56 protein-coding genes and 2 pseudogenes (1 of these 58 only partly in view) are annotated in these 54679 nt (G+C 62.5%); 28 read left to right on the top strand and 30 right to left on the bottom strand.

Annotated features, from left to right (window positions below; all coding sequences use genetic code 11):
- Positions 1–180: 180 nt before the first annotated feature.
- The 3 genes from QLH51_RS04490 to QLH51_RS04480 all read right to left on the bottom strand — a co-directional run bounded on the left by QLH51_RS04490 (position 181) and on the right by QLH51_RS04480 (position 2534).
- Positions 181–852, bottom strand: coding sequence for a CPBP family intramembrane glutamic endopeptidase (locus QLH51_RS04490; RefSeq protein ID WP_283514344.1), 672 nt, complete (start codon positions 850–852; stop codon positions 181–183).
- 97 nt (positions 853–949) lie between these two features.
- Positions 950–1420, bottom strand: coding sequence for a hypothetical protein (locus tag QLH51_RS04485; RefSeq protein ID WP_283514343.1), 471 nt, complete (start codon positions 1418–1420; stop codon positions 950–952).
- 247 nt (positions 1421–1667) lie between these two features.
- Positions 1668–2534, bottom strand: coding sequence for a hypothetical protein (locus QLH51_RS04480; RefSeq protein ID WP_283514342.1), 867 nt, complete (start codon positions 2532–2534; stop codon positions 1668–1670).
- A gap of 278 nt (positions 2535–2812) precedes the next feature.
- On the opposite strand from QLH51_RS04480, the gene QLH51_RS04475 reads away from it, so the two are divergent.
- Positions 2813–3340 (top strand): hypothetical protein, encoded by a 528-nt coding sequence (locus QLH51_RS04475; protein WP_283514341.1) that lies wholly within the window; start codon positions 2813–2815, stop codon positions 3338–3340.
- 77 nt (positions 3341–3417) lie between these two features.
- Here QLH51_RS04475 and QLH51_RS04470 read toward each other — a convergent pair whose 3' ends face one another.
- A complete protein-coding gene (locus QLH51_RS04470; RefSeq protein ID WP_283514340.1) occupies positions 3418–3945 on the bottom strand; it encodes a putative immunity protein in 528 nt (175 codons plus the stop codon).
- A gap of 209 nt (positions 3946–4154) precedes the next feature.
- Between QLH51_RS04470 and QLH51_RS04465 the strand changes: the two genes are divergently transcribed.
- Positions 4155–4640, top strand: a complete 486-nt coding sequence (locus QLH51_RS04465; protein WP_283514339.1) for a tetratricopeptide repeat protein — start codon at positions 4155–4157, stop codon at positions 4638–4640.
- Positions 4641–4726: 86 nt separating this feature from the next.
- On the opposite strand, the gene QLH51_RS04460 is transcribed toward QLH51_RS04465, so the two are convergent.
- Positions 4727–5014, bottom strand: a complete 288-nt coding sequence (locus QLH51_RS04460) for a hypothetical protein (RefSeq protein WP_283514338.1) — start codon at positions 5012–5014, stop codon at positions 4727–4729.
- 585 nt (positions 5015–5599) lie between these two features.
- Here QLH51_RS04460 and QLH51_RS04455 point away from each other — a divergent pair.
- On the top strand, positions 5600–5803 hold the full coding sequence (locus QLH51_RS04455; RefSeq protein WP_283514337.1) for a hypothetical protein: 204 nt from the start codon (positions 5600–5602) through the stop codon (positions 5801–5803).
- A gap of 138 nt (positions 5804–5941) precedes the next feature.
- On the opposite strand, the gene QLH51_RS04450 is transcribed toward QLH51_RS04455, so the two are convergent.
- Entirely contained in the window at positions 5942–6739 is a 798-nt protein-coding gene (locus tag QLH51_RS04450; protein WP_283514336.1) for a carbon-nitrogen hydrolase family protein, read from the bottom strand.
- A 174-nt stretch (positions 6740–6913) separates the two neighbouring features.
- On the opposite strand from QLH51_RS04450, the pseudogene QLH51_RS04445 reads away from it, so the two are divergent.
- Positions 6914–8291, top strand: a pseudogene (locus QLH51_RS04445) (transposase).
- 471 nt (positions 8292–8762) lie between these two features.
- Positions 8763–9215 carry a hypothetical protein gene (locus QLH51_RS04440; protein ID WP_283514335.1) on the top strand — a complete coding sequence of 151 codons (453 nt, stop codon included), beginning with the start codon at positions 8763–8765 and terminating at the stop codon, positions 9213–9215.
- A 46-nt stretch (positions 9216–9261) separates the two neighbouring features.
- Here the strand turns inward: QLH51_RS04440 and QLH51_RS04435 are convergent, their stop codons facing one another.
- Positions 9262–10125, bottom strand: coding sequence for a metallophosphoesterase (locus tag QLH51_RS04435; protein WP_283514334.1), 864 nt, complete (start codon positions 10123–10125; stop codon positions 9262–9264).
- Positions 10126–10343: 218 nt separating this feature from the next.
- Here QLH51_RS04435 and QLH51_RS04430 point away from each other — a divergent pair, with 218 nt between their 5' ends.
- Positions 10344–11015 carry a GNAT family N-acetyltransferase gene (locus tag QLH51_RS04430; protein ID WP_283514333.1) on the top strand — a complete coding sequence of 224 codons (672 nt, stop codon included), beginning with the start codon at positions 10344–10346 and terminating at the stop codon, positions 11013–11015.
- A gap of 431 nt (positions 11016–11446) precedes the next feature.
- Here QLH51_RS04430 and QLH51_RS04425 read toward each other — a convergent pair.
- Positions 11447–12594, bottom strand: a protein-coding gene (locus QLH51_RS04425) for an IS3 family transposase (protein WP_283514379.1) whose coding sequence is annotated in 2 segments (ribosomal slippage) — positions 11447–12333 and positions 12333–12594 — 1149 coding nt in all. Because the reading frame shifts where the segments join, the coding sequence is not laid out codon by codon here.
- Between the two features lie 81 nt (positions 12595–12675).
- On the opposite strand from QLH51_RS04425, the gene QLH51_RS04420 reads away from it, so the two are divergent.
- Positions 12676–13005, top strand: coding sequence for a hypothetical protein (locus tag QLH51_RS04420; RefSeq protein WP_283514332.1), 330 nt, complete (start codon positions 12676–12678; stop codon positions 13003–13005).
- A gap of 224 nt (positions 13006–13229) precedes the next feature.
- Here QLH51_RS04420 and QLH51_RS04415 read toward each other — a convergent pair whose 3' ends face one another.
- Positions 13230–13607 (bottom strand): hypothetical protein, encoded by a 378-nt coding sequence (locus tag QLH51_RS04415; RefSeq protein ID WP_283514331.1) that lies wholly within the window; start codon positions 13605–13607, stop codon positions 13230–13232.
- A gap of 780 nt (positions 13608–14387) precedes the next feature.
- Here QLH51_RS04415 and QLH51_RS04410 point away from each other — a divergent pair.
- Positions 14388–16190 (top strand): ABC transporter ATP-binding protein, encoded by a 1803-nt coding sequence (locus QLH51_RS04410; protein WP_283514330.1) that lies wholly within the window; start codon positions 14388–14390, stop codon positions 16188–16190.
- Positions 16191–16269: 79 nt separating this feature from the next.
- Here the strand turns inward: QLH51_RS04410 and QLH51_RS04405 are convergent, their stop codons facing one another.
- Positions 16270–17067 carry a carbon-nitrogen hydrolase family protein gene (locus tag QLH51_RS04405; RefSeq protein WP_283514329.1) on the bottom strand — a complete coding sequence of 266 codons (798 nt, stop codon included), beginning with the start codon at positions 17065–17067 and terminating at the stop codon, positions 16270–16272.
- 136 nt (positions 17068–17203) lie between these two features.
- On the opposite strand from QLH51_RS04405, the gene QLH51_RS04400 reads away from it, so the two are divergent.
- Both QLH51_RS04400 and QLH51_RS04395 read left to right on the top strand, forming a co-directional pair.
- Positions 17204–17620, top strand: a complete 417-nt coding sequence (locus QLH51_RS04400; protein WP_283514328.1) for an NUDIX hydrolase — start codon at positions 17204–17206, stop codon at positions 17618–17620.
- Positions 17617–18108, top strand: a complete 492-nt coding sequence (locus QLH51_RS04395; protein ID WP_283514327.1) for a DUF523 domain-containing protein — start codon at positions 17617–17619, stop codon at positions 18106–18108. Before QLH51_RS04400 ends, QLH51_RS04395 begins: the two co-directional genes overlap by 4 nt.
- 795 nt (positions 18109–18903) lie before the next feature.
- On the opposite strand, the gene QLH51_RS04390 is transcribed toward QLH51_RS04395, so the two are convergent.
- Entirely contained in the window at positions 18904–19596 is a 693-nt protein-coding gene (locus tag QLH51_RS04390; protein WP_283514326.1) for a hypothetical protein, read from the bottom strand.
- Between the two features lie 165 nt (positions 19597–19761).
- Between QLH51_RS04390 and QLH51_RS04385 the strand changes: the two genes are divergently transcribed.
- The 9 genes from QLH51_RS04385 to QLH51_RS04345 all read left to right on the top strand — a co-directional run bounded on the left by QLH51_RS04385 (position 19762) and on the right by QLH51_RS04345 (position 26975).
- Complete coding sequence (locus QLH51_RS04385) at positions 19762–20358, top strand: recombinase family protein (protein ID WP_283514325.1); 597 nt, start codon at positions 19762–19764, stop codon at positions 20356–20358.
- The gene (locus tag QLH51_RS04380) at positions 20351–22003 is read left to right on the top strand and encodes a DDE-type integrase/transposase/recombinase (protein ID WP_283514324.1); all 1653 of its coding nucleotides are present in this window, start codon (positions 20351–20353) and stop codon (positions 22001–22003) included. The genes QLH51_RS04385 and QLH51_RS04380 overlap by 8 nt, the downstream gene beginning before the upstream one ends.
- Positions 22003–22980: an ExeA family protein gene (locus tag QLH51_RS04375; protein ID WP_283514323.1), complete on the top strand. Its 978-nt coding sequence runs from the start codon at positions 22003–22005 to the stop codon at positions 22978–22980. The genes QLH51_RS04380 and QLH51_RS04375 overlap by 1 nt, the downstream gene beginning before the upstream one ends.
- The gene (locus QLH51_RS04370) at positions 22977–23243 is read left to right on the top strand and encodes a hypothetical protein (protein ID WP_283514321.1); all 267 of its coding nucleotides are present in this window, start codon (positions 22977–22979) and stop codon (positions 23241–23243) included. The genes QLH51_RS04375 and QLH51_RS04370 overlap by 4 nt, the downstream gene beginning before the upstream one ends.
- A 70-nt stretch (positions 23244–23313) precedes the next feature.
- Positions 23314–23775, top strand: coding sequence for a GNAT family N-acetyltransferase (locus QLH51_RS04365; RefSeq protein WP_336620695.1), 462 nt, complete (start codon positions 23314–23316; stop codon positions 23773–23775).
- A 282-nt stretch (positions 23776–24057) separates the two neighbouring features.
- Positions 24058–24420 carry an IS66-like element accessory protein TnpA gene (gene tnpA / locus QLH51_RS04360; RefSeq protein WP_283514320.1) on the top strand — a complete coding sequence of 121 codons (363 nt, stop codon included), beginning with the start codon at positions 24058–24060 and terminating at the stop codon, positions 24418–24420.
- On the top strand, positions 24417–24770 hold the full coding sequence (tnpB, locus tag QLH51_RS04355; protein ID WP_283514319.1) for an IS66 family insertion sequence element accessory protein TnpB: 354 nt from the start codon (positions 24417–24419) through the stop codon (positions 24768–24770). The genes tnpA and tnpB overlap by 4 nt, the downstream gene beginning before the upstream one ends.
- Positions 24771–24831: 61 nt before the next feature.
- Positions 24832–26376 (top strand): IS66 family transposase, encoded by a 1545-nt coding sequence (gene tnpC / locus QLH51_RS04350; protein WP_283514318.1) that lies wholly within the window; start codon positions 24832–24834, stop codon positions 26374–26376.
- Positions 26373–26975: a plasmid pRiA4b ORF-3 family protein gene (locus QLH51_RS04345; protein ID WP_283514317.1), complete on the top strand. Its 603-nt coding sequence runs from the start codon at positions 26373–26375 to the stop codon at positions 26973–26975. The genes tnpC and QLH51_RS04345 overlap by 4 nt, the downstream gene beginning before the upstream one ends.
- A gap of 211 nt (positions 26976–27186) precedes the next feature.
- Here QLH51_RS04345 and QLH51_RS04340 read toward each other — a convergent pair whose 3' ends face one another.
- Genes QLH51_RS04340 through QLH51_RS04330 form a run of 3 tightly spaced genes read right to left on the bottom strand, consistent with a single transcriptional unit; the run spans position 27187 to position 30367 of the window.
- Positions 27187–28278 (bottom strand): hypothetical protein, encoded by a 1092-nt coding sequence (locus QLH51_RS04340; protein WP_283514316.1) that lies wholly within the window; start codon positions 28276–28278, stop codon positions 27187–27189.
- Positions 28275–29753 (bottom strand): relaxase/mobilization nuclease domain-containing protein, encoded by a 1479-nt coding sequence (locus QLH51_RS04335; protein ID WP_283514315.1) that lies wholly within the window; start codon positions 29751–29753, stop codon positions 28275–28277. Before QLH51_RS04335 ends, QLH51_RS04340 begins: the two co-directional genes overlap by 4 nt.
- A 32-nt stretch (positions 29754–29785) precedes the next feature.
- A complete protein-coding gene (locus QLH51_RS04330; RefSeq protein ID WP_283514313.1) occupies positions 29786–30367 on the bottom strand; it encodes a hypothetical protein in 582 nt (193 codons plus the stop codon).
- Between the two features lie 344 nt (positions 30368–30711).
- Here QLH51_RS04330 and QLH51_RS04325 point away from each other — a divergent pair, with 344 nt between their 5' ends.
- Complete coding sequence (locus QLH51_RS04325; protein WP_283514312.1) at positions 30712–30981, top strand: hypothetical protein; 270 nt, start codon at positions 30712–30714, stop codon at positions 30979–30981.
- 157 nt (positions 30982–31138) lie between these two features.
- Here QLH51_RS04325 and QLH51_RS04320 read toward each other — a convergent pair whose 3' ends face one another.
- The 11 genes from QLH51_RS04320 to QLH51_RS04270 form a co-directional block, all read right to left on the bottom strand.
- Complete coding sequence (locus QLH51_RS04320) at positions 31139–31324, bottom strand: hypothetical protein (protein ID WP_283514311.1); 186 nt, start codon at positions 31322–31324, stop codon at positions 31139–31141.
- 169 nt (positions 31325–31493) lie between these two features.
- Positions 31494–31793, bottom strand: coding sequence for a DUF4326 domain-containing protein (locus QLH51_RS04315; RefSeq protein WP_283514310.1), 300 nt, complete (start codon positions 31791–31793; stop codon positions 31494–31496).
- 224 nt (positions 31794–32017) lie between these two features.
- Complete coding sequence (locus QLH51_RS04310; protein ID WP_443018815.1) at positions 32018–32434, bottom strand: DUF7007 domain-containing protein; 417 nt, start codon at positions 32432–32434, stop codon at positions 32018–32020.
- Between the two features lie 220 nt (positions 32435–32654).
- Complete coding sequence (locus tag QLH51_RS04305; RefSeq protein WP_283514308.1) at positions 32655–32867, bottom strand: hypothetical protein; 213 nt, start codon at positions 32865–32867, stop codon at positions 32655–32657.
- A 254-nt stretch (positions 32868–33121) separates the two neighbouring features.
- The gene (locus QLH51_RS04300) at positions 33122–33286 is read right to left on the bottom strand and encodes a hypothetical protein (protein WP_283514307.1); all 165 of its coding nucleotides are present in this window, start codon (positions 33284–33286) and stop codon (positions 33122–33124) included.
- 737 nt (positions 33287–34023) lie between these two features.
- Positions 34024–35058, bottom strand: a complete 1035-nt coding sequence (locus QLH51_RS04295; protein ID WP_283514306.1) for a YiiX/YebB-like N1pC/P60 family cysteine hydrolase — start codon at positions 35056–35058, stop codon at positions 34024–34026.
- Positions 35059–35269: 211 nt separating this feature from the next.
- Positions 35270–36130: a hypothetical protein gene (locus tag QLH51_RS04290; RefSeq protein WP_283514305.1), complete on the bottom strand. Its 861-nt coding sequence runs from the start codon at positions 36128–36130 to the stop codon at positions 35270–35272.
- A gap of 21 nt (positions 36131–36151) precedes the next feature.
- Positions 36152–36988 carry a DUF3800 domain-containing protein gene (locus QLH51_RS04285; protein ID WP_283514304.1) on the bottom strand — a complete coding sequence of 279 codons (837 nt, stop codon included), beginning with the start codon at positions 36986–36988 and terminating at the stop codon, positions 36152–36154.
- A 356-nt stretch (positions 36989–37344) separates the two neighbouring features.
- Entirely contained in the window at positions 37345–37755 is a 411-nt protein-coding gene (locus QLH51_RS04280; RefSeq protein ID WP_283514303.1) for a single-stranded DNA-binding protein, read from the bottom strand.
- 717 nt (positions 37756–38472) lie between these two features.
- Positions 38473–38817 (bottom strand): hypothetical protein, encoded by a 345-nt coding sequence (locus tag QLH51_RS04275; protein WP_283514302.1) that lies wholly within the window; start codon positions 38815–38817, stop codon positions 38473–38475.
- Complete coding sequence (locus tag QLH51_RS04270) at positions 38814–39494, bottom strand: ParA family protein (RefSeq protein ID WP_283514301.1); 681 nt, start codon at positions 39492–39494, stop codon at positions 38814–38816. Before QLH51_RS04270 ends, QLH51_RS04275 begins: the two co-directional genes overlap by 4 nt.
- 1446 nt (positions 39495–40940) lie before the next feature.
- Between QLH51_RS04270 and QLH51_RS04265 the strand changes: the two genes are divergently transcribed.
- The 7 genes and pseudogenes from QLH51_RS04265 (at position 40941) to QLH51_RS04235 (ending at position 49730) form a co-directional block, all read left to right on the top strand.
- Positions 40941–42188: a hypothetical protein gene (locus QLH51_RS04265; protein ID WP_283514300.1), complete on the top strand. Its 1248-nt coding sequence runs from the start codon at positions 40941–40943 to the stop codon at positions 42186–42188.
- Between the two features lie 23 nt (positions 42189–42211).
- Positions 42212–42364: pseudogene (locus QLH51_RS04260) on the top strand (integrase); the annotation flags it as partial.
- A complete protein-coding gene (locus QLH51_RS04255; protein WP_283514299.1) occupies positions 42361–43161 on the top strand; it encodes a S1 family peptidase in 801 nt (266 codons plus the stop codon). The pseudogene QLH51_RS04260 and the gene QLH51_RS04255, both read left to right, overlap by 4 nt.
- The gene (locus tag QLH51_RS04250) at positions 43154–43849 is read left to right on the top strand and encodes a PD-(D/E)XK nuclease family protein (RefSeq protein ID WP_283514298.1); all 696 of its coding nucleotides are present in this window, start codon (positions 43154–43156) and stop codon (positions 43847–43849) included. Before QLH51_RS04255 ends, QLH51_RS04250 begins: the two co-directional genes overlap by 8 nt.
- Positions 43850–43862: 13 nt before the next feature.
- The gene (locus tag QLH51_RS04245; protein ID WP_283514297.1) at positions 43863–44486 is read left to right on the top strand and encodes a hypothetical protein; all 624 of its coding nucleotides are present in this window, start codon (positions 43863–43865) and stop codon (positions 44484–44486) included.
- 37 nt (positions 44487–44523) lie between these two features.
- Entirely contained in the window at positions 44524–45261 is a 738-nt protein-coding gene (locus QLH51_RS04240) for a hypothetical protein (RefSeq protein ID WP_283514296.1), read from the top strand.
- A gap of 194 nt (positions 45262–45455) precedes the next feature.
- Entirely contained in the window at positions 45456–49730 is a 4275-nt protein-coding gene (locus QLH51_RS04235) for a hypothetical protein (protein WP_283514294.1), read from the top strand.
- A gap of 190 nt (positions 49731–49920) precedes the next feature.
- Here the strand turns inward: QLH51_RS04235 and QLH51_RS04230 are convergent, their stop codons facing one another.
- The 3 genes from QLH51_RS04230 to QLH51_RS04220 all read right to left on the bottom strand — a co-directional run bounded on the left by QLH51_RS04230 (position 49921) and on the right by QLH51_RS04220 (position 51514).
- Entirely contained in the window at positions 49921–50514 is a 594-nt protein-coding gene (locus QLH51_RS04230; protein WP_283514293.1) for a DUF2441 domain-containing protein, read from the bottom strand.
- A gap of 323 nt (positions 50515–50837) precedes the next feature.
- Positions 50838–51224 carry a type II toxin-antitoxin system VapC family toxin gene (locus QLH51_RS04225; protein WP_283514292.1) on the bottom strand — a complete coding sequence of 129 codons (387 nt, stop codon included), beginning with the start codon at positions 51222–51224 and terminating at the stop codon, positions 50838–50840.
- A complete protein-coding gene (locus QLH51_RS04220; RefSeq protein ID WP_283514291.1) occupies positions 51221–51514 on the bottom strand; it encodes an AbrB/MazE/SpoVT family DNA-binding domain-containing protein in 294 nt (97 codons plus the stop codon). Before QLH51_RS04220 ends, QLH51_RS04225 begins: the two co-directional genes overlap by 4 nt.
- Positions 51515–51746: 232 nt before the next feature.
- Here QLH51_RS04220 and QLH51_RS04215 point away from each other — a divergent pair, with 232 nt between their 5' ends.
- On the top strand, positions 51747–52334 hold the full coding sequence (locus QLH51_RS04215; RefSeq protein WP_283514290.1) for a recombinase family protein: 588 nt from the start codon (positions 51747–51749) through the stop codon (positions 52332–52334).
- Positions 52335–52416: 82 nt separating this feature from the next.
- On the opposite strand, the gene QLH51_RS04210 is transcribed toward QLH51_RS04215, so the two are convergent.
- Together QLH51_RS04210 and QLH51_RS04205 are read right to left on the bottom strand one after the other, a co-directional pair.
- Positions 52417–54180: a phospholipase D-like domain-containing protein gene (locus QLH51_RS04210; RefSeq protein ID WP_283514289.1), complete on the bottom strand. Its 1764-nt coding sequence runs from the start codon at positions 54178–54180 to the stop codon at positions 52417–52419.
- Positions 54174–54679 carry the 3' end of a DEAD/DEAH box helicase gene (locus QLH51_RS04205; RefSeq protein WP_283514288.1) on the bottom strand. Its footprint extends 3091 nt past the window's final position, so the window shows 506 of its 3597 coding nt (coding positions 3092–3597); its start codon lies off the right edge, out of view; it ends in the stop codon at positions 54174–54176. The genes QLH51_RS04210 and QLH51_RS04205 overlap by 7 nt, the downstream gene beginning before the upstream one ends.

Raw genomic sequence — 54679 nt, 5'->3', positions numbered from 1 at the left:
GACGGCTATCAGCCATTCCTATGGTTTGCGCCCGCCGTTGCAAGCATCACGGTCGCCGTGAGACAGCCCACATTCTCACCGATCATGGGTTGCGAGAAAGCTGTCGCCTTCTCGCTTCAGCATCCCTACGGGAATGCCCGGACCGTCTCGATGGTCGTTCCCAATCGGGAAGAGCAGTTATCAATCAGCCGGTTCTGAGTTGCTGCTGATGGCCTTGCTAGCGGCGGCACCGATCAGCATCACCCCAATGTGTATCAGCATCAACCACCACAAATTTGATGTAGCGACATATGCTACAGTAAAAACCAACGCAGATACGATGCTTCCTACAAATTGCTTTGGATTTTTGAACCCGTGCGCCGCTCCATATGCGACAGCTGCAATTATGACCGCCCAAAATAGCCCGATCATAGATGGTAAGTAGTATAAAAGAAAACCTCTATACAGTATTTCCCATCCACCCCCGACCGCGAGGCACAAAAACAGAAAAAGCCTCGTTTCTTTAGGTGTTTCTGGAAAGAGATCGCGCTGCGCAGCCTCTATCCCTTCCTTCTGCGACGGCTTAGGCTTTTTGTTTCTGCCAAGGAACAGGGTAATAAAAATCACGACGGCGATGCCAAGACCGATTAGCGAAGGCGTTGACGTAGGGGCAGCAAGGCCAAGGGCTTCAGCAGATCGACCCGTTATAAGCCAGCTGGTTGCCAGTAGAGCGAGTAGCCCGGTCACCATCCCAATCGTGCTTATGTAACGGGTGATCTTCGTGCTGGAGGCGGGCCGTCCGGGTCGGCTGCGCCAAAGCGCGCGCATAGGGACGACGATGAGCAAGAGAATAGCTAGAATATGGTCAAGCAAGGCGCACCTGTAGCGAAGGGTCGACGCCAATGGCCGACATGATGATGGGGTATTCGAGTGGGTCAGCTGTCGAGCCGTTTCCGGCGATTTGTTCAGCTTAGCTCGCTAACGCGAACACCACCCCATCCTCATCATCGTTCGAGGGCACTTTGCGGTTGGGGCGTGGTCCGTTCCGTGCGCGATTCATCTTGTTCTTGGGGTGCCGCGGCAGAGAAACGGAAAACCTTGCAAGTGTGGCGAGAATGCCTGCACGGCGCAATGCTGCCGCAGCCGCAGCCAAGGCAACGGCCGCCTCGGCAATGGCGCTGATCTCGATGCTGGCAAGCCATAGGGTTACGTCTGGGGCAATCAACGCAACCATGCGGATCGGGTCGTTATCTCCCGCATTGAGATGCACAACAACCAGCATCATCACGACAATGGCCAAGGCGATGTGCCCAGGCTCTAAGCGGTTTAATGCTACAGCGGGCAGCTCCACCATCAGGCGCTTTAGAACACAGGCAACAGGCGTGCGCGGGGCGCTGATCAGCATGGCCCAGCAAAGGAGAAACACGATTGCCGCTGTCATCATCCGACCATCCCCCAAGTCACCGCCTGCCGTTACGGGGCACCCTATTCCCAGAGCAATACGACAGCTTTTCTCGAAATTGAAACTCAGACAGATTTCGAGACACCGAGGTCGCTCCCGTGCCACCATCCTAATGGGAATGCCCCGACCGCCCCCGGGGCTGTCTCGGCCGTCTTCGTTTGGGGGAAATCAAACGGTTATCTTGCGGTAGATAACTTCCTTACCGCCTGCCGAGGCGCCCCGGTTTTCAATAGGCGTAGGCAAGCGCGATCGTGACGTAGGGCACGGCAGTCGCGGTGTCAGCGCGTGCGCCGCCCAGGCGGCGCAGCCGGTCGTCGCGGACCAGCACCAGTGCCTCAGCCCGCGCGTTCCAGTGACCGCCGCCGATCGCCAGCGGCAGCTGGAGCGCAAGGCCCGTGCTGCCATAGGCGCGGTCGCCGCTGCCGCGTTCGTAGAAGCCCGCCCAGCCGACACCTATTACGCTTGGGATCGACAGCCGCGGTGCATCGTCGCTCGAACCCAGCGACCAACCGGGCTCGACGCTCACTTGGGTGTAGAAACCGCTTCCGCCCTTTGGTCGCCATGTCGTCGCGAAGCCGGGATTCAGCGTGCCCAACCCGCGGTCGCGCGCGAACGACAGCACGCCGCTTACCTCGTGCGAGGTTCCAGCGATGCCGTTCGGGCTCGCCTTGATGGCGTAGGTAGTCGCGCCGATCAGGCCGGGGGCGAGACGTTCCGCGATGCCAACGAGGTTGTTGCTTTCGTACCAGCTACGCGGCGACGTGCGTTCATCGTCGGTCGGTGCGTGCAACCCGTTGGAGGTGCGCAGCATCAGCCAGCGGGTCGCATCGCCGTCCCCGTCGCGCGCGAGCTCATAGACCAGGGCGACCTGCACGTGAACCGGCACCTGTTCCAGGCTGACCGGATCGTCATCGAAGCTGCCGCGCACGAAGTCGGCGTTGCGCACGTCAAGCCCGGCGATCACGTGCAGCCGCCCTGGTCCCACCGCCGATGAGCCGAGGCTGGCGTCCTCGGTGTCCGCGATCGGCGCTTCGCGCCGCTGCGCCGCGGCGGGGGTGGCGATGGCGAGCATGAACAAAAGGCGCGGCAGCACAGCGTGTACGCGGGCAGACGGGTACATCGTTGGCTTCTCCGGCCCGACGCCGGAGTGCGTCTGTCTGGGCCGCTATCACGCAAATGGGCGGAAAGCCATCTCGTGGCGGTGCCTAGTCGCCGCCCTGCGGCGCGCGGTGGCCGTATCAGGTCGCGATCGGCTTTTCCCGATTTACCATCCCGATGGGAAAGCCCGGACCGTCTCGACAGCCGTTCCCGATCGGGAATGGCTGAAAGTGCCCGGTGGCACACTCTTGTCCACCTTGGCATACTTGTCCGATGAGCAAGATGCGTCGGCGGATCATGGTTGCAGCAATGTCGCTTTGCGCGTTCGGACTTTCCGGATGCGCCGAGGGATGGAAGGCCAGTGAGACCGAAAGCCGCGATTGGCTTCCCGGAGCTTTCCCGCATCTGAAGCGGGTAGTCGTGCTTCTTCGAACATGTCAGCCCACGCGATCAAGCGGATATAACAATATCTGGGTCGATGGGTCGAATGATGACGAACAGCCTCACTGCGCGTTCGGCGATGACAAGGCGATTGAAGACATACGATCCGAGTTGGAGAAGGCTGGCGTTCTCGGCGTCGCTTACTGGCCGAGCGGCAGTCCACGAGAGCGGGTGAACTGGGCGGAGTTCATCTTGTTTCGTGAGGGCGTCGTCACCTCGGGATCGATGACGTCCGTGGTTTATAATGCTCAGCCACAGGCCTGCGCTGGTAAGATTCAGGGTGACGATCGTTTTCGTGTGATAGATCGCGCTATTGCCCCGGCACCGTGTCGCTGGTTCTGGAGGCGATCGGAAGGCTAACGTGGGATTTTGAACCTCCCCGCTATTCCCACAACTCGATCGAGTTTCGGGAATTGCGTCTGCTGGTCGAATGCCGATCAACGCAGCGCCGCATCGATCTCGCGTACCAGTTCTCCAACGCGACCGCCTTTCAATGGGGCCGCTGGATAGCGCCGGAGGATCTCCGCCACCTGCAACGTGGCGAGGCCAATCAACATCGTCAGATGCAATCCTGCATTGCTCGGGCGTGTGAGTTCGATTGCCCGTACAGCATGAGCAGCCGATCCAAGAATGTGTTTGACCTGGGTCGCTGTAGCCAGCGGGTGCAGGTAGGCAGCGCCAGCGGCTGCAACAGCAGCCCGCGCTGCCTCACTGGCCGCGATTTCACCGTGGTCGGCCGCTTCTCTCGCAGCACGTAGCGCCGACCAAGCCCTATCCCGCAGGAGCTTGGTTCGTTTTGCACCGCCCGCGAACAATTGGGCGGCCTCAATGGCATCGTGCAGCCGCTGATCGTTTGGGTGCAGTTGCTCGAAAACTGGAAGGACAGAATGAGCGCACAGCGCCGCATATCCTGCGACCGCCCGGCAATCGTTCAAACTTAGATCGACCCTCGCAACATCCGCCATAGTTTGGAGATACGCTGGCGTCGGCAAGCATTGAAGCCCGGCCCTTCATGCCCGATCGGGAACGGAGCGCGAGACGGCCGGGGCATTCCCATTGGGATCCCAAGCGGGACTGGCGCGGCCGTCCCGCTGGTCGTTCGTTTTCGAGAATGGCAGAAAGCGTCCGATTGTAGTCATTGGCCTCGCCCCTGCGAGTATGGCAATCAAGCACTATGCCGGACACCGACGCACTTCTTCGCATTGCGTACGACGCAGCAGAAGCTGGAAATTTTGGGCACGCGCGGCGATGCTATGAGGCGGGGGCCGCCCTTGGCGATGGCATGTGTCTTCAAGCCTTGGGATATATGTACGACGTGGGCGAAGGCGTAGTCGCCGACAAAGCCTTGGCGATGAAACTCTACAGGAGGGCTTGGAACGCGGGTGACCACGCGGCTGCCATAAACATCGCGGTGTTATACCGAGCCAAGGGCAATAAGCGGTTGATGTTCCGCTGGTATCAGCGTGTAGCCCATGCGGGTGACGGTAGCGCACAGCTTGAGATGGCGAGATGCTACCTGAGCGGTACGGGGGTGCGAAAAGACGTCACCGCAGCATTAAGGTGCCTCGCCGCCGCAACCGCTTCCGAATACATCACCGAGCACGAACGAGAAGAGGCGCAAGCGATCCTAGTGGCATTGAGACCTCGACCGGTTGAATGACCGGTTGCCACGAGAGCCGGATATTCTCGGAACTCGATCATTTTGGGAGAGGCTTGCCGTCTCGATCGCCGTTTGTTTTAAGAAGCTTATGCGCGCATTGCCGCTGTGGCGCGCTGGCGAGCACTCCGCCGAGCAATTATATAGATCGGCAGCAGGTAGAGCGGCGAGAGCATCCAGATGCCCCAGATGTCCCGTTCTGTTGCCATGCTCGCCAAAGCGAGTGGGAATGTTAGCGCCGCTGCCAGAGACCCCGACAGAATGCCGAACATCATCATGAAGCAGCAGAGAACGCTTGCCGCAGCAATAGCGTTGATTGTGTAGATGCGGACGAGCCACTTGCCCAAAGTGAGCTTACGGTGCTGACGATCTATCATGCTGCATCGTCCATCAAGGCTGCCAGCTTTGCAATGGGCTTTCCCGCTTCACCATCCAGACCGTCCGAAAACTCCCAAGCCAGTTCGGGTTACGCAATTCAAATGCACCTAACTTCCCTTGTCTGGCACAACCGAAAATAGCTCGAAGGTAATACGGGAAAGATATTGCGAGAAGCGCGGACGCATGGGGCCAAACACCGAGTTTTCGGACAGTCTCCATCCCTTTGGGAAACCCACGCCCGTCTCGCTGGCTGTTCGTTTTCGGGAACAAGGGATCGCGTGATGAGGGCGACTGTGCAGCTACACACTTGCAGTCGTCTATCATCGATGTAGGGTGAATAGATGCAACGGCGCCTAACCAACCTTATCGCAATGATTGGCTTACCGGTATTGATCGGGCAGTTTCTATTCGACTGGACAAGCAATGACTTGTCGTCAGCCGCAAGCCATCTTCCCGTTCGGGCATTCCTGATCTTTGCGGTTCTGCTGGCGTGGGCTATCCTCCGTGAACGTCACGAGCGTAAAAAGTAGACCATCCTCTAACGCCCAATTGCGAACATTCAACGGATGGGGCATCTTCGCATAATGAGCGATTTCCATCCTGTAGCAACGCCCATCGGACTGATCGCCGTGGCGGTTATTTGCAGCCTTGTTGCGAAGGACCTCGCGGCTTCTGCGGGGTTCTCACGGCTCGCTTCCATGTCAGTTGGTTTGGCAATTGGTTTCCTCATCATCGGTGTCGTGTTTTTTTGGAGGCGCAGACGGAATAATCCTCCGAAAGTCCGCTAACCGTTACTAATTGCCGTTCCGAATGCCGGCAATCTTCTCAAAATGACTGCCGAAGACGGGTTTCGGGAAGCCGCTGGCGTTCTCGATATGCGATCATCGTGGGAAAGCGCAGGCCGTCTCGCGGGAAGTTAAGCGCGGTCACATTGGCGATGTGCGGCAGCGTTCGGCAAGCTGGAGCGTAGCAAGGTTCAGGTCGAGGTCCGCGATAAGCAGTCCCGCCTGGCCGTATGGCTGATAGGACAGTAGCGTGCCGTCGGGTCTAGCAATCGCCGAGGTGGCTGGCGCGCCATCGCTCGCGCTGTTCACCGATGCGAACCAGCAGTTATTCTCGGCCGCGCGACAAAGCATCGCCTTCTCGTGAAAGGTGTTGTCTGGGTGCGCGAATGTTTCCGGCCGGTAAGAACCCGGCTCGGCAACGTGAGCGAACGGATGAAATACGATCTGCGCGCCACGACGCGCTGCCCAGCGCACCGTCTCCGGGTAGCGCCAGCCTTCGTGGCAAATGACTATGCCGAAGGTCACGTCGTCCGCGGTGAACACGCGCCGCTCACTACCGAAGGCTGGGTAGTGAGCCTCTTCAGACGGATCGAGCTGCCCCTTGTCCTGCCAACCTTGGGTCGATCCGTCTGGATTATAGACCCGCGCGGTGATCTGTAGGCCGTGTTCGGTGGGCCGCTCAGTGCCCAGGATAACCGAGACACCCGCCGACTTAGCCGCGGCACCGACCCTGTCCCACGCGTTTTCAAGAAACGGCAGAGAAGGCGGCGGCAGTGTGTCCGTCTGCCAACGGTAGCCGGGGATGTAGCACTCCGGGAAACAGATGATCTGCACGTCCCGACGCCCCGCTTCGGCGATTGCCTCAACGGCGAGATCCACTGACGCTTCCGGCGTCTCGGCAACGGGAAGGTTGGCAAGGGCGATGCGGCAGTTGCTCATAGCCCTGTATAGCGGTCGGCATCATCTTCGGCCAAGCGCGAGATCGAACCAGATTCCCGCTTCACCATGGTATTTTGGGAATGGCCGGGTTTGGTGGATTGTGTTGAAAAAGGCCGTCTTGCAGTCGTGCTGATGGTTTGATTCAATCTTTGCGAGGTTAGCGGAGACGGGCCGATGATGGGCGAGAGGACGGTGGCGCAGGAGGCGCTGTTCTACAGCTTCAGCCTGGAGCGGCACGTTCCGGCGGGTCACCTGCTCCGATCGATCGACCGGTTCGTGGACCTGTCAGGCATCCGCGAGGAGCTGAAGCCCTTCTACAGCGAGACAGGCCGCCCCTCGATCGATCCGGAGTTGATGATCCGGATGCTCATCATCGGCTATTGCATGGGCATCCGGTCCGAACGACGATTGTGCGACGAGGTGCATCTGAACCTGGCCTATCGCTGGTTCTGCCGGCTGGGGCTGGACGGCGACGTGCCTGACCATTCGACCTTCTCGAAGAACCGGCACGGACGCTTCCGTGACAGCGACCTGTTGCGCCGGTTGTTCGAGACGACGGTCGCGCGCTGCATGGCCGAGGGGCTGGTGGGCGGCGAAGGGTTCGCGGTCGATGCCAGCCTGATCCGCGCGGATGCCAATCGTCAGACCGGCGGCCCGGGCAGCGACGGCCTGGCGCCGGACGCCGACAGCCGTGCGGTACGCGAGTATCTGGCTGTCCTCGACGACGCCGCGTTTGGCGCGGCCACGCCGGTGGTGCCGAAGTATCTGGCGCCGACCGATCCGGCATCACGCTGGACCAGCGCGCATCGCGGGCCGGCCTTCTACGCTTATTCGACCAACTACCTCATCGACCTCGACCACGCCGTCATCATGGACGTGGAAGCGAGCACCGCCGTGCGCCAGGCCGAGGTGACCGCGTGCAAGCGCATGATCGCGCGGGTGCAGGACCGCTTCGGCGTCTGGCCTGAGCGGCTGGCCGCCGACACCGCCTACGGCTCGGCGGAGATGCTGGCCTGGCTCGTCCATGAGCGTGACATCCAGCCGCACATCCCGGTGTTCGACAAGTCCGCCCGCCGCGACGGCACGTTCGAGCGCGACGCCTTCACCTACGACCATGACGACGACAGCTACGTCTGCCCTGGCGGCAAGCGCCTGCGCCCCAGGAACCGCAACTTCGCGACCGCCCGGGGCGATGTCGACCAAGACGGCTTCATCCGCTATCGCGCGCGACAGCAGGACTGCGGCGGCTGCGCCCTGCGACAACGCTGCACGCCCAACATGCCAGCGCGCAAGGTCACCCGCTCGATCCACGAAGGGGCTCGCGACCTCGCCCGCGACATCGCCACTACCGACGCCTACGTCATCTCCGCGTCGCCAGCGGAAGAAGGTCGAGATGCTGTTCGCGCACCTCAAACGCATCCTGAAGCTCGATCGATTGCGCCTGCGCGGTCCAAATGGTGCCAGGGACGAGTTCCACATGGCGGCCACCGCCCAGAACCTCCGCAAGATGGCAAAGCTCATTCCGATGCCGGCGCAGCCACTACCCGCCTGAGCTGGCCAGCGGCTTCCTGCGCAAACCAGCCGCCAACTGTCTCCGCGCCAGACGCCGACTTCTTCAACACAATCGGTGGTTAGCTGCCGTTATCCTGTCGACGTCGATCACGGATTACGGCGACGAAAAGACATCCCGCCGCCACATACAGTGGTATAGCATGCCAAGCTGCGTAAGGCGTTAAAACTACGAGCAAAAAGGCGACTAGGAAGATAACCCCGCCTACTATTTGCCCGTATCGTCTGACCCAGATCATAGGAACGTAATACCTTTAATGCCGTGAGAGGCAATGTCTGCAATTAGCTCATCCGGTCATTCACGATTGGGAACGGCCGCGAAAAGGTCGGGGCTTTTCCACAGGGATGGTGAAAGGGGAATCCGCACTCCCTCGTTTCACGACGTGCTGGCCGCGCTTATATCGGCTTTAACCATCATAGTCCCATAGGTTTCGGCAAATATTGACGGGGGTGTATGATGCAAATTTCGGGAGTGGGCGGGGGAGCATCGTCCTATTTGCTTCAGCAGAAGCGTGTCAGCGGGCAAGCTCAGCAGTTCGACAACCTCATTGCTGCCGCTGCCGCGAACAGCGAAGAGAAGGTAGACGCGTCATCCTCGACTGCCCAAACATCCGGCGCCACGGCGAGCAAGCCGGATTTTCGGTCTATGACGCCCGAGCAATTCCGGTCCGAGGTCAAAGGGATGTACGATCGTGGAGAGATCGGCGCCGACACCTTTTTCTCAGGTGTGACGCTCAGAACCTATAGCCAAGATGAGTCTAGCTTCGGATATGTGGGCGGCGGCAAGTTCGACTATGTAAGCATCTTCCAAGACGCCAAACGCTTCGCCGCCAGCCATGCCGGCCAATACGACTCCAAGGCTGAAACGAGGAATTACGATACCATTCTCAATATGATGGCACGTTAGCCCCACCTCGCAGAACAGCGGGGATTCTACCTTCCCATTGGGATGGTCAAACTGGACTGTTTGACCGGGGGACTTGCTGGACCGCGCTTGGGAGACGCCCTTCCGGACGCACTTCCAACAACCACCAATCTGGTGGCGCACCGTACCTCAATGGAACGGCTCCTGAGCCAATTCCCCCTGTCACGACAATGGTATGTGACTGCTCTTTGACTATACCGCAGATAAGTGCTGAATTATAGTACCGTCGCCAGAACATTTGACCGCAATGAGTATGTCCGGCGAGCAATAGGGGAACGCTTCGCGGCAAATCTGAGGATAAGCTCGGGGCGTGGGTGAGAGCGATCGGAACACCACCGATCTTTTCAGCTTGCCGCATTGAGCGAGCAATATCATCGTGATTTGAGAAGCGATCATCGATCCCAACGATCGCTAGTGCGCCTACACGAGCGGCCTCGTTTTCGAGCACTACCACCCCGGCCTTCCGGAGATTTGACCGTATTGCAGCGGCATCTGTCCAATGATCGTGGTTGCCCAAGACGGCAAAGATGCCGTCTCGCGCTCGTAGATTGATAAGGGGTGCGAGGTCGAGCGCCCGAGCAGCGGTTCCCTCGGAACTTTCGCCAATTACGAAATCACCCGCGAGAAGCACGATGTCGGGGTGGCTCGCGTTAACCTCCGAAACAATGTGCCCTAATCGTTCGCGCGTCATCACGAAATTGCCGACATGTACATCTGAAAGCAGGGCTATTCGCACAGGTTTCGACTGCTTGGGCAATGCCGCAAGCTGAATGTCCGCAGTGCGCTTTATGGGGTCCGACAAGGCGTTGTGAACGCCAACGCAGCCGGCGACTAGGAACACCAAGCCTGTCATCACGGTCACAAGTATCATTTTGTGATAGCGCCAAGGCATATCCCGCTCCGTGTTGGGCAAGGGTGCTTGATAGGCGAATTTGGCGATGTGAGGAATGGCGGAGGATGTGGTCGCTAGTGCCCATCTGGCATTCCCGATTGGGAACGACGATCGAGCCGGCTACGGCTTTCCCAGAAGGATGCTGAAATGGGAAGCGGACGCCCATGCCCCCTCTGGAAGCGTGTTGCTACGACCATGCTGCCCGGCCATGAAGTGGCATGACTGCTGTTCCGCTCGGCCCGATCGTTCCCGAAGCCATCCGCCCCCTGCCGGCATTCGAGTGCCACGCCGGCAAAGCCGTTACGCTCGAACCACTCTCCACCCGGCACGTCGATGAATTGTGGGAGGCTGCCCAAGCGGCAGACGTGTCGTGGGCCTATCTGAAATATGGACCATTCCCGACCAAGGAAGACATGGACGCGCACGTCACGCGGATTAGTGGCCTTGAACAGCAGCCCTTCTTCGCGGTCATTCCGGTATCCAGCGGCAAGGCCGAAGGGTGGGCGTCGTTCTGTGATATTGCACCTGCCGATGCGGCGATCGAGATCGGGAGCATCTGGCTATCGCCCCGGCTGCAACGCACCCGCGCCGCCACGGAAGCTATTTTCCTGATGATGCAGCACGCTTTCGCACTCGGCTATCATCGGGTCGTTTGGCGCTGCAACGCGCTGAACGCAGCATCCATGTGCGCTGCGCGAAGATTTGGCTTCACCTATGAAGGAACTTGGCGCGGTGACGGTATCGTGAAGGGACGCCGGCGCGATACGGCCTGGTTCTCGATCGTAGAACCGGAATGGCTGGCACAACACGCACTATTCGAAGCATGGCTGAATGATAGCAATTTCGACGCGGATGGCGTCGCTCTCAAGCCCTTGTCGCCGAACATCTGAAGAAGGGGCGCTTTCCCACTATGATGGTGAAACGGGAATGTCTAGGTCGGGTGGAAAGCCGACGTTGACCAGCTGACGCTTTCTGCTGACAAATGGGGCATAATGATACGTACACTGATCGCCCCTGTAGCCTTCGTCTCCATCGCACTGGCGAGTTGGGCTGCTGAGGAGCAGCAGTCGACAATCGCTATGGAACTTCCGATGGCGGAGCTACAGGCAAGCCATACCGCCGCGAATGTGCCGCCCGACGCCACCTTCATGACCACCTTGCGACGTGATGTTCTAGCTTATCTTGCCGCAAATCGTTTCCCGTCGAAGAGCGTAGACATAGAGCTACTTCGAAAGGGAGCAACACAAAGCGGGGCCTCGTATCCTAAGTACTATGTTTGGATACGTGCGACTGAGCTGCTGCCAGTTCCGCGGACACGAGGTTAAGCTACCTGCGCTTGCCGCTCGAAGTCCATGGGGCTGAGATAGCCCAGGGTAGAGTGGCGTCGCGTCGGATTGTAGAAGCGCTCGATGTAGTCGAACACATCTGCCTTCGCGTGATTGCGCGTGCGGTAGGTTTTACGACCTATCCGCTCGGTCTTCAGCGAGGAGAAGAAGCTCTCCATCGCCGCGTTGTCCCAGACGTTGCCGGACCGGCTCATCGAGCAGGTCACGCCGTTGTCAGCCATCAGCCGTTGGAACTTCTCGCTCGTATATTGGCTGCCTTGGTCCGAGTGGTGCAGCAGGGCGTCGGGCTTTCCGCGCCGCCAGATCGCCATCATCAGCGCGTCGGTGACAAGCTGGGCGGCCATGGTGTCGCTCATCGACCAGCCAACGACCCGGCGCGAGAACAAGTCGATGACGACGGCGACGTATAGCCACCCTTCCGCGGTCCAGATGTAGGTGAAGTCGGCGATCCACTTCTGGTTTGGCGCCTCGGCCGTGAACTGGCGGTCGAGGAGGTTGTCGGCGATGATGGACCGCAGACCGTCGTCCTTCGGCAGACCACGACGCCGGGGCCGAGCCTTCAGGCCATGAACACGCATCAGCCGCTCGACACGATGCAAGCCGCATGAGAGGCCTTCGGCCAGAAGGTCGTGCCAGACGCGGCGTGCACCGTACGTCCGATAGCTGGAGATGAAGCTGGCCCGGACCCTCGCCCCGAACTCCTCATCGCTCCGGGCACGGGTACTGGGTGCCCGAACCAGCCAGGCATGAAAGCCGCTGCGCGAAACACCGAGCGCTTCGCAGATCCACGACACCGGCCAGATCCCTCGGTGCTTCGCGATGAACTCGAACCTCATATCGAGTCCCTGGCGAAGTAGGCCGCCGCTTTTTTTAGGATGTCGCGCTCGGCCTTCATCCTGGCCAACTCGCGGCGTAGCCGCTCGATCTCCTGCTGCTCGGGCTTCATCACGCCATGGCCGGGAAACGCCGACCCCGGGTCCGCCGCCTGCTCCCGCACCCAATTGCGCAGCACGTTCTCGTGCAGGTCCAGATCGCGTGCCGCCTGCGATACAGATACCCCGCGTTCCCGAACCAGCTTCACCGCCTCCAGCTTGAACTCACGGCTGAACTTCCGTCGTTGCATCTCCATCCTCCGGTTCCGAAAAACACCCTATCTCGGTGTCCACGAAACCGGCAGCAGCTCAAACCTCGTTATGCCGAACCAATGACGCTCAGCAACATTCAGGCCCGCTTAGCGGAGATCCTCGCTGCCGAAGCAACACGTCCGGTGGACTGGGCTGCCGTTGATCGCCTTTGCGAGGAGCTTGACCATCAGCTTGAAGCATCCGGGGAGGACGTGCCAGAGATCGTGGCTCATTTCCTTTGTGACAGCGATATTCGTGCTCGTGACGCGCGCTATGGTGACGCTCAGCGCGACGCTATCCGCACTTATCTGACCACCGGTGATTATTTCGACGGTGTTGCTGTGCCTAGGTGGGGGTGCTTGGTGCTGTTGGTAGTTGCCGCGGCGCTATTCGTGTGGGCGCTGACTTAGCTGGCGTCTGGAATTGGGCGCTTCCGACCGGTCCGCTTCCCCGCCCAAATTAGCTAATTGGCTTTCGGGTGATCGGGTCGGCTCGATCGCTTCGTAACGGCGAGGCATGGTAGGAAACGGACATTACACCGGACGCTCACTGATCGCATATCAAGAACGGCAGCGGCTTCCCAAAATCCGTCTTCGGCAGTCATTTCGAGAAGATTGTCGGCATTTGGTAACGGTTAGCGGGCTTTCGGGAGATTATTCCGTCTACGCCTCCAAAAAAGCACGACACCGATAATCAGGGAGCCAATCGACAAACCAACTGACATGGAAGCGAGCCGTGAGAACCCCGCAGAAGCCGCGAGGTCCTTCGCAGCGAGGCTGCAAATAACCGCTACGGCGATCAGTCCGATAGGCGTTGTTATAGGATGGAAATCACTCATTTTGCGAAAATGGGTCTGCTTTTTACGCTCATGGCGCTCACGGAGGATAGCCCACGCCAGCAGAACCGCAAAGACCAGAAGTGCCCGAACGGGAAGATGGCTTGCGGCTGACGGCAAGTCATTGCTTGCCCAGTGGAATAGAAACTGCCCGATCAATACCGGCAAGCCGATCATTGCAATAAGGTTGGTTAGGCGCCGTTGCATCTATTCACCCTAGATCGATGATGGACGACTGCAAGTGTGGGAATGCTTGGATTTGGTGGGTCGTCCCCGCTTGCGCGCGTGATGCGCGCGAAATGGGTAGCCAATAGCCCTTTATGAATGACGAACGATCCTGAAACCGATGTATGTCGCAACCGCTAACACACCGCCGATCACCCCGAGGGTGCTCGGGGTTAGATACATATCTGAGATCACGAAGGATAACGTCCACCTCGTTGGTGGCGAAGGGTTGGCCGGGTCGATCATCGCTGCATGAGTGCGAATTGGAATCAGGGAGAAAATCAGCCCAGCGGTGATGACGACAAGTATTCCGAGCTTCCACCACATACGATCAATCGGCTCCGTCTGCTATCGAGCAGGCTGGCTGAAGCTCGCTACGTTCGCAAGTAGGCGCTTCAAGGCATTCCCGTTTGGGAACGGCCAGCGAGACGGCGGGGGCGTTCCCATTGGGATGGTCGATCGGGAAACGAAAGGGCTTCTCAAACCCATTGCGTGCGGGCGTGAGAAAGGCAGCTTCTATCCTGTCGTAGATTTTGCAACCTCGATCAGCTATGGACGCTTCGTTCAGCGATTCATGGGAAGGAGGGCGATGATGACCGATCAGTTCACGCCCACCCGTGGAGTAACGCTCGTCGGTGGCCTCCTCCGTCACTGACGCTCCGGTCGCAAGCAAGGCCGGTATCGCTAATCGCTGACACGAGGACCGCGCGCTAACGCGCGGATGCATTTCCCATGTTCGAAGACGAATACGACGACGAGGATCGTTTCCCGCGCGCCAACGTGCTGCGGCAGGTTCTGGCATTCACCTTCCGGCTATGGAGGCGAACGCCGTGGCTGACGACAGGCTGTGCGGCCGCGATGCTGCTTGCGACCCTGACCGAGGTGTTCGTGCCGTTCTACGCCGGCACGATGATCGACGCGGTGAGCGGCGGCGATGCCGCCAGTGCATGGCGCGAGTTCGCGATCATCGCCGCGCTCGGCGGGGCGATGGTCGTCCTGCGCCATCTGGGCTGGTGGGCGATTACGCCGCTGACGCTGAACATGATGCGCGACGTGACGCAGGAGGCGTTCGCGCGCGTCCAGCGGCTCGCCACCGACTGGCACGCCAATGCCTTTTCCGGCTCCACCGTCCGGCGGATCACGCGCGGCATGTGGGCGCTCGACACGCTGAACGACGTACTGCTGCTCTCGCTGCTGCCGTCGCTGACCGTGCTGGTCGGCACGGTCGCGCTGCTCGCGCTGCACTGGCCGGTGCTGGGCGCGATCATGGGGGTGGGCGCGCCCTCCTATATCGTCCTGACGGTCGTGCTGGCGACGCGTGTACTGGCACCGATCGCGCGCCTGTCGAACCAGTGGGACACGAGGATGGGCGGCGTGCTGGCCGATGCCATCGGCACCAACGCGGTGGTGAAGGCTTTCGGCGGCGAGGCGCGCGAGGAAGCGCTGCTCGCGACGGTCGTTGCCAAATGGCGCAGGCGCACTCTGCGAACCTGGATGGCGTTCACCTGGGCGGGATCGGGCGAACTCGCGCTACTGTGGGCAATCCGCATCGTGGCGACCGGCGGAGCGCTATGGCTATGGTCGCGGGGCGACGCCAGCGCGGGCGACATGGCCTATGTCATCACCAGCTACCTGGTGCTGAACGGCTACCTTCGGGACATCGGGCAATATGTCCACCAGCTCCAGCGTGCGGTGAACGAGATGGAGGAGCTGGTTCAGCTCCATGACGAGCCGATGGGCGTCGCCGATCGCGCCGACGCGCGTCCGATCTGCATCGATGCCGGCGCGATCCGCTTCGAGGATGTCGGCTTCCGCTATGCCGGGCAGGATCGGTCGCTCTACGCGCATCTGTCCGTCACCATCCCGTCGGGCCAGCGGGTCGGCCTGGTGGGGCCGTCGGGTTCGGGCAAGACCAGCTTCGTCAGGCTGATTCAGCGCCTCTACGATGTCGACGACGGCCGGGTCACGATCGACGGTCAGGACGTGGCACACGTGACGCAGGCATCGCTCCGGCGGCAGGTGGCGATCGTTCCGCAGGAGCCGGTGCTGTTCCACCGCTCGCTGGCCGACAATATCGCATACGGCCGCCCCGGCGCGACGCAGGCGGAGATCGAGCGGGCCGCGCGGCTTGCCAACGCGCACGATTTCATCGCCGCATTGCCGAGAGGCTATCGCACGCCGGTCGGCGAGCGCGGCGTGAAGCTGTCGGGCGGTGAGCGTCAACGGGTCGCCATCGCCCGCGCGTTCCTTGCCGATGCCCCGATCCTGATCCTGGACGAAGCAACCTCCAGCCTCGATTCCGAGAGCGAGGCGGCGATCCAGCAGGCGATGGAGCGGCTGATGGTCGGCCGCACCACGATCGTCATCGCGCACCGGCTCTCGACGGTTCGCGCGCTGGATCGCATCCTCGTGTTCGCAGGAGGCCGGATCGTCGAGGACGGCACGCATGACGAACTGCTCCTCGCTGACGATGGCCACTACCGCCGGCTGTTCGAGCGGCAGGCCGGGACCACGGCGCCGGAGATTATGGCCTGAGCGGGCTTGGGGGTGGGGCACATTCCCAATGGGATCCTCGTGGGAAAGCGCCGGCCGCCTCGCGGGGAGCTAATTGCGGTCACATTGGCGATGTGCGGCAGCGTTCGGCAAGCTGGAGCGTGGCAAGGTTCAGGTCGAGGTCCGCGATAAGCAGTCCCGCCTGGCCGTATGGCTGATAGGACAGTAGCGTGCCGTCGGGTCTAGCAATCGCCGAGGTGGCCGGCGCGCCATCGCTCGCGCTGTTCACCGATGCGAACCAGCAGTTATTCTCGGCCGCGCGACAAAGCATCGCCTTCTCGTGAAAGGTGTTGTCTGGGTGCGCGAATGTTTCCGGCCGGTAAGAACCCGGCTCGGCAACGTGAGCGAACGGATGAAATACGATCTGCGCGCCACGACGCGCTGCCCAGCGCACCGTCTCCGGGTAGCGCCAGCCTTCGTGGCAGATGACTATGCCGAAGGTGACGTCGCCCGCGGTGAAAACGCGCCGCTCACTACCGAAGGCTGGGTAGTGAGCTTCTTCAGACGGATCGAGCTGCCCCTTATCCTGCCAACCTTGGGTCGATCCGTCTGGATTATAGACCCGCGCGGTGATCTGTAGGCCGTGTTCGGTGAGCCGCTCGGTGCCCAGGATAACCAAGACACCCGCCGACTTAGCCGCGGCACCGACCCTGTCCCAAGCGTTTTCAAGAAACGGCAGAGAAGGCGGCGGCAGTGTGTCCGACTGCCAGCGGTAGCCGGGGATGTAGCACTCCGGGAAACAGATGATCTGCACGCCCCGACGCCCCGCTTCGGCGATTGCCTCAACGGCGGATTCCACTGACGCCTCCGGCGTCTCGGCAACGGGGAGGTTGGCAAGGGCGATGCGGCAGTCGCTCATAGCCCTGTATAGCGATCTGCATCATCTTCGGCCAAGTGCGAGATCGAACCAGATTCCCGCTTCACCATGCCGAAAGGGGAAAGCCGGCCCGCCCGCGGTGCTTGCCGTATCGATCCGCGAGCGCAATGAACGGTCTATGCCTGAACCCACGCTCATTCGAATAGCTGCCGCCCTGATCGATGACGGCAAAGGCCGAACGCTTCTGGTCCGCAAAGCCGGCACCAAGTGGTTCATGCAGGCGGGCGGAAAGATCGAGGCGGGGGAAAGTCCGCTCGACGCCCTCTGCCGCGAGCTGCACGAGGAAATTGGCCTCTCCATCGACCATGTGACGGCTCGGCATCTTGGCTGCTTTACCGCTCCGGCTGCAAACGAGCCGGGGCGATCGGTTGAGGCAGAGCTGTTCCATGTCCGGATCGCACATGATCCGGCACCCAGCCTCGAAATCGAAGAGGCCGTCTGGGCGGATAAGGCGACGGCGGAGGCGATGCCACTTGCCCCGCTGACGAGGGACCATGTGCTGCCGTTGTTTTCTGCGCTGACCGCAGGCGCATGACGCTCTCCAAGGTGCTGGTCAGCGCCTGTCTCCTAGGGAGACCGGTGCGATACAATGGTTCGGCGAAAACGCTGGAGAATGCGCTGCTGGATCACTGGGTCAGCGAAGGCCGTGTCGTATCGGTCTGCCCGGAGGTGATGGCTGGATTACCGACGCCTCGCCCCCCAGCGGAGATAGCGAATGGGGAGGGCGGCGCGGCGGTAATCCAGCGCGGCGGCCACATCGTCGAGGCGGATGGCAACGACGTGACCGAAGCCTATCTCGTCGGGGCGCGGATCGCCCTTGCACATGCTGTCCGGCACGATTGCCGATACGCGCTCCTGACCGATGGCAGCCCATCGTGCGGGGGCAACTTCATCTACGACGGCACCCTCAAGGGCCGACGCATTGATGGCGAGGGGGTGACTGCCGCCCTCCTTCGCCAGCACGGCATCACTGTGTTCACGCAGACCGAGATTTCGTCTCTGGCTGCGGTGCTGGGCGGTTGAAGCAGGCGCTCACGCTTTCGACGCCGCTTTCCCGATAGGATGGTGAAACGGGAATCACCGGTGGAGCTGCCCGAAGTCGATCTATAGATGTAGGCGCTCGCAATCCGAGCGGCTTCTGCTCGCAAACGGCGCGAATTTAGGCTCAAATTAGGTGACAACGGGCGGGCCGTAGTGCCCACTTTAAATGACAATGTGCTCGCCATCATCCGCGCCTGCTTGCAAACGGCGGTGACCTGCTCACGCTTTTTGCCATGGCAGTACTTATGAAGTTCCGCTCGTCAGCGGGCACGCTGGCTATACTCCATCCCACCACAAGGAGCCGCTGGATCGTTGACGCCGGCTTTGGTGATGACCCGAACTGTCCGGCCTAAGAGGTAAGCTGCCTTATCGGCATCTGCCGACCTCGCATCCTTGTAGGAGATCAGAAGGGTATTGTTGCCGATCCATCGAACATTCACCCCATAAGCACAGTCACTGCGGCCGGCCCCGTAGAAACCAGCTACAGAATGGCTCCACCGCAAAGGCCAGTTACGGGCGATATCAACTTCATAACCGAAGTCAGTCGTGGCACCGCCGTTGGTTTCCGTGACGCTGGCAACTAAACTACCGTCAGGCGAGTCCACCTGCGTAACCACTACCCGCGAAACGCAGGTGCCTAACAGCAGGCATATGCACAGAATACAGCCGAGTATCGCAACACCGAAACAGCCTTTTCGCCCGAGTTGGGGAGGTTGGTACGCCGTCGTATTACTCATCTTGGGCTGCCCGTGGCTGACTTCTGGAAGCATTCAGGGCTCAAGCGGCTCGGGCTTTGGCTCGGAAGAAGGTCGTTTCCGGCCCAATGAGATCGGGGTCGACGCCGCTCTCCTCGGCAGCCAGTTGCTGGATGATGCGCCATATATCGGGGCCGGTGAGGCGCGCGCCATCGCGGGCCAGCCTGCCACGGTTCTGCTCCGTCACCAGGCGCGCCAGATCGCCGAGGGTTTCGCATCCGTGTGGCAGCCGTCGACGGTCAAAGGGCCGCAACCACAGCCCCGCGTAGGCGGTCGCTCCAGCGGCAAAAATGCGAAGGGGCGGCGCCCAGGTCGTGAAGGCGAGGATCGCGACCGCGATGGCGAAGCAGAGACCACCGGCGATCCCCGGCCAACCGGCCCGCGTCGACGGCATCTTCAGGTCGGTGTCGGCTTCCAGGTCGGTGAACGCCTGGCGCAGCTTGTCGCCTATCAGCGGCGCTAACGGCTCATCCGGTCCGACGCGCCGGCCAAGTCCGAGCGCGCGTCGAAGCCTGTAGAACGTCATCTGGGTGGCGCACGTCGTGCCGCCCCCGCCATGAGCGGCAACATGCGAGACGACATGGTCACGCACCTCGCCGAACCTCGTCCACGGCAGGTTGGAGCGCAGACGAAGGTCGAAGGTGCGCTCGATCGCGAGGAAGAAATCGGTGTCGTCACCGTCACCCGTCCAGCCAACCGTATCGAGCGCCTGCATGAACCCTGCTCCTCGGCGGTTCTGCAAAACGACCGTTTCTGACGAGCCGGTCGCATTGCCTACCTGGCAACGTAAATCTGCGGGCCGGGCTTTGTCAAAACTGTTCTGGAAACCCGCTTCGCAAAACGGTATGCCTGCGACGGGTTTGGAGAAGATCGGACGCCCATGCGGGTCGGCTATGCCAGGGTCAGCACCAGCGACCAGAATCCCGAGCTTCAGCTCGACGCACTACGCCGTGCCGGCTGCGACCGGGTATTCACCGAAAAGGCGTCCGGCGCGCGTGATGACCGGCCCGAGCTGGCGCGCATCCTGGAAGACGTGCTGCGTGCCGGCGACACGCTGGTCGTCTGGAAGCTCGACCGCCTCGCCCGTTCCCTCAAAAAGCTGATCGCCACGGCCGAGGAACTGGAGCGGGAACAGATCGGGCTGGTGTCGCTGACCGAGAGTATCGACACGACCACGCCGGGCGGGATGCTCACCTTTCATGTGTTCGGCGCGATCGCGCAGTTTGAACGCGCCCTGATCCGCGAGCGGACCACCGCCGGGCTGGTGGAAGCGCGCCGGCAAGGCCGCAAGGGCGGACGTCCGTCGGTCATGCGCCCGAGCGACGTCACCGCGGCCCGCGCCATGATGAAGGAGGGCACGCTCCCGGTGCGCGACATCGCCAAGCGCATGGGTGTGTCGGTCGCCACCCTCTACCGCTATGCCGGCAAGCGCGGCAGCGGCGTACCGGCCAAGGAGCCTGTCGCAGCCCATGGCTGACCGGGCGAAGCGACCGCCCGGAGAGGCGCTGGTCGACCTTCGCCGACGATTGTCGCTGTTGCCGCCACGCGATCCCGGTCGCACCGAGATCGTTGCCCGTGCGGCCGAGGCTTACGGCATCTCGATCTCGACGCTGTACCGGGCGCTGCGCGAGCTGAACCGGCCCCGGTCGGTGCGCCGGTCCGACCACGGTGCGACGCGGGTCGCGCCGCAGGCGGAGATGGAACGCTACGCCGAGATCGTCGCCGCGCTGAAGATCAGAACCACCAACAAGAAGGGCCGGCACGTCTCAACCGCCCGTGCCATCGAGTTTCTGGAAACTGATGGCGTCGAGACGCCGGAGGGTCTGGTCAAGGTCGCGCCCGGCCTGCTGAAGCGGGCGACCATCGACCGGCTGCTCCGCTCGTCGGGGCTGGACTATGCCCGTGTCACTCGCCCGCACGCGGCCGTGCGCTTCCAGGCACGACGATCCAACGAGCTGTGGCACTTCGACATGAGCCCGTCCGACCTCAAACAGGTCGAGGCACCGCTATGGATCGAACAGGGTCGCGGCAAACCGACGCTCATGCTGTTCTCCGTCGTCGATGACTGCTCGGGCGTGGTCTATCAGGAATATCGCAGCGTCTATGGCGAGGACGCCGAGTCCGCGCTGCGCTTCCTGTTCAACGCCTTCGCCGCCAAGCCCGAACCCGAGCTGCCGTTTCAAGGCCTGCCGGTCACGCTCTACATGGACAACGGCCCGGTCAGCCGGTCGCGCGTGTTCCAGTCGGTGATGGGCAGCCTGGGCATTCGCGTTCTCACCCACCTGCCGCCGAAGCAGGACGACCGGCACACCGCGGCCCGCGCCAAGGGCAAAGTCGAGCGACCGTTCCGCACCGTGAAGGAGGTGCACGAGACGCTTTACCACTTCCACAAGCCGAAGGACGAAGGGGAAGCCAATCTGTGGATGCGCCGCGCGCTGGTTACCTACAATAACGGCGGCCATCGCTCCGAGCCACACGCCCGGATCGAGCACTGGCTGCGCCACTTGCCCGGCGAGGGCGTGCGCGCCATGTGCTCGTGGGAGCGGTTCTGCGCCTTCGCGCGCGAGCCTGAGCGGCGCACCGTCGCGGGCGACGCGACCGTCTCGGTCGAGGGTGCCTCCTACGAAGTCGAACCAGAGCTGGCCGGTGAGACGGTGACGTTGCTCTGGGGCCTGTTCGACCAGCAGCTTTTCGTTGAGCATGGCGGCAAGCGGTACGGCCCCTACGAGCCGTCGCGCGGCGCGGTGCCGCTCTACCGCTACCGCAAATACCAGAAGAGCCGCGCCGAGGAGCGGCTCGACAAGGTGGTCCGGCTCGCCGACCAGCTCGGGCTGCCCCGTGCGACCGTGACGGGCGGCGATCGGCCGCTGCCATCACTGCCGCCCTCGACCGCCGGGCTTGCGGTACGGCAGAGCCCTTTTCCTGAACCGGCGATCGAGACGGCGTACCCGACCGGGCTCGCGGCACGTCACGCTATCGTCGACCAGCTGCGGCGACCGCTCGGTTCCCTGCCCGAGGCGGATCGCACCTTCATCGACGCGCTGCTAGGCGAGACGCTCGACAAGACTATCATCGCCGGCCGCATCCGCGAACGGTTCCAGGCAAGACGGGGGACAAGCTGATGCTTGCCGACGTTCAATCCAGCTACGGGCTCGCCCGCCCGTTTCATGGTGCCGGCAACTTCGAGACCGAGCATCAGCGCAACCTTGTGCGCGAGGTCTGCACGGCCGTGCAGACGGGCCGGCTGATCGTCGTCTCCGGCCTGGTCGGATCGGGCAAAACGCATCTGCTGCGCCGCATCGAGGACGAACTGGTCAGGGCCGGCAAGGTCGCCGTCGCCAAGTCGCTCGCGGTCGACAAGCGTCGCACCTCGCTGCCGTCGCTGATCGAGGCGCTGTTCTACGACCTGTCGCCCGGCGACCGCGCTCAGGTGAAGATCCCCAAGCAGGCTGAACGGCGCGAGCGCGACCTGCGCGACATCATGCGCAAGGGCAAGCGACCGGTCGTGCTGGTGGTCGATGAGGCGCACGACCTCCACCACAAGACGCTGACCGGCCTCAAGCGGCTGATGGAAGTGGTGGCAGATGCCGGCGTGCTGCTGTCGGTCCTGCTCGTCGGCCATCCCCGGCTGCGCAACGATCTGCGCCGCCCGCAAATGGAGGAGATAGGCTACCGCACCACGACGTTTGACTATGAGGGTATTGGTGCCGAGCGACGCGACTATGTCGCCTGGCTGCTCGGCGCCTGCGCAGCCGAGGGGGTGAAGATCGCCGACCTGATGGAAGAAGACGCGATCGACCATATTGCCGAGCGTCTGCGCACCCCGCTCCAGATCGAGATGCACCTGACCCTCGCGTTCGAGCAGGGTTTCCGCCTCGCCGCCAAGCCCGTCACGATCGAGATCGTCGAGCAGGTACTGTCACGCGCGATCGACGATCTCGAACCCACGCTGACGCGCAACGGTTATGATGCCGGCGCGCTCGCCAGCCAGCTTAACACTAGGCCATCCGACGTGCGCGCGTTCCTCGCAGGAACGCTGGACGCGGAGCACACCCGCGAACTGACCGAGCGGCTCCGCGAAGCGGGGGTGCCAATATGACGATGTCGCAAGCCGTTGCACGACATCGATACCTTCTCCAGGTGTGCTTTATCGCGGTCGCATCCACGGTCTGCGTGTTGGTGACAGACGCATTTGCGTTCAGGTCACCGGCCAATCTGGCCTGGATGATCGGACTCCCTGTTGCAGTGGGAATGATCGCGAACGTCGGTTGGGGTCGACGGTGCTTCATGGCCATGACTCTGCTGGGCGTTTCGCTGATCGTCGGGACGTTGGTTGGCGTGAACTTCACCAGCTACGGCTGATGTCCGTCATCGCCTTCCTCGGGCTGGCAGAAAGCGTGAGCAGGCCGACTACGATCGCGAGCAGGTGCGGATGATGGCGAGCACATTGTCATCTAGCACGAGCAGCCCCGCCCGCCCGCTGTCATCCAATCTGAGCAGGAATTCGCTCTGTTTGCGAGCAGAGGCTGCTACAATTGCAAGCGCCTACACCTACATGCCGGCTGACGAACTGGCGGCCGAACTGGCCGATGGCGTAACCTTCAGCGGGATTGAGGTCGGGGCGCGGCTCGCCGGCGTCATGGGCGTGCAGCGCCGGCACAATGTCGATCTCATTCGCCACGCCTATGTCCTTCCCGAATGGCAAGGTCGAGGCGTTGGCTCGCGTCTGCTGAACCATCTATGCCACGGCGCGGACAGGCCGGTCCTGATCGGGACGTGGGCGGCAGCGGATTGGGCAATCCGCTTTTATGAGCGTCACGGTTTCAAGCGTGTGGCGGGCGGTGATATAGCGCCCCTGCTTCGCACTTACTGGAACGCGCCTGGTCGCGAATGACGAAGCGCGCGCAGATGAGGCCGCCCAGCTCTCCGACTATCTCGACCGCCTGACCGAGCAAATCGGGAACACCGAGTGGGGGAACGCGGCAGCGGATCAACTGAGGAAAATGGACCGCTTGCCGTGAGATCGGATCGACGATCCAAACGTAAGCGTGTTCAGCAGGCCGCCTTGCGGTAACGCCAGCGGTGGGGATGTTTGTCGCCTTTGACGAGGGCGCGGGCTGTGCGGGAAGTTGTAGGGTTTACGACCAGTCATACGAGCACTCGTATGACTGGTCGGATGGAGGTGGTTGGCCGGGTGTCAGGCCGGCGCCGATGGTCGGACGCAGAGAAGCTGGAGATCCTGGGCGAGGCGTTGCGCCCCGGTGTTCGGGTTTGCGATGTCATCGCCCGTCGCGAAGTGTCGAGCAGCCTGATCTACACGTGGCGCAAGCAGTTGCGGGAAGGCAAACTGGCCGGGGCGACACCGTCGCTGCCGGTGTTTGCCGAGATACGGGTCGCTGAGCCGGTTGCGCCAGCACCGGAGCCGGCGCCATGCCCACCGGGGCTCATGCAGATCGAACTGCCCGGCGGCGTGCGGGTGAGTGTCGACGCGGGCGTGGATGCGGGTGCGCTGGCACGGGCGTTGTCGGTGTTGCGATGAGCCCGGCGCCAGTGCCGCTGCCGACGCGGGTGTTCCTGGCGTGCGGGGTGACCGACATGCGCAAGGGGTTTGACGGCCTGGCGGTGCTGGTGCAGGAGGTGCTGGCGCAGAACCCGCATTCGGGTGCGCTGTTTGCGTTCCGGGGCAAGCGCGGGCATCTGGTCAAGCTGCTGTGGTTCGATGGGCAAGGCCTGTGCCTGTTTTCGAAGCGCCTCGACCGTGGCCGCTTCGTCTGGCCGGTGACGGCGACGGGCACCGTGGTGTTGACGCCGGCACAATTGTCGATGCTGCTGGAAGGCAGCGACTGGCGGCTCCCCGAGCGGACGTTCACGCCGACGCTGGCGGGGTAGGAACGGCGGTTTTTCGCCGGTTTTCCTCGCTCGCCGACATGCAATCTGCTATGAAAACGGGGTGTCGGAAGCGCCCGTTTCCCTTGCTGATGCCACCGCGCGGATCGCCGCGCTGGAGGCCTCGCTCGCCCGGGCGAATGCCGCACTGGTTGCCCGCGACCTGCTCATCGATACGCTGCGCGGGCAGATTGCGCGACTGCGGCGGATGCAGTTCGGCGCGTCGTCCGAGAAGCTCGGCCGCGAGATCGAGCAGCTCGAACTGGCGCTGGAGGAACTGGAGACGGAGCGTGACGCGCCTGGGCCCGAGGCGGCCGACAGCGGCGTAGCGGTTCGGCCGGTGCCTGTGCGCAGCCTGCCCGGACACCTGCCGCGCGAGGAGGTCATTCACGAACCGGCATCGGGTACCTGCACCTGCCCGGGCTGTGGCGGTGCGTTGCGGCCGCTTGGGGCAGACGCGCACGAGATGCTCGACATCGTGCCGGTGCGCTGGCGGGTCGTGCGCAACGTCCGCCCCAAATACAGCTGCCGGGTGTGCGAGAAGATCGTCCAGGCTCCCGCCCCGGTCAGCGCCGTGGCACGCTGCAAGGCCACATTCGCCACGCTGGCGCACGTCGTCGTCTCGAAGTTCGACCACCATCTGCCGCTCTACCGCCAGACCGAGATGATGGCCGCGCAAGGGCTCGACATCGACCGCTCGACGCTGGCGGGCTGGACCGGACAGGCTGCAGCACTTCTCGACCCCATCGTCAGCCACATCCGCGACGAAGTCCTCAAGGCCGACAAGATCCACGCCGACGACACGCCGGTGCCGGTGCTCGACCCCGGTCGGGGCAGGACCGCCACCGGGCGGCTGTGGGTGTATGCGGCCGACGACCGGGCATCCGGCAGCACGGCACCGCGCGCAACCTGGTATCGCTTCACGCCCGACCGCACCGCCGCGCACCCAACGTCCCATCTCGCCGGCTTCCGCGGTTTCCTCCAGGCTGATGCCTATGCCGGTTACGACGGGCTCTACCGCAGCGGCGTCACCGAGGTCGCCTGCTGGGCGCATTTCCGGCGCAAGGTCTTCGACCTCCACGAGCGGTCGCCCACGGCGCTGACCACCGACATCCTCGAACGCATCGGCGTGCTCTATGCCGTCGAAGCCGAGGTTCGCGGCCAACCACCTGACGTGCGATGCCGACGCCGTCAGGAGAACAGCCGGCCGCAGGTCGATGAATTGCGCGCGGTGCTCGACGCGGCCCTGCGCTGTCTGTCACCGAAATCCGACATGACACGGGCCATCGCCTATGGCACGAAGCGTTGGCCAGCGCTGTCGCACTTCCTCGACGATGGCCGCCTCGAGATCGACAACAACATCGCGGAGCGTGCGCTGCGCGGCGTCGCCGTGGGAAGGCGCAACTGGTTGTTCGCCGGCTCTCGCGCAGGTGGCGAGCGGGCCGCGGCCATCTACACCGTCATCCAGACGTGCAAGGCAAACGGCGTTGACCCGCAGGCCTATATCGCCGACGTCATCGCCAGGGTCGCGGGCGACTGGCCAGCCAGTCATGGGGACGAACTCATGCCGTGGAACTGGTCCCCCGAACCTGCCAGACTGGCGGCATGAGCGCCGAGACCATCGCCCGTCTGCACATCGTCCTGGACGACATCGAGCCCGCCATCTGGCGCCGGGTCGACGTGCCGGTCACCGCCAGCCTCAAGATGCTCCACGACATCGTTCAGGCCGCAATGAGCTGGGAGGACTGCCATCTTTGGCATTTCGAGGCCGGCGACCGGCGCTACGGCATTCCCGACCCGATGTGGCCGGATAGCAGCATGACCGCAGCCAGGAACGTAAAGCTCGCGACGCTCATCGACCGGGGCGTGCGAGAACTCGTCTACACCTATGACATGGGCGACGACTGGCGGCACACCATCACCGTCGAGACCGTTGGCCCCGGCGAACCCGACGTCAAACATCCGCGCTTCATTGATGGCGCACGGCGCTGCCCGCCCGAGGATGTCGGCGGCTTGCCCGGGTTCGAGATGTTCCTCCATGCAATGGCCGACCCGGCCCACGAAGAACATGACCGCCTGCGTGAATGGTATGGCGGCCCCTACAACGCCAACGACATCGACGAACGCTTCACCCGCCGCGCCGTCGCCGCCATCGCTATCCGCCGCCACGCCGGCAAACTGGCCTACCAGAAGAGCCGGGCTCAATAACAAGGCGGCCTACTGGCCACGCTTACATCCAAACACGCTGGCCGGCAGGTTATCAATGTGAGCAGGACACCGCCGTTTGCGAGCAGACGGAGCTGATGGCGAGTACATTGTCACATAGCGTGAGCAGCGTGACGCACCGGCTGTCAGTCAATGCGAGCAGAAAATGGCCCTGTTTGCGAGCAGGCGACGCTACGTGTGCAAGCGCCTACATCTAGCGGTCCCTGTTCTGCTCCATCGTGTTGTGAGGCACATACGCTGCCGCCTGACGATCAGAACCGAGCATCGGTCGGTCGCCTGACGCTATGCGATCGGCCAGCTCGCGGTGAAACGCTACCAATTCGGGCGGAGACTTACCGTCAACGGGAGATCCGATCCTCCGTTCAGCGGCATCGAACAGGTCTATCGCGCCTGCCAGTTCAGGCTCCGCGTAGAGTGCTGTGCTTTCGCCAGCGCGCCACAGTTCGGCGAGTTGCTGTGACCGTTCGATGCAAGCGACAGCCAATCGGTCTGGTGCCCGTGTTGTCTTCGGCCGTGGTGGCGGCGTTGCCCCGCGCCCTTCTATCTGCGCACGGGTGATTGCCGAGAGACGATACCGTAGGAGGCGCGTCTGCCGCGTATCCGTCGGGGACGGTTGCTGCTGCGTGCGGAGGAGCATTACCAGGTCAGCGGTTCCAGCGTCGGCCACGGCTGCGCGCCAGTCGACCAGAGCACGTTCCGTCGACGCAAGGTCAGCGGGCTGGTTGAGCAGGAACCCTTCAAAGAGCGGGTCGTCCTCAAGGTCGATCGGCAATGGCACCCGAAAGCCCAGGGCGGCCGCGCGTGTAAAGCCGACCAGCTCGGCGATCGCGGTCAGGCTGACCGTGCGCTGCTTCCGACTGTCGCTTACGGCTTCGTCCAACCGTCCGGCGATAAGCTCGAGCCCAGCAACGATCTCATCGTTGCCGTCCCGCCTTGGAGTGTGCGCGTCGGCCATTTTGCGCACGTCCCTACGCAGTTCGTCAAACGCCTCACGATCGCGCTCGGACTTTTCGAGGATTTTCTCCAGGACAGGGCCGAGCATCCCGAGCCAGTCGTGGGTCGTGCTGTCGCCCTCGAGTGTCTTGGCAAGAATCGTTTCCTGGAACGGGATGAGGTCAGCGATCGGCGCCTGTCCAGCTTCGATTTCGTCGAGGCGCCTGTGGATGTGCTGGTGTGATTGCTCGAGGCGTTCGTTGCTTCGCGACAAAGCGGCCACCTCCCCGCGGAGCAGGGATACCGCGTCGAGTACGGCGGCGATCGCGACGCTGGAAGCCTCGGAATTCATCTGCCTGGTCCATCCTTACCCGGTGTTCGATCACCATCGCGCTGAGCTCGATCGCGCTCTTCCGCTTGGCGGATGATCTCGTTCGTGCGCGTCAGATCGAGCGATTGGCTCGGCTCACTGATCTTGTCGGTCAGGGCACGAAGTCGGTCACTGAGCGAACCGGCACGATCCGGATCGTCCGTCGACGACGACCCATTTCTGGTCCTGTCGACAACGGCCCGGATGCGCGCCGCGGCATCGGGTCGCGGTCCGACTGGCTGCGCTTTAACATCAGGAGCGACGGTCGGCTTGACCTCAGGTGCCATCACCCGATCGTGCAATTTCCGCATACGTTCGAGCGGTGTCTCAGGTCGGTCGACGATCGCCGCAGCAGCTTCAGGTGTAAGCATAACCGGTGAAGCTACCACAGCCCGATCTCCGATATCGCGTGCAGAACGGACCGCCCTGGCGGAGTTTGGTTCGGGTTCCGGCATCGTCGCCACGAACCGCTGGAGGCTCTGCGCCACCATCTGATCGGCCGCCGATGGTGACGCTGACAGCTCTTGAACGGACCGTATATACGTCGCGCGCACGGTTGCCTGACGGGCGATTAGAACGGCTCTGACAGGATCCGGGACACCCTGTTTCCTCAGGCGCTCGACGCGCTGAATACGCGACTTGTCGATGCGGGGAACGAGTCCCTTCTCGCGCATCTTGATCGCCGCGATAGGCTCATGCTTCGGATCGATACCGCGCGCGCGCGCCGGTGTCGCATTGGCCTCGATGCCCCGGCCACGCAGCTTCTCAGCAAAGCGTTGTCGATACCGGAAAAGATCGTCGCGGTTCGGGTGGAAGCGTCGGCCGTCGTGATCCCGTCGAGCGATTGTGAGATGCACATGGGGATGTTCGCGGTCAATATGGAGCGATGCGACCCATGACCGATTTGCGAACTCCTCTTTTGCAAAATCGAGAGCGGCCGCTTTCAAACGGTCGGCATCGGTCCCGATCGGCATCGACAATATCATCGAGATCGAGGTCGCCCCCTTGCGACGGGCGTCACCATCCATCTCATATTCGTGCCACTCCTTCGCGAGCAACTGCATGTCGCGTCCGTCCCGCAACACGTCCCCTTCGCTCGTCTCCAAACCAAGCTCTTTCTCATCACCGTGGCCCAGGCGACTGATATAGGAAAAGTTGGCGAGGACGTGACCGCCACCATGCTGACGGCCGGTGATGCGCACTACGGCTTCAGGAACTCGGCGCGCCGTGCGTTCCGCAGTCATCACCGCGCGGCCACTCATTCGTGTGGATGAGCCACCTCCGAAGGCGCGCTTCGCCTGGGAACTTGGCCGTGCGCTGACACTAGATGATGCCGGCTTCGGGAACATCGATGCTACGGCCATGCCGAGCATCGTCCCCCCCACCTTAGGGGCCTTCGCGCTACCGCCCCCGGAGCCCATGCGATATTTCTTTGGCGGCGCGAAAACGCCGGCCATCGAGTCCATCGTACCGGGAGAGAACCGGAAACTCATTCGCCGGCCGTCCGATCTGCGCGGGTCCAATAGCTGACTTCACCGCCGATGGACGATGCCAGCACCCGCCGACTTTCCCAAAGGAGCGACCTCAACTCCCCGCATGTATCGATGAAGGGACCGGCGATCCGCGCGATATCGAGGGAGCTCTCGGGCATGTTCGCGGCGTTCATCGCATGCACGGCCTGGTTGATGTTTCGCCCGATCGCCAGAATCTGCTTGCGGACTTTACCAATCTCGCGCTGGGTGGTGGGCGCGAGACGGAGCAAGGCCGCCTTGTCCCAGAGCTGCCACCGAAGCGTCCGCTTGATCCACTCGTTTCGGGTGAGATGCATCGGGGCTGCGACGGTGTCGATCGCCTCGATCTCGCTTCGGTTAAGGCGGACAGTCACGCGGATATAGTCGTCCGGGTGCCCCCTGCCCTGCACTGGCATGACCGGTGCATCTTCGGTCTCGGGAGCGACTGCCGCAATCGTCAACGCCTTCGTGATCCAGCTACTACGCGTTTGACCGTTGGCAGCGGCGATCCGATCGATCTCCGTTGTCAGGTCATCACTAAGCCGCACCGTTACCTTCATCTCTCAAGCCCCGAGCAGCGGAACCTCATCAGCCAATGTCCGACATTGGCGCCATGAGGCATATCCTGCCATCCCTCCTAAATGATCTATCCTCACTAAAACAAACATGCATATGGAGTGAATTCATTCCAAACGCGGAGTGGGTAGACGCTGTTATTCAGGTCGCGTCGATAACATCAGAGTCGGGGATACATGGCCGACGACAACAGCGCACGGCTCGTCAACAGCGCCACCGACCATTCTACAATTTCCACTGTTTCGATTGAGCCGGCATTCTGGTACTCGATGGCGGTTCTATTCATGGTCGGCATCTACGAAATGCCGGTCAACACAAAGGTTGCTCCATGGCTCGTACGCCCACAAAGCCCGACGATCTCGACGCCATCAATGCACGCCGCGAGGCGCTTCTCGCCGAACTCGCCCAGGTCGACGAACAAGCGAGAGTCGCGAAGGAAGCGGCACGGGATGCAGGTCGGCCTATCCTTCTGGCCGCGCTCGATCGCGTGAAGATCGCGCGCATGGAGAAGGCAGAGGCGAGGATCATCGCGAACACGATCGGCCGGCTTGGAGGGAAAGCCGTTGCCGAGCACCTCGGCGCATTGCCGGACAGCTGACCCCCTCGGGATACGCAACGACACAGCGCTTCACGATCATGGAAACCGGGGGACGCCGCGCATGTTTGTCCCCTGCCCTCGCCCCATCGTCACACCCGGCAGGCGTCGATGACCGAGGCGTTCGAAGCGATCGGAACAGCGCCACGCGCTGCCCCCGTCACGGAATGCCGAAATCCTCCGCAAGCCCGAGCGCCGTCAGGCGTCCATGGTCATCCAGTCGCACGATCTCGTAGTCGTCGGACCTCCAGGCATAGTGACCGCACCAGATCTCGTCGAGTTCAGCCCAGCTTCCCTCCGGCCAGATCGCGATGTCGTCGAACCGGTAAGGCTGTGCGTCCTTCATATTGTGCACCCCGTCTTCATGCGCGGACCCATTTCCGCCGACGCAGGAAAAGGGTGGCGCGATCGGGTCCGTCACCGAGGAACCGAGGGGAACCCGCTCGCGGGTTGATGGGCCCATGAGGCGTCGAAGGGCGCGAAATGGCCGGGCGGGATGAGGAAGTCATGGACGCTCAGGCCATCGATCGCCACCACGCGATCCGCTCGTCCCGCGTCGCGCTTGCGAGCTTGAGCAGCAGATCGCCATGACACGGCAACGGCGCGCAGTAGCAGACCAGATAGCGGCCGCGGAGCTCGTCCAGAGCGCGGAGGAGATGGTGTTGCGATTGCAGCCAGCGCTCGTATTTTGCGATCACGATTGCCCGATCGCCGTCCGGACCGATCCGGAACGGGTTGCCCCACTTCGACCTGCGACCGATGTAGACGGCGCTGGTGTTGCCGGACGTCAGGCGCTTGTTGAGAACCTTGCACATGCCGCTTCCTCGTCCGCCATCGCGGCGGCACGCGGCCTGATCGGCACTGCCGGACGGCCGGCGGTCACCGAAGGGAAACGGGCCCAGCCTGTTGACGGCCGGTCAGGCGGTGCCAGGACAGCGTGCGCCTCGCTGTGGCGGATCGGAGCGCGGCGCCCGGCCGAAATGCCGGACATAAAACGCCCGCTCCGATCCATGCCGGAGCGGGCCAAGGGCAAAGCAGATCAAGGGGCCACGATCTCGCTGTGGTTCGCCAGCTCGATGACGAAGCCGTGACGACCTACGCGATAGTCGCTGGCGGGTACGAGAAAATGCCGACGGCGGCCTTCACGCCGGTCACCGCCGAGCGACGCCGTGGTCTCGACCATGTCCGGATGCCGGTTGGAGCGGACGGCCGCGATCACGACCCAGTCGGCGACATGCTCGCGATCGAACCGCTCGCGGTCACGCGCGAGCGACTCTTCCGGCATCAGCAAGCGACCGTGAACCGCCTCCCACGCTTCGGGATACCAATCGCGCAGGGTTCGGTCCGCCAACGCCCGTTCCCGGTCGGTGAAAAGCGCCGGATAGCCGGCCGCGACCTTGGCCCATTCACCATCCTCCTCGTACCAGCCACCGGCGACACGCAGCGCAGGATGCAGCGCGGCCGACCATTCACCGATCGGAGCGGTCGCACGTTGCCGGACGTTGGCGGCGCGCGCTACCGTTCGTTTCGTCGCCCGGACTTGTGAACGCGAATGGAGCAGGCAGCTCCGCGATCCGGGCTGGCTGCAGTCCCGAGAGGTTGCCCCCCGGCGTGCACGATAGTTGACCGGGCATACCAGGAATGCGCTTGCGCAAGCCCCGGGATTCGGTTGCCCGCTACAAGGTTCGATCGGTCGACTGACGCCCTGCTTCGTCGATCAGCTTCTGGACCCGCCCGATCGGGGTGTCATCGATGGGGCGGATCGTCTCACCGCACCCCGGGCAATCGATCGTCCGCGCGAGGCGCAGGGTCTTGTAGGCAATGTTCAGCGCGCGACCGCATAACGGGCATTCGGTTTGTGCCGCGATGTCGTCCAGTTCGTGCGCCATGACAGGGATCATAGCCTGCGGAGGCGTCTTCGTAAGTCAGCAATGACGGTCCGCGATCCCGCCAGTCTGCCTTGAGGAGCATGAGGCCCATTGCCGCCGAGATTACGGCTGTGGGCAATGGATAACGTCTGATCTCCCTCTCCCGTCGGTGTTGCGGCGCGCAGCGGGCCGGAGCGGGTTCGATGCCCGCTTCGGCCCCTTTCCTTTGGCGCAGTACGATGGTCGGATGGGGGCTTGCCGGCCCCCTGGAAGCGTCATCCGAAGGGATCGTACTCGTTGACGACCATGAGCGAGCTGTCGTGATCGTCTGCGGTGATGACGCTGTACTGGGTGCCTACGGCGATGACCATGGTGACGACCATGAGGTTGCGGGCCAGGCTGAGAGCGGAGTTGCGGGCGATCCGGATATCGTTGAACATGTGCGAGGCTCCTGTGAAGCCGGCGGGGTTCATCCCCGCTCGACAGGCGCCCGACAGGACGGAGAAGGGCCGCGATCACTTTTTTCCGCGCGCGGAAAAAAGCCGTAGCGAAGCGCCCGGACCCTTCACGGGTTGATCGTACAAGGCCCCGAGCCGGCCCAAGGATTGCGCCTCAAGAGCGGGGTGAAGCGTGCCGGTGGGAGCCTCGCTGCGAAGGCGCCGGATCGCCCATGCCGCCCACCGTCCCGACGAAGTGGCGGTTCCCCTTGCCCAGGCTCCCCTCTGCGTCTCTCAGCCAGCGGCCGGATCAATGTGATGATGGAAGCGGACCTGCGGACTCTTTGGGTGGAAAGATGTCGCCGCTTTTCGGAAACCTGTTTCCTGCGCGCGCAGCGCGCCCGTCAGTTGATCGTTACCCGAATGGGCCGAGACCGCCCGCGGGCTCGGTGGAGCGCAAGCGGAATAGAGCGACGGTCCCGGCGCAGCCGGGAGACGCCCCTGACATGACATTGGCGACTAGGACAACCAGCCCCGATCGGGCACCCCGGTCAATGTTCGATCTGGCGGTCCGCATAAGCGGGATGAGAGAAGGGTCGATCGGGATACGACGCCGATCGAGCGGGATCGCGCGCGGCGGTACGGCAGTGATCCCCCAGTGCGGGTAGACGCGCTATGACCGTCCGCTGTGGCTCCCCTGCGAGCACAGGGCTGATGGCATATTTAGGAGCCCCATCGCACTATGCAGGCATGGGGTCTGCGCGTTCCAGGTAGGCGTCCAGATCGTCGGGATAGTGCCGATTCAGCCACTCACACGCCGTGGCGCGCAATCGCGCGTCGTTGCTAACCAGCTGGCCATAGAGTTCGACCAGCTGGAAGGTCGTCTGCCGGGGCATGAGCCGATGGGATTGCCGATGATATTCGAGCATCGTCCGATAACGCTGGCCGCCCGAAACAGCTTCCGCGATGATCGATCGACAGTAGCCGCGGATATCGTCGCGATTGGCGTCATTGGCTACCGCCTCCATCGCGTCGACATCATAGTGCCACGGGTTCACGGCGAAGTCGTTCCGCCACAGGTCGAGGTAGCCGGACGAACGGAAAAGGGCGGCGATGCCGAGGTCCCATTCGGGATGCTCGCGAACGACCTGGTCGAGATCGCCGAAATGCTCGACGCCGGGTGAAAGGCGTCGCACACCTTCGAGGATTTCGTTCTGCGCCGCATGCGTCATGGCGATCGGATCGGGACGGCTACGCCAGGCGGCAAGCTCGGCATCGCTGACGGTTTCGGTGATGTCGTGCAACTCGACGACGAGCGGGCTGAGTCCCAGCTCTTCGGGCGTGCAATAATCCTCGTCCTCGACCAGATTGACGCCGGCATGGGCGTAGGCGCGGGCAACCAGTCGTGAGCAGAACTGGCGTCGTCCGCGAGGCTTCCGCCCTGCGACGACCGAACGCACTGCTTCGGGCGCCGAGTAACGCGTGCCGATCTCGGACCGGGCGAAATTGACGACCTGATCGAGCCGGGCTTTGTCGAGAGGCTCGCGCAGCCGGAAGGCGTAGACCTGCTCCAGCGGCTTGAAGAGTTCGCGCTGCACGTTGCGGGCCTGGACGCCATCCCCGGTCGAATCGATCACCGAACCGTTCCCGACGCAGATCATGGCGTGCGAGACGATCGCGCACGTCGTTGTCCGGATACCCTTTCCTGCCGCCGTCTTGCTGGCGGTGAGCACGATATCGCCCGGTATGAGGGCATCGACCTTGATCCGCTTCATCTGGAACCCGCGCCTTCGTTTGTTCTCAACGATATAGGGAGGGATGCACGGCGCTTGAAGGTTGGACCGGGCACGACATTCGCTTCGATCAGCGCGGCCCGCGCTTCATTCCTTAGCGCGACATTCCGAACGGAGGATAGCACCGCCAGGCTGCACCGATGACGCATCGGCTGCGAACCCTCGTCGATCACGAACTGGCGGCAGATGAAAATTACAGCCCGAAGGCGGGCGCGACCTCGTCGTTCCAGATAGTGATAGCCGGCCGTCCCTTGCCGCTGCCGGCGTTGACCATTTCCAGCGGCTCGTTGGTCTGGCGGATGGCGATCGGGACGTAACGCACGCTCAGCTGACCCAGCAGGATCTCGCGCGCGGGGAACCGACCGCCGAACGCCGCGAGACGCGGCTCGAGCCGGTGATGGAGGTTCGGGTCGAGCCGACGCTCGGCTTCGGCGTGGATCGCGCGCACGTCGGCGCTGACGCAATCGTCGACACCGGGGCGCACGATCGGTGCGGTCGCGGCATCGCCCAGTACCACGGGCGGCACGAACCCGGCCATCGGTGTGCCGGCCCAGTGCTGCAGCGCCAGCGAGGCGTCGACGATGAAGAAGGGCGGCGCACACACCCAGGCGTGACCCAGCACGGCATCGGGATGATCCCTGACATCGATCGTGTGCAGGCAACGGCGCAGGTCGAGATGGGGAACGTCGAGGTTCGCCGAGCCGATGACGCCGAAGCTCCAGACGCCCAGTCGATCGAGCATCCGCGTGAGCATGCTGAACGCGGTCATGCAGCCGCCCTGCATGTCGTCGGCAGTGAGGGCCGCCGCGACCAGCGATGCGAGTTTGGGCACCGTGGCCCGGACGTGCGCCTCATAGACGGCGTCGACCGGACGCGTGGCGACCCATTCGGCGTATTTCTCGAGATAGCTGCCGTCGCGCTGCTCCTGCGCCAGAAAGGCGGCCTGATCGTAGAAGCCGAACGCGGTCGGATCGACGCCGGCGGCCACGAACCCGGCGGTCAGCCGGTCATGGGCGCCGGCTGCCCGGATCTTGCGGTCTCTGGCTTCTCCCATCATCCCCATCCTGTCATGTGTTCAGGCGAACATCGCACCGGCGTGGCGATGGGCCAGAGCGTCGGAGACGACGATCCCGCCGATCCATTTGCCGTTGGCGTCCTGGTACCGGTACTGCATCGCCTTCAGCGCCGGTCCGAAGCGCTGGCGCAGCGCCGCGGCCGTCGGCTGCACATGCACATTGGCGACGTGACCGGTGCAATAGGCTTCGGCCGCGATCGGGTAGAGCAGCGCCGAGCAGAGAATGTCGCAGATCTGGATCCCGGCGTGGTTCTCGCTGTGACCAAAGGTCGGAAGCTCGGCGATCCGGCTGTAGACGGTCGAGGACGCGCGAAACTTCTGGGTGAAGATCGAATGCGCGACATTGGCGTTTTTCCAGGGATCACGGCTGTCGGCGATGCAGACGCCGAGATCGTCCTGGACAGTCAGATAGGACTCGAAATAGGTGTAGAGGCCCTGGATCGAGGATGTGTAGACCGACCGGCCGTCGAACGGTTGGGCAAGGCCCTTGATCCAGATACGGGCGAGCAGCTTGACGTCGTGATGAGCCAGCATCGCCATGAGATGGTCGAGAAAGCCGGTCGCCTGCCGACGTTGATTGCGCCCCTGGCGCGTCGCGGCGCGGCGCAGATCGGCACCCTTGATCTCGGGCAGGATACGGTCGAGGTGGTTGTTGGACGGGTAGTTGAGGCCGGGGAACCAGTGCCGTTTGAGATTGAGGAAATCCTGCGTAATCGCCTCGAGCCGCGCGACGTCGACGATCAGCGCGCCGAGTACCAGAACGGGCTGGTCGTTGGGGGCCGGAACGGCGGGAAGCGCACCGAGATCACCTGACTCGTCGACATACAGAATTCTCAAACCGACGAACCCCAGAAACAGCTATGGCCGCCCGAGGGCGGCCATAGGATTTGCTGCCCGGCAAGCCGGGACAGCGCTTAGCGTTGCTGTAACGGTATATCTCGTGAACCATCCCATTTGTCAAGATAGTGGCTTTCTCGTGTGCTTTACGGTGGACGACATGGTTGACCTCGATGCTGACGATGTCGGTGTTCTTGGTGACAATGACGATACCGGACGTCCGAACCCTCATGGCCCGGCAGATGAGATAATCCGCATATCGGATCATCGTTACGCACAACTAAGCTGTCACCCTTGGTTGGCCTTCGCGGCCGAGGAAACCCGGGAGCCGAAGCACCCGGGCCGTGTCGTCGGGATCAGAACGGGACGTCGTCGTCCAGATCGTCGTGGCGGCTGTCCTGCTGCTGCTGGCGGGATTGACCGTAGGAGAGGAAGGTCACCTCGTCGGCGATGATCTCGACGCCGAAGCGCTCGATATCCTGCTGGTCGGTCCAGCGGGTGTAGTGGATGCGACCGCGCACCATCACCTTCTGTCCCTTTTCGACATATTCGGCGACCGTCCTGGCGATGCCGTTGAAGCAGGTGATCCGGTGCCATTCGGTGTCCTCGATCCGGCGGCCGTCGCGACCTTTCTGAACCCGGCCCTCGCTGTCACGCTTCGGACGCGAGGTCGCGAGGCTGAAGCTGGTGATCGTGGTGCCGCCCTGGGTGTTGCGGGTCTCGGGGGTAGCGCCGACGTTGCCGGCGAGGATGACGAGGTTCTGCATTTCGAGGTTCCTTTTGTCCTGCCTGAGGGTTCTTTCCCTCGACTGAACACCGTCGAAGACGGCCAGGACGGCGGCTCCACCGGAAGCGCGAAGACGCGAAGGGGAACCCCGTGTCGGAGGAGTGGTGCGGGCAGCCGCGAAGCGGCAACTCGGTCCGTACGACAAGCGGGTTGGAGCCGACGGACGGCCGGCTTAGGTCGTTCAGCAAAGAGAGGGGATGAACCCCGGCACCGGACAGCGATGAACCCGAAATCCAGACCCACCCCCATCCGCTGTTCGCCGTGGCTTCACCCGTCCGGCCTGCACCGCACGCAGTTCCAGACACGCTTGAGCGCGATCTGTGATTGATGCCCCGTCAAGGGTCGCTCCCAAGGCGCGCGGCGCGGCGCGGAACGTGGACCTGGGCGGTAGTCGTTCCCGCCGCGGTGTTGCGAGGTTCATCGGGCCGAACGGGTGAGTGGTCCGCATCCGAACCGCATCGTGTCGCACCGGCGACCGTGTTGGAAGCTGGCACCGACTTGCCCGGGGGCCCCTGCCCTCCCCGGCAAGGTCCTTCGCGAGGGTGGACCTATGATTTGGTAGGCCCTGCCCCTGTCTCGACCACGCACAGCGCTTCTTCGTGATAGCCCGGTACACGACTTCGCCTGTCGCCGGGATGATGACGCGGGAGTTCTGTCAGTCTGGTTTCTTCCCCGCGCCTGCGGACGTGGCCGTAACCTATCGCTCGGCGCTTGTCTGTCGCTGCTCCTCCGCTTCGGCGAAATCGAGCAGCTTCGTCATCGCGTCGCCCTTGGAAAGACGGTGACGATACGCGAAATCCTCGAAGCGCTGTCGATCCTCGGGTCGCGCGCGGACGTGAATGGCGTCCGTGAATGTTGCTCGCCGAATGCGAGGAGCGGGGCGTTCCGGTTCGGTTTGGACTGGCTTCTCGGAGCGGAAACCGAGTCCCTCCCCTGCCATTTTGGCGACCGCGAGTTGCTCCGGCGTCGGCACCGGGATTTCGTCGACGTCCGCGAAGCTTGTGATGCTCCTGCGAGAAGAGGGGGCGGGCTTGTCGGTCATGCCGGCACCCCTTCCTTGAGCATTGCAACGACGTCGCTGGTGAACGCCTTCGCGTTCTGCCGCGCTGTATCGAGCGATCCCACGTCGGCGGCTGTCATGTCCGCGAGGGTTCCGCCCATGCTGAACAGGCCGCGAAATGCACCCCGCTCTGCAAGCGCGGTCGCGATCATCGGGATGCCTGCGCCCTCGAGATTTGCGACGACAGCCTTCAGGTCCCGTGGCCAGAGGCGGATTGACGCTGGCGCGCGCGTCAGGACCGCAGCGTAAGGCAAAGGCCTCTGCCGGGCGGTCCCCGCGTTGCGGACGACCTTGAAGGCACGAGCAGCTTCCACTGCGTCGAGTTCGGAACCCTGGATCGGAACCAGTGCCAGGTTCGACATCATCAGTGCGTTCGTCGCGCGCGCGCTCGCCTTTCCCTCGAGATCGACAATAACGTAATCGGCACGTTTCCGAGCGGCGTCGATGGTCCCGATGATCTCATCCTCGTCGATTTCAGCGATAACCTCGATATTGCCCGGCTTGCCTTCCTTGCCTGCCCAGCGGGCTAGCGGGAAGTTGGGGTCCGCGTCGATCATGACGACGGTTCTTCCACCTGCGGCCAGTTCAGTAGCAAGGATCAGGGCGGTGGTGGTCTTGCCGACCCCGCCCTTCGGGGAAAGCATCGTGATTACGGGCATTGGCGAGCTCCGTCGAACGCCTGCATGGCGAATGTGAACATGTGGGACATATGATACACTCTACACTTGCCCTCTCTGTTCCACAAGCTCCCTTGCAACACATGCTCACACCGCGAGCATGCGCGCTTTAGACACATGTTCACAAATCGCCTGCCGACTGCGTGAGCATGTAGCGCATGTGACACATCCTCACCCCCTCACATCTGCCTATAGGAGCGACGCGTCAGTTCCACATATCCTCGCTCCGTTTGAAAGTCGGCGTTGCACATGCGAGAGTGTGGCTCCCACACGATTGTTGACGTCAAAAGTGAGCATGCTCACCGCGGGTATATGTTCACTTGTGAAACCTGCTCACCGTGACCCCATGTGAACATGTAGGCGTTGCCCGTTTGTGGAGCGAGTACACATCGGGAACTTGCTCACGCTGGACACGTGCTCCGGCGCTCACAAGCGCTTCTCCTGAGCATCTTCAGTAGCGGCGCTTCGCACTTGTTCACAAAAGTCACCTGTTCACCGCGTGAGCATGTCTGGCATGTGGCGCATGCTCACTCTTATATCCGCCTATAGAAGCGATGCGTCAGTTCCACACATCCTCGCCCCGTTTGAGAGTCGGCGTTGCACATACGAGAGCCTGGCTCCCATACGATTGATGCCGTCAAAGGTGAGCATGCTCACATCGGTTACATATTCACTCGCGTAACCTGCTCACTCCGGCCACATGTGAACATGTAGGCGTTGCTCACCCATGGATCGATTCCGCATCGGGAACGTGCTCACGCTGGACATGTGGTCCGGCGCTCACAAGCGCTTCCCCTGAGCATCTCCGCAGTAGCGGCAATTCGCATTTCTCGTCTGTGAACAATCTAAACGCCTGCCGTCGAAGGAGTGGCCAGTCATCTCCTCGAGCCGATCGGCAGTACACATGAACCCCGACCATTCCAGTATGTCAGCGCAAATTACCCTCTGGAGACGGCCAAACCATTCTCACGGAGGATATCCAACGGGAACGGGGTCGTTCGCCCTAACTCAAGCCTGGATAGTTGGAGAAGACCTCGCTTCTGAATGCGGACCGTCGTCGCTCTCGTGGAGAGCCCCCAGTTCGCCTTTCAGGCCTGATCACAGAAAGATGCCCTTCGGCAAGGCAGGGAAGTGCCTTTGCTCGGCTAGTCTTTGATAGGCATTAGCAATATTGCTTGGAAGTACACGAATGTCACGAACGATGCGAAAGGTAGATCATTTACGGTAAATCACGTAATAATGCTCGGACACCGTGGTCGGCGTTGACGTAATCACGCTCAAAAGTCGCTATGCCATCATTTAAATAGACAGTGTTATAGGCATAATCAGCCAAAACTTACTAGATAATCGTAGCTATCATATAAGGAAATTTGACGTCATATTATCAAAAAAGCTAAGGCAGGCGTCTGGCGGGGGATGGGCAGGCGCTTGAAGAAGACGGTTTTCTGGTCGTGGCAAAGCGATCTCGATGGTCGCGTGACACGGGAACTGGTTCGCTCGGCGCTCGACCAAGCGATCGGCATGATCGCGGCGGACCTCGACGAGGCGGATCGCCCCAGCCTGACCTCGGACACGCAAGGCGTCGCCGGTTCGCCCGACATCGTCGCGACGATCCTGCGAAAGATCGACGAGGCGGCGGTGTTCGTGGGCGACGTCACGCCTATCGCGGTCTCGGCCGAAGGAAAGGCGTGCGCCAATCCGAATGTGCTGATCGAACTCGGCTACGCTCACCGGGCGATGGGCGAGAACCGGGTGCTGCAGGTTTGGAATACGGCATTCGACGGTGCGACGCTCGACAAGCTGCCGTTCGACATGCGCGGGCGGCGCGGTCCCATCGCATTCCATTTGGCCGTCGGTGCCGATCGCGAAGAGCTTCGCCGCGTGCGTGCGGACCTCGCCAAGCGTCTGGCGGAGTATCTGAAACTTACGCTCGATCAGCTGCCGGCGCCATCGCCCGAGGCGGTCCATTGGCAGCCGCATTTCCCAGGGGACGCCGATTTGTGGTTTGATCGCGATGCCGATCAGATCGTCACCAGCCGGAGCGGGAGCAGGAGGGTCCGCTGGATGCAGCATTTCCCAGGCTATGCACGCATCATCCCGTCGAAATGGTCGCCGAAGCCGGGTGCCAGGCAGGCGCTTACCGAGCATATGGGCCATCCCGCGCTGGTCGCGCGGGCCAATGCGTTTAACTGCGGGATGAGCCAGGGCGGTGTGATGGTCTATTGGCCCAGATCGCCGGATGACGACGTCGACCCCACGCTTGCCATTACCCAGTGGTTCGAGAAAACCGGCGAAATCTGGGGCGTCGCCGGCGGCTTCCTGTTCGAGCGGGAAGGGGACCGGATCACGCTCGCCACGGGGTACTTTTTCAAGCCGTGGTTGCACTTCCTGGAAACCAATTGTGCGTTGGCGCTCGCGCATGGCGGCTCGCTGCCGATCCACGTCCGTCTCGGGGTCAGCAATCTTACCGGTAGCTGGTGGCCGCAGGGTCCGTTCAGCTTTCCCGACGAGGGATATGCGGCGGTCGAGAAGGCTTATGAATATGCCGGGACGCTTACATCCATCGCGCCAGAGGCTGTGCGGGCCCTTGCGGTCGACGCATTCAATGGGCTCGCTGTCGTGTACGGTCAGGAGCCTTACACGCTCGAAGAGATATTCGAGATGGCGAGGCGCTAGACATGGTTGAGGATCAAACCCGCGGGCTTAATCAGGATCTGTTCGCCAGCGGTGAGGATCTGGCAGGTATCATGGACGCGCTGCGATGGAAATCACCATGGATGCCGCTCGCCTATGACCGCGACCTAGCGGCTGCATCCAGGGCGGTGGGTCGACTGGTGAGGAGGATGGGATGACGGCGCCCGGGATCGATTCCTGTTCGCTGGTGCCTCTCTATATCGAAGCATTCTTCGGCGACACATTGCTCGGCGGGGCAACCGCCTTTCCGTGGTTCCGGTTCGATGGACGTCTTGCGCTGGTGACGAACTGGCACGTGGTGTCGGGCCGCAACAACGAAACCAACCAGGTGACGCACAAGCTGGGCGGCATCCCGGATCATCTGCGTGTGCATGTGCCGTTCAAGGACCGCGCCAAGCCGCCAATGATCGTCCGGGTGCCGACTGTCGACGCGGATCAGAAGCCGCTCTGGGTCGAGCATCCCGAATATGGCCGGCAAATCGATATAGCCGCTTTGGATATCGAGCTGCCGCCGCCTGGCGAGGTGGCGGTGCTGCCGATGAACGCCATCGCCACGGTTCCACTCAAGCAGCGCGTCGGAATGCCGGTCTTCATCCTCGGCTATCCCTTTGGGCGTCAATGTCTCGGCATGCCGGTGTGGAAGCAGGCGACCTTTGCGAGTGAGCCCTATTTCGCGGCGAGCGCGCACCAGCGATACCTGATCGTGGACACAGCCTCCCGCCCGGGGATGTCGGGATCACCCGTCATTCAACGCGCGCACGGCCAGTTCGAAGTGGAAGAGGGTTCCGCGCGGGTGATGAATGGCGACGGCGCCTGCAATTTCATCGGAATCTACTCCGGTCGTTTCCACACGAACGATCCCTCGGATGCGCAGCTCGGACGGGTGTGGCCCGCTGTCTTCGTACGGGAGGTGGTGGCGGCGGCCGAAGCACAGGCGAGATCGTGCGGTGGCTGAGGAATTGTCGGTTCGAAGTCTGGAGGCTGCATTCGCTGCGCTCCGTCTTGTCCTGCCAACCGCGCAGTCCGCAGCACCGAAGCAGTTCTACCCCCTTGCCGATCTGAAGACCGCTTTCGGCGCGCTTAGACGGCCTCTTTCTGTCGCAAGGGAGCGAGGTGGCCTGATTAATTTCTGGGCGCTCGCAGGCATCGGACAGGACGAAGTGCGCAATGCCGCCGCCCTGTCTGGCCTCTGGATGGTGGAATTCGGCGGGGACGCATCTCGGGCCTTCCTTGGCAGCTATCTCTCGAGAGCCCTTCCCGGGGTGGACTGGTGCGAGGAACTCGCGCGAGGGTATCGCGTCGAAACGGAAGTCTGTCCGTTGGGCGACATCGCTGATCGCGTCGATCTGATCGTTGAAACGGCGGCCTATCTGATCGGTGTCGAAGTCAAGATCCGGGCTGGCCTAGGCCGCGAGCAGCTCGAGCGATATATCGCGTCGATCCATCGCCGGGCAGAACTACAGGGGCTGACGCCTCGTATATTGCTGCTGGCGCCCTTCGAAACCCGACTGGCGACTGTATCGTCGACGACATGGCACGATGTTGCTCGCGCCGCCCGCGCTGTCGCCAGTGGGCCCGCCGGCAAGAGGTCGTTCGTTCAGCATGTTATCGATAGTTTCGCTGAGCATGTTTGCACGTTCTAGGAGCAGTGTTGTTATGTCCGATCCCAACGTCGGCACCGTGATCGTCAATCATATCGATGAGCTCGAAGCGGCTTTTCGCTATGCCCACACAACCATGCAGCCGATGCTGGAAAAGGCGGCTGCGAGCGTGATCGACGATAAGCGGCACGAGCTTGGCTGGGCAGGGGCCGCACCTGCCGATTTCGACAAGGCTCAGTGGCTTGCGCCCGAAGATTGGCGGATGGGCGGTACGTCGGAGGAAGACGAGTTTTATTTGTCGTTCTCGCTTCAAACCACTCCTTGTATCGATGGACATGAGCCAGAGACGTGGCTCGGCGCGATTGCAGGGTTCGCCGGCGCCGCGATCAGACTGTCGGCGACCACCGACGCGCTGGGTAAAAGGGAATGGAAGGCATTTTTGAAGACCCAGAAACCGTTGCTCGATGATCTTGTCTCGCGAGGCTTCCTGTACGACCCGAGGGTCGGAGATGTTGCCCTGACGGTGCCGATCAATCGGCAGCGCCTCGCGGTTGGTTTCGAGGAAGACACGCTCGACGCGGCACTCGAGCCGTTGGCGCGCGCGATCGATCGCGTCGATGCGGCGAGGCCGACGCTCGATCAACTGGTCGGAGCGATCAAGCGATGGGTTGAAAAATAACGGTTAGTCACAGGCTCTGCGATATCCGGTCTCAACGATGATCATCGACTATGATGATCCCACGCATTGGCCGCCGACCATCTCCGCGTTCTTGGAAGAGCATCATGTCTTCTTCGCAGACTGGTTCGGTGATCAGACCCTCGCGACGGGTCCACGATATGACGCGCTTATCTGGCAGCTTTCCGCCCTTCTGCGACCACACGAGATCCTCGCTTGGCATTGTACTCGGCTGCGGGAGCCGGAGGCGGCCATGATCCTGAAAGCGGGCATGGAACTACCTAGCGTTGACACGCTGACGAAGCGGATCAACGCGGCGCTGGCGGATGGCGCCTTCGGACCCGAAATTGCCGAGAGCTTCCGTCTGCGACATCAGGCGGACAGTCTCACTCGCGCTGGACGCATCTGGTTTCTTTTCACACGTCCCCGAAACGACGATGGCGTTCAGGACTTTTTCCGCTTCTGGGGTGGTGAAAGTCTCTATGCGGCGATCGACCGCGACCCGATACTGGGACCTGTCCTTCGTTCTGTGGGAACCCCGTCGATCGTCGAAGCCGCGATACCAATGACGTACTTTCAAGACAGCCTTGGGTATGAGACTGATATCGCTCGGCAATACTGCCCATGGCGGGCTGGTCGTTCTGCCGAGGGCGTTCCGCATGACCGCGCGGTTGCTCCGATCCCGCCCGAATGCATTCGCAGGATCATCGCATTTTTACGCTCCGGAATTCACCGATCTGACTGGCTGCGACAGCTATTCGAAGCCGCTTTCCCCTGATTCCTGACCGATATGCGACGTTACGGCGTGGCGGTCATGCTATGCGACAGCGCATGTCAGATTTGATCGACCGCGACTGGGCGCAAGACGGATTTGGTATCGTACCTGTAGCTTTGGGTCGGGCGGTAAAGTTCATGCCAACAGACCTGAGTTTTGCTTTGGCCGGCAGTGCCCGAATGTTCTAAATCGGCGTAATGGACTTCATCAACCTCAACCGCCGGTTCCGCTTGATCGACGCAGAGAAGCCGTTCGAGCTCACCGACTGGGAAGCCTTCGGATTTGATCGGGGCTTGGACTGGCCTGCCTTGCTAAAACGGCCGCGGGTGATCGTCCTCGCTGAAGCGTCGGCCGGCAAGACTGCCGAGTTCAAGGGCCAACGCGATCTGCTGCGCGCCGAAGGCGAACCGGCCTTCTACCTCACCGTCGAGACGCTCGCCAGCTCGGGCCTCGACCGCTCGCTGTCGCGCGACGACGCAACGCTGTTCGCCGATTGGCGTCGCTCGGCGGCGACCGGCTGGTTCTTCCTCGATTCGGTCGACGAAGCGAGGATCAACAACAAGGACATCGAAACCGCGCTGAACGCCTTCGCCCGTGATCTGGGGCTTGCCTACGACCGGGCGCGCGTCCTGCTCTCGTGTCGCGGCAGCGTCTGGACGGGCGAGGAGGATCTCGCGCTGGTTCGCCGGACGCTGCGGCCGGAAGCGCCCCGCCTTCCATCGACACCGGTCGACCGCGACGCCGCGCTCTTCGCCTCGTCCCGTACCGCCACAACCGAGACGAAGGTCGAGGAAGAGCCGCGGGAGACGCTGCCCGACTTCACCGTCGTCGGCCTGACCAAGCTCACCGCCGCCCAGCGGCTAAGCTATCTCACCGCCGCCGGGATAGCGGATCCCGAGAGCTTCGAAGCGGCGCTCGTCGCGCACAACCTCGTACAGTTCGCTGAACGGCCCGGCGACCTCGGCACGCTGGTGCGGTATTGGGCGAAATCGCGCCGCTTCGACGGGCTTGCGGAGATGACCGAGCTCGGCATCACCGAGCGGCTTACCGAATTGAGCAAGACGCGCCGCGATCTGTCGTCGCTCTCGCCCGACGCGATCCGCGCTGGCGCCGAGCGCATCGCCGCGGCGATGACGCTGTCGCGAACGATGAACCTATTGTTGGCGGAACGACGCGCCGACGCTGCCGATGGGCTCGACCCCTATCGGTTGCTCAGCGACTGGCGCGAGAGCGAGGTCGACGCGCTGCTCCAGCGCGGCCTCTTCGTGCCATCGACTTACGGCTTAGTGCGCTTTTTCCACCGTTCGGCGCAGGAATATCTCGCGGCATGCTGGTTCCGGCGCCTTGGCGATGCGCTGACCGACAGCGAGCTAAGGCGCCTCTTCTTCAACGATCCCTTTGGGGTCCGAACCGTGCCGCCGTCACTGCGCGCGGTCGCCGGCTGGCTTGCGCTCTGGAAGCCGAACCTCCGCCGCGAGTTGCTGGTACGCGAGCCGCTAATCCTCATCCAGAACGGCGATCCGCGCGAACTGTCGCTGGCGGAAAAGGAGCAGCTACTCGCAGTCTATGCCGCGCGTCAGGCTGCCGGTGATCTCGCTTACGCCCGGCTCGACCATCATTCGCTCTGGCTGTTCGCGCAGCCCGAGCTCGGGACCGCGATCAACGCCGCCGTCGCGGCAAATCCGCGGCAGGATTTCCGCTTCGAGATGCTTCGCCTTGTCGAGCAGGGTGGCATCCGCGCTTGCCTCGAACTCGCGCGCGCCGGCGCGCTGGAGCCGGTCACGCGGCCGTACCACCGCATCGTCGCGACACGCATCCTGCTCGCCTTCGATGATCGGGCCGGGCTCAAGCAGGCCGCTGAGGATCTACTGATGGCGCCCGAGACCTTTGGCCCTGAGCTTGCCCCGTCGTTAACGGTTACTTTGTTCCCGGAGGCGCTGTCGGTCGACGATGTGCTCACCATTATTCGCGAGAGCCGGCCGGGACGTGAATTCCACAATGACGGCTTCTCGGACGAACTCGCCATTCTCTTCCATGCCTGCCGCTCTACCGCCGAGCGACGCCAGCTCGTCGCCGGCATCGCCGCACTCGCCTTCGATCCACCGCTCGAGGACTGGCCCTATGTGTCGAAACGACACCGCCAGCTCGTCAAGCATCTCGGCGGTTTCGCCCGGGCTGCCATCCTCGATGCCGACACCCACAGCTATGGCGAGGAACTCGAAACGCTGCTGATGGCGATCGAGCGCGGCGGTGACAGCGACCGCCGCCGCGGCGGCGACGACCTTTACGAGCTCGTCATGGCCAGACCGGCGCTCAAGCAGCGGCTGTTCTGGGCCGACGTGCGGCGCACGATCGATGCCGACAAGGAAGGACGGGTCGTCCGTCACCTGCGGCAGATCTGGCCCGCCGAGCGGGTGTTCTGGTCGATCGACACCACCGACCGGCCGTGGCTCGAAGCCGCGCTGACCAGGGCGCCGGACGAGCGCCGCATCGCGCTCAGCGCCCTTATCGAGCTCGCGCGGGCCGACGCCGATCCGGAAGCGGCGCTGGACCGCCTGGCGACGCTGATCGGCGGGAACGACGACCTTCTACTTGCCTTGGCCGAAGAACGCCGTCCGCGGATCGAAACCGATGATGATCGGCGTTGGCGGGAGAGCAACGAAGCGCAAAAGCGCGTGAGCGTCGAGAACGAGGAAAGCCGCCGCCGTTGGCTGACCGATCTCAGAGACCGGCTGCAGGCCGATCAGCGCACGCTGACCGATCCAGAGCACCTCAAAACCAAATTCGGCTTCCGCGACCTGCTGAAATTGTCGGACTGGATGGCGGCCCTGCCCGATCGCAAGCGAAGCGGTCGGGACCGCTGGCAGTCGCTCGAGGATGCGTTCGGCCCGGACGTCGCCGCGGCCTATCGCTTCGGCATGGCGACCTTGTGGCGCGTCACCACGCCGGAACGCCCGCGTGTCCGCAAGGAGCGCCGCACCGTTAAATATGCGATCATCCTCTCGATGGGCGGGATCGAGATCGAAGCCCAGCAGGCTGGCTGGTCAGGATCACTGTCGCCGATGCTGGCCGAACGGGCCGCACGGCATGCCTGCCTTGATGACCAGGGGATCTTCGACTGGCTCGGCGACCTGTTGCGCGACCATGCCGTCACGGCACCGCTCGTGCTGGAGGAGCTTCGTCGCGAGTGGCGCGGAACGGGCCCACACCACCCGTTCCTCGAGCGCGCCGCGCATAGCTTGCCGCTGACCGGCCCGCTGGCTGCTGGCCTTCGTGAGCTGATTGCCGGTACGCGCCGCATAAGGCCCGGGCTGCTCGACGTAAGCCGGCGCATCCTCCACCGCCTCAATCTCGCACCGCCGGATCGTAGCCGGCTGATCCGGCGCTACAACATCCACCATACGACCGCGCGACGCGACAACGACTGGAACGGCGTCATCGGCACAATCGCGACCTTGTATATGCTCGATCCCGAGCACGCCGCGCGCCGGATGTTCGCGGTGATCGAGACCGAGCAAGCCCGCGGCGCATCCTCACGAGCGTGGGGGTTGCTCGCCGCGCTCTTCGGCCGGCACCGGGGACTCGCCGCCGGGTTTGACGGCCTGTCGGTCGAGACGCTGCGGCGGATCATCGCGACTGCCTATGAGGAGCGTGGCCGACCAGTCGCGGCCGACGATGACGACGACGAGGACTCCTCGTCATCGCGCGACCGCTTCGACGAGGCAGGCGGCACCGCGCTGACCGCGCTCCTCGAGCGCGACGGTCCAGACGCCCACCAGGCCATGATCGACCTTGCGCATGATCCGGTCGTGGGCGAGAGCGCCCACCGGCTTATGGAACTCGCCTATGAGATGGCCGAACGTCAGGCGGAGCGTTCAGCCTGGTCGCCGGACGAGGTGCGCAGCTTTGAAACCCAGCTCCTCGCACCGGTTACCTCCGGCGCCGACCTCTACAGTCTCGCGCTTGAGACGCTCGACGATATCCAGCGCTCGTTCGATCACGACGACCTGTCGGATCGAGCGGTGGTGAGAGCCGCGACGCTTGAGCACGAAGTGCAGGATTGGCTGGGCGCGGCGATCATCGGCCGCTCTGCCGGCCGGGCCCATACGGTCAAGGAAGCGCAGGTCGTCGCCGTCAAGCGGCCGGACCTGCTGCTCGCCGCAGTCGGCAGTTCCGACCAGCTTGCGATCGAGGTCAAGCACGCCGAGCGAGGCTGGACCTACAAGACCCTGCGGAAAGCGCTCGAGGTTCAGCTGGCGCGGCAGTATCTGCGCCCGCGTAATCGCCGTCACGGTGTGCTCGTCATCACCAATCACCGCGCCGCCCGCTACTGGATGAAGGACGGGCGGCGACTGTCGTTCGCGGAGGTGATCGATGATCTTCGTGTTGTGGCGCGCGGCATAAAAACGAACGAGACCGGCCCGGTGTGTGTGGACGTTCGCGGCATCGACGCGAGCAAGATAGGCCGCTGACGCCTGTCTAGGGGAATCAGCTGATCGGTTGATCCACGCATGTCGGGTTTCTCCAGCTTGCGACCTGATCGAATTTTTCTGACAGCGACTGTGCTGTGGGCATGCCGACCGACCGTCGTGCCACTTGCTTGTTGGGCCCGTAGGAAGAAGCCCATCGCTCGCGAATTGACCTGATAGATATGCCACATCGTCAGACAACCACTTTACCGCGAAGCACCTTCCCGACCAGAAGGCTTTCGAGAAGAGGCGCCTGCGACCGCTCACCGTTCCAATAGGATAGCAGGCGGGCGCTCGCCTGTTCGTAGTTCATGGTGGCGTCAAGAGCGTCAATAAGGCTCATATCGAACTGAAGATCGCTCTGCGGTTCCTCGCAGACTACCTCGTAGATTACCTGGTCTGCACGTCTATATGGCCGGGGGTATCGAAGCTCGATACTCTCCCGCTCGAAGACTTCTGCCAGGCTTTCAGCATCCTCAATCGTTTGAAAGGCGAATACACTAGTCAACCTTGATGGCAGGTCAGGGCGGTGCTGCAGTCTCACCCGCTCACACAGATGGGCCCAAAACGCGGCGCTCCTGTCGGTGAATGGCTCAATCGAGATCCCTCGCGCGACGATATTGGCGATCACATCTCCGAACGTTGCCCCAGTTTGGGCGGATTTGTCCTGAACGATCTGGTATATTTCCTCGTCTTGCTCGTACTGCGCAAATTTACGACCATGAGGGATAACGGCGTAGTTCCGCTCGTCGTCGTAACGCTTTTTGCCTTCAGTCCTATAAAACATACGATTTTAGCTGCTTCCGACGGAGGGATATCAACGTTGAGGCGCGCGGGGAAATTTCGCAAGCACGCACAACGGACTTGATATTTAAATTGATCGGCTTCTCGACCTCGCCGAGGTCGGCATTTAATTAATATCGCTGTTCGCCAAGTCGCCGTTAAACGGTAGAAATGTTCCACTCCTTGCCGCTGGACGTCCGGTCGCGAGGCACATCGAGCGGCCCACGTAACGGACATACAACGCCGTGTCTTTGCTATCCGCCCGGCGAACATGGTGTCATCGAAACCACGAAATTGCGGACGCGGACAGGCAGGCGTAAGCTATGGCTATCGGATATGCTCGAGCTTCAAGTTCTTGACCTTCACCTTCTTCCATTCGCGATCGGCGGTGAGGGCTGGCACGCCAAGCTGCACAGCGAGTGCGAGACACGATCGGTCACCTAGGCCGCGACCATATTGCCGCGTCTGTGCATGTAGGGCAGCGGCTGCATAGGCGGCTTCGACATCGTGAGCACGAACGTCGAGGCGAAGCTCATCAAGCAATACGCGGGCCGTAGCCTCGTCTAGTCCGCTGAGCAGCAGCTCCTTGATGACCTCCTGGAGGTTGACCGCCGAGATGGCAGCACGACCGATATGCGGTGCGACCTTGTCGGAACCGGGTTCGTCCCGAACCAGCGCCAGCACCGCGGATGCGTCGAGGACGACGGAGGTCATTGCGCGTCACCATCCTTGTCGCCGGATGTGACCTCCCCAAGGTCGGCGGCAGCCTCAGCCTTTCGGTCATTCAGGAACTCCTCGGTCGTGCGCGCCTGCCTGGCATGTTCGCGGTAGAGCGCTTGCGCACGCGATACACCATGACCGATCGGCGACAGACGCACCTGATCATCTTCAACGGTCAAAATAACCTTGGCATCTCCATGCAGCCCCATCGCCTTTCGCACTGAGGCAGGCAGGACCATACGGCCATTACTGGCTACCTTGATATCCATGGTTTGCGTGGCCATTATTATACATCCCGAAGCTCTGCTTTAGTGACAATATGCCATTTTCGGCTGGATGGCAAAAGCTGACGGTAAGGAAAAGATGCGAACGTGACCGTGATCCATCGTCCATCTGGGTATACCGTGATCGTACATGCCGATTGGAACAGCCTAGGCGTTCGATCAGGGTCATTCGCAGGGATATTGAACAGTTGTTCTGGAAGGTCTAAAAGCTGATCGAACAGAAAGGATTTTGATGACGCTTTTCGGCTATGCGCGCGTGTCGACCAACGATCAGGATCTCGCCATCCAAGAAACGGCGTTGCGCGCGGCGGGCTGCCAGACGATACGATCAGAGAAAAAGTCCGGCACGGAACGCGGTGCCCGCACCGAGCTGCAAATTCTGCTCGATTTCCTGCGCGAGGGGGACACGCTCGTCGTGACGCGGATCGATCGGCTCGCGCGCTCAATGAAGGATCTGCAGGACATCGTCCACGAGCTGAAGGGCAGGGGGGTCGCGCTCAAGGCGACCGAGCAGCCCATCGACACGAGCACGGCCGCCGGCAAAGCGTTCCTCGACATGCTCGGCGTCTTTGCGGAGTTCGAAACCAATCTACGTCGCGAGCGGCAGTTGGAGGGGATCGCAGCGGCGAAAGCGAGAGGGATCTACAAGGGCGGCAAGGCGCGGGTCGACCCGGAGGCGGTACGAAAGCTGGCGGGGGAGGGGGTCAGACCTGCGCATATCGCCCGGCAACTCGGCATCTCGCGCGGTACGGTATATCGCTTTTTGCCCAAGGCAGCTTCCGCGCTAGCTGCAGATGCAGATCAACCAGGCGCAATGTGAGCGAAAGTCCAGGCGAGCAGCTTGGCGGCGAACGTCGTACGGCAGGCCGTTTAGATAGACCGCTCAGAACTAGGGTCAGGCATCACCCCCCGCCGTCCTCCTGGATCATTTCCGGATGAATGTGCTGCAGAGCAGCGACAGCGTGATGTGCGATCCCCGGAAGCCTGATCCTGACACCGACGTCACCCTCGGGCAGGTCAGGGTCGCTGGAGGCAGAGGCCCAGTTAAGGCTGGTGACGGTAAGGTCGTTATCGTCCACCGCCACAAACTTGCCGTGAATGGGGATCGTCTTCGTCTTGATGAGCCGGACGCCGTTCGCAGCTGCCTCCTCGGCGAGCTTGCGGGCGTGCCGGTTCTTCAGCGGGCCGGATGCAATCGAGTAGAGAAGCGTAACCTCGACATGGGCACGCTGCGCCGCAGCCTCGCCCTGCATTACCACGCCCGGACGGGCCGTCGATCCCAGTCGGTTGCTGCCGATGACCAGACGGTTCTTGGCTGAGCCGCTCACCTCCCGCATGATGGAATCATGCCCGTCACCGACCAGCAGCGTGATCTCGGCGGGCCCGGGCCGGGCTGGCATCCTTCGCAGATCCCGCGAGAGGATGCCCATCTCGTTGGCCATATCGTCAGCCAGGCCGCGACGGCCTACGAGGCGCTGGAGGATGACGGCGACGTCTGCGACGACGGCGGGATCGCGCAGAACGGCTGTGACCTCGGTCGAGCGGAACGGTGACGAGAGCCAGTTGCACGACCCCACCGCGGCCAGCCAGTCGCCCTCCGCCGTGTCGACGAGGAGCAGCTTGGCGTGTGAGCGGGTGCTGGTCATGTGAAGCCGGAACTTGCCAGCAAGATCCCGATCGCCACGAATGGTTTTAGCGATCTCCACCGCCGCAGCCGTGTTTCGCGTTTCGACCTCATCGATGGTCTCGGCACCCCACATAAGATCGAACACCACGCCGCGGACGCAAGCGGTCCGGATCTCCGGCAGCAGTTCCTTGAACCGATTGTGGTCGAGGAACGTCGAATGAATTATCGCGCGGCTTTGTGCGCGGGACATCATGGCCCTCAGGCATTCGAGTTGGTTCGATCCGCCGATAACGAGATCCGCAGGATCGAAGTAGCAACGGTGAGTGGCAAGTTCGGGCGTCGCCTCTCCGGCTGGTCCGGCGTAGCCGATGGGGATATGCGAATTCGGCATGGACCGCGACGCGACATCGTCGATGATCGCACGTAAGGCCTCAGACGCACCTTCCGGCACATTCCGTGGGACCCCATCCACCACCCGGATGACCATGAACTCCTGGCGAAGCGAGGCAGTTCGGCCATCGACCAGCGCGACCTGCTCCTCCCAGCCCCTCGCGGCAATCTGCGAAAGCTTAGCAAGCATCGCCTCGTTGGAGACTGGAGGCCCTCCCTGCACAATAAGGACCCGGATGTCGGGGTCCGCCTCCTGCTTGAGTGCGAACTCAGATCTCACCCGCACCTGTCCGGACGGGAAGAAGCTGCCGGTCGCACGCTCTATGACAAAGCTGACGCGACGCAGTTCGCGCTTGGGGAAGAACGGCAGCGGACGGCCGCTCTCGACGATCTCGCGGCCATACGCGCTCGCTTGGAACTTAGCGCTATTGTCTTTGACCGTCAGCTCGACGAGCCGAAACCTCATCATTCTTGCAATGGATGCGACGACAATCTGCCGCGGAAGGTTCGACTCGGCCGAGAGCCGCGCAATCGAGCGTGGTTTCATCGCGCTGGCCCAGAGCAGCATCTCGTCGACGATGCTCCAAGCACGTCCGCGATCGATCCCGACTTTGCAGGACAGGCGGAAGACAGGAAACGCGATCAGCACGGTGTCGCCCCCGACAGCTCCGATGGGCCAATTGAGGCCGCGCAAGGCGTACCGTCCGGCCGTCGCTCCCCTTTAAGCTGATCGATCGTCTCAACCATCGCGTTGATAAAGGAGAGGTCGTGGTCGCCGGCATCGGGGTTCACGCCCCGCACTGCCTCGACGAGGAAGGACGGGCTTCCAACGATCACCAACTTCGACTTCGCGCGGCTGAAGGCGACGTTCATCCGTCTCCGGTCGCGCAAGAACCCGAGCGCACGCGCACCGCTGCCGGCGTTGTTCCTGACGAGCGACAGGATTATCAGGTCGGCCTCGTTGCCCTGGAAACCGTCGACGGTGCCGACCCATCCACCGTCCTGCATGGCAGGAGCGAAGCCTGCTAGATGCGCGAGACCGCCGGCTCGGATGTCAACCTCGATCCGCTGTGCCAGCTTCTCAACCTGCGCAGTGTAGAAGGAGAGGATCGCTAGAGTGGGCTTCGCTTCACCTTGGCGGGCGCGAA

Source organism: Sphingomonas sp. 2R-10 (assembly GCF_030062225.1).
In the GTDB taxonomy this organism is placed as follows: Bacteria; Pseudomonadota; Alphaproteobacteria; order Sphingomonadales; family Sphingomonadaceae; genus Sphingomonas.
This window is presented reverse-complemented; position numbering and strand designations above follow the sequence as displayed.

Excerpts from the sequence above, each read along its gene's own strand:
- QLH51_RS04485 (WP_283514343.1), bottom strand. The coding sequence starts at position 1,420 with ATGACAGCGGCAATCGTGTTTCTCCTTTGCTGGGCCATGCTGATCAGC.
- QLH51_RS04475 (WP_283514341.1), top strand. The coding sequence starts at position 2,813 with ATGAGCAAGATGCGTCGGCGGATCATGGTTGCAGCAATGTCGCTTTGC.
- QLH51_RS04470 (WP_283514340.1), bottom strand. The coding sequence starts at position 3,945 with ATGGCGGATGTTGCGAGGGTCGATCTAAGTTTGAACGATTGCCGGGCG.
- QLH51_RS04465 (WP_283514339.1), top strand. The coding sequence starts at position 4,155 with ATGCCGGACACCGACGCACTTCTTCGCATTGCGTACGACGCAGCAGAA.
- QLH51_RS04460 (WP_283514338.1), bottom strand. The coding sequence starts at position 5,014 with ATGATAGATCGTCAGCACCGTAAGCTCACTTTGGGCAAGTGGCTCGTC.
- QLH51_RS04455 (WP_283514337.1), top strand. The coding sequence starts at position 5,600 with ATGAGCGATTTCCATCCTGTAGCAACGCCCATCGGACTGATCGCCGTG.
- QLH51_RS04450 (WP_283514336.1), bottom strand. The coding sequence starts at position 6,739 with ATGAGCAACTGCCGCATCGCCCTTGCCAACCTTCCCGTTGCCGAGACG.
- QLH51_RS04440 (WP_283514335.1), top strand. The coding sequence starts at position 8,763 with ATGATGCAAATTTCGGGAGTGGGCGGGGGAGCATCGTCCTATTTGCTT.
- QLH51_RS04435 (WP_283514334.1), bottom strand. The coding sequence starts at position 10,125 with ATGCCTTGGCGCTATCACAAAATGATACTTGTGACCGTGATGACAGGC.
- QLH51_RS04430 (WP_283514333.1), top strand. The coding sequence starts at position 10,344 with ATGACTGCTGTTCCGCTCGGCCCGATCGTTCCCGAAGCCATCCGCCCC.
- QLH51_RS04420 (WP_283514332.1), top strand. The coding sequence starts at position 12,676 with ATGACGCTCAGCAACATTCAGGCCCGCTTAGCGGAGATCCTCGCTGCC.
- QLH51_RS04415 (WP_283514331.1), bottom strand. The coding sequence starts at position 13,607 with ATGATCGGCTTGCCGGTATTGATCGGGCAGTTTCTATTCCACTGGGCA.
- QLH51_RS04410 (WP_283514330.1), top strand. The coding sequence starts at position 14,388 with ATGTTCGAAGACGAATACGACGACGAGGATCGTTTCCCGCGCGCCAAC.
- QLH51_RS04405 (WP_283514329.1), bottom strand. The coding sequence starts at position 17,067 with ATGAGCGACTGCCGCATCGCCCTTGCCAACCTCCCCGTTGCCGAGACG.
- QLH51_RS04400 (WP_283514328.1), top strand. The coding sequence starts at position 17,204 with ATGCCTGAACCCACGCTCATTCGAATAGCTGCCGCCCTGATCGATGAC.
- QLH51_RS04395 (WP_283514327.1), top strand. The coding sequence starts at position 17,617 with ATGACGCTCTCCAAGGTGCTGGTCAGCGCCTGTCTCCTAGGGAGACCG.
- QLH51_RS04390 (WP_283514326.1), bottom strand. The coding sequence starts at position 19,596 with ATGCAGGCGCTCGATACGGTTGGCTGGACGGGTGACGGTGACGACACC.
- QLH51_RS04385 (WP_283514325.1), top strand. The coding sequence starts at position 19,762 with ATGCGGGTCGGCTATGCCAGGGTCAGCACCAGCGACCAGAATCCCGAG.
- QLH51_RS04380 (WP_283514324.1), top strand. The coding sequence starts at position 20,351 with ATGGCTGACCGGGCGAAGCGACCGCCCGGAGAGGCGCTGGTCGACCTT.
- QLH51_RS04375 (WP_283514323.1), top strand. The coding sequence starts at position 22,003 with ATGCTTGCCGACGTTCAATCCAGCTACGGGCTCGCCCGCCCGTTTCAT.
- QLH51_RS04370 (WP_283514321.1), top strand. The coding sequence starts at position 22,977 with ATGACGATGTCGCAAGCCGTTGCACGACATCGATACCTTCTCCAGGTG.
- QLH51_RS04365 (WP_336620695.1), top strand. The coding sequence starts at position 23,314 with ATGATGGCGAGCACATTGTCATCTAGCACGAGCAGCCCCGCCCGCCCG.
- tnpA (WP_283514320.1), top strand. The coding sequence starts at position 24,058 with ATGGAGGTGGTTGGCCGGGTGTCAGGCCGGCGCCGATGGTCGGACGCA.
- tnpB (WP_283514319.1), top strand. The coding sequence starts at position 24,417 with ATGAGCCCGGCGCCAGTGCCGCTGCCGACGCGGGTGTTCCTGGCGTGC.
- QLH51_RS04345 (WP_283514317.1), top strand. The coding sequence starts at position 26,373 with ATGAGCGCCGAGACCATCGCCCGTCTGCACATCGTCCTGGACGACATC.
- QLH51_RS04340 (WP_283514316.1), bottom strand. The coding sequence starts at position 28,278 with ATGAATTCCGAGGCTTCCAGCGTCGCGATCGCCGCCGTACTCGACGCG.
- QLH51_RS04335 (WP_283514315.1), bottom strand. The coding sequence starts at position 29,753 with ATGGCCGGCGTTTTCGCGCCGCCAAAGAAATATCGCATGGGCTCCGGG.
- QLH51_RS04330 (WP_283514313.1), bottom strand. The coding sequence starts at position 30,367 with ATGAAGGTAACGGTGCGGCTTAGTGATGACCTGACAACGGAGATCGAT.
- QLH51_RS04325 (WP_283514312.1), top strand. The coding sequence starts at position 30,712 with ATGGCTCGTACGCCCACAAAGCCCGACGATCTCGACGCCATCAATGCA.
- QLH51_RS04320 (WP_283514311.1), bottom strand. The coding sequence starts at position 31,324 with ATGAAGGACGCACAGCCTTACCGGTTCGACGACATCGCGATCTGGCCG.
- QLH51_RS04315 (WP_283514310.1), bottom strand. The coding sequence starts at position 31,793 with ATGTGCAAGGTTCTCAACAAGCGCCTGACGTCCGGCAACACCAGCGCC.
- QLH51_RS04305 (WP_283514308.1), bottom strand. The coding sequence starts at position 32,867 with ATGGCGCACGAACTGGACGACATCGCGGCACAAACCGAATGCCCGTTA.
- QLH51_RS04300 (WP_283514307.1), bottom strand. The coding sequence starts at position 33,286 with ATGTTCAACGATATCCGGATCGCCCGCAACTCCGCTCTCAGCCTGGCC.
- QLH51_RS04295 (WP_283514306.1), bottom strand. The coding sequence starts at position 35,058 with ATGAAGCGGATCAAGGTCGATGCCCTCATACCGGGCGATATCGTGCTC.
- QLH51_RS04290 (WP_283514305.1), bottom strand. The coding sequence starts at position 36,130 with ATGGGAGAAGCCAGAGACCGCAAGATCCGGGCAGCCGGCGCCCATGAC.
- QLH51_RS04280 (WP_283514303.1), bottom strand. The coding sequence starts at position 37,755 with ATGCAGAACCTCGTCATCCTCGCCGGCAACGTCGGCGCTACCCCCGAG.
- QLH51_RS04275 (WP_283514302.1), bottom strand. The coding sequence starts at position 38,817 with ATGACCGACAAGCCCGCCCCCTCTTCTCGCAGGAGCATCACAAGCTTC.
- QLH51_RS04270 (WP_283514301.1), bottom strand. The coding sequence starts at position 39,494 with ATGCCCGTAATCACGATGCTTTCCCCGAAGGGCGGGGTCGGCAAGACC.
- QLH51_RS04255 (WP_283514299.1), top strand. The coding sequence starts at position 42,361 with ATGACGGCGCCCGGGATCGATTCCTGTTCGCTGGTGCCTCTCTATATC.
- QLH51_RS04245 (WP_283514297.1), top strand. The coding sequence starts at position 43,863 with ATGTCCGATCCCAACGTCGGCACCGTGATCGTCAATCATATCGATGAG.
- QLH51_RS04240 (WP_283514296.1), top strand. The coding sequence starts at position 44,524 with ATGATCATCGACTATGATGATCCCACGCATTGGCCGCCGACCATCTCC.
- QLH51_RS04235 (WP_283514294.1), top strand. The coding sequence starts at position 45,456 with ATGGACTTCATCAACCTCAACCGCCGGTTCCGCTTGATCGACGCAGAG.
- QLH51_RS04230 (WP_283514293.1), bottom strand. The coding sequence starts at position 50,514 with ATGTTTTATAGGACTGAAGGCAAAAAGCGTTACGACGACGAGCGGAAC.
- QLH51_RS04225 (WP_283514292.1), bottom strand. The coding sequence starts at position 51,224 with ATGACCTCCGTCGTCCTCGACGCATCCGCGGTGCTGGCGCTGGTTCGG.
- QLH51_RS04220 (WP_283514291.1), bottom strand. The coding sequence starts at position 51,514 with ATGGCCACGCAAACCATGGATATCAAGGTAGCCAGTAATGGCCGTATG.
- QLH51_RS04215 (WP_283514290.1), top strand. The coding sequence starts at position 51,747 with ATGACGCTTTTCGGCTATGCGCGCGTGTCGACCAACGATCAGGATCTC.